Annotated in this window: 44 protein-coding genes (2 of these 44 cut by a window edge); 13 read left to right on the forward strand and 31 right to left on the reverse strand. The window is 71.6% G+C overall.

Annotated features, from left to right (window positions below):
* The 10 genes from WMF29_RS00220 to fadI all read right to left on the reverse strand — a co-directional run.
* A protein-coding gene (locus WMF29_RS00220) for a hypothetical protein (protein WP_437326900.1) crosses the window boundary here: on the reverse strand, positions 1–234 show its beginning. 474 nt of this gene lie to the left of the window's left edge; the window shows 234 of its 708 coding nt (coding positions 1–234); the start codon lies at positions 232–234; the stop codon falls past the left edge of the window.
* 133 nt (positions 235–367) lie between these two features.
* A complete protein-coding gene (locus WMF29_RS00225) occupies positions 368–1,375 on the reverse strand; it encodes a tetratricopeptide repeat protein (RefSeq protein WP_437326901.1) in 1,008 nt (335 codons plus the stop codon).
* The gene (locus tag WMF29_RS00230; protein ID WP_437326902.1) at positions 1,362–2,759 is read right to left on the reverse strand and encodes a serine/threonine-protein kinase; all 1,398 of its coding nucleotides are present in this window, start codon (positions 2,757–2,759) and stop codon (positions 1,362–1,364) included. Before WMF29_RS00230 ends, WMF29_RS00225 begins: the two co-directional genes overlap by 14 nt.
* Before the next feature lie 126 nt (positions 2,760–2,885).
* On the reverse strand, positions 2,886–3,878 hold the full coding sequence (locus tag WMF29_RS00235; RefSeq protein ID WP_437326903.1) for a M14 family metallopeptidase: 993 nt from the start codon (positions 3,876–3,878) through the stop codon (positions 2,886–2,888).
* A 102-nt stretch (positions 3,879–3,980) separates the two neighbouring features.
* Positions 3,981–4,976 carry an agmatinase gene (speB, locus tag WMF29_RS00240; protein ID WP_437326904.1) on the reverse strand — a complete coding sequence of 332 codons (996 nt, stop codon included), beginning with the start codon at positions 4,974–4,976 and terminating at the stop codon, positions 3,981–3,983.
* Between the two features lie 8 nt (positions 4,977–4,984).
* Positions 4,985–5,764 (reverse strand): lysophospholipid acyltransferase family protein, encoded by a 780-nt coding sequence (locus WMF29_RS00245; protein WP_272097093.1) that lies wholly within the window; start codon positions 5,762–5,764, stop codon positions 4,985–4,987.
* Positions 5,765–5,776: 12 nt separating this feature from the next.
* Positions 5,777–6,286 (reverse strand): GNAT family N-acetyltransferase, encoded by a 510-nt coding sequence (locus tag WMF29_RS00250; RefSeq protein WP_437326905.1) that lies wholly within the window; start codon positions 6,284–6,286, stop codon positions 5,777–5,779.
* Between the two features lie 214 nt (positions 6,287–6,500).
* On the reverse strand, positions 6,501–7,481 hold the full coding sequence (locus WMF29_RS00255) for an SDR family oxidoreductase (RefSeq protein WP_437326906.1): 981 nt from the start codon (positions 7,479–7,481) through the stop codon (positions 6,501–6,503).
* Positions 7,482–7,720: 239 nt separating this feature from the next.
* A complete protein-coding gene (fadJ, locus tag WMF29_RS00260; RefSeq protein ID WP_437326907.1) occupies positions 7,721–9,943 on the reverse strand; it encodes a fatty acid oxidation complex subunit alpha FadJ in 2,223 nt (740 codons plus the stop codon).
* Positions 9,940–11,250: an acetyl-CoA C-acyltransferase FadI gene (fadI, locus tag WMF29_RS00265; protein WP_437326908.1), complete on the reverse strand. Its 1,311-nt coding sequence runs from the start codon at positions 11,248–11,250 to the stop codon at positions 9,940–9,942. Before fadI ends, fadJ begins: the two co-directional genes overlap by 4 nt.
* Before the next feature lie 258 nt (positions 11,251–11,508).
* On the opposite strand from fadI, the gene WMF29_RS00270 reads away from it, so the two are divergent.
* Both WMF29_RS00270 and WMF29_RS00275 read left to right on the forward strand, forming a co-directional pair.
* Positions 11,509–11,721 carry a hypothetical protein gene (locus tag WMF29_RS00270; protein WP_437326909.1) on the forward strand — a complete coding sequence of 71 codons (213 nt, stop codon included), beginning with the start codon at positions 11,509–11,511 and terminating at the stop codon, positions 11,719–11,721.
* A complete protein-coding gene (locus tag WMF29_RS00275) occupies positions 11,718–11,924 on the forward strand; it encodes a hypothetical protein (protein WP_272097100.1) in 207 nt (68 codons plus the stop codon). Before WMF29_RS00270 ends, WMF29_RS00275 begins: the two co-directional genes overlap by 4 nt.
* A 211-nt stretch (positions 11,925–12,135) precedes the next feature.
* On the opposite strand, the gene WMF29_RS00280 is transcribed toward WMF29_RS00275, so the two are convergent.
* From WMF29_RS00280 to WMF29_RS00295, 4 genes are all read right to left on the reverse strand, one after another.
* Positions 12,136–14,082, reverse strand: a complete 1,947-nt coding sequence (locus tag WMF29_RS00280; protein ID WP_437326910.1) for a CBS domain-containing protein — start codon at positions 14,080–14,082, stop codon at positions 12,136–12,138.
* A 206-nt stretch (positions 14,083–14,288) separates the two neighbouring features.
* Positions 14,289–15,182, reverse strand: coding sequence for a hypothetical protein (locus tag WMF29_RS00285; protein ID WP_437326911.1), 894 nt, complete (start codon positions 15,180–15,182; stop codon positions 14,289–14,291).
* A 44-nt stretch (positions 15,183–15,226) separates the two neighbouring features.
* Positions 15,227–16,033 carry a hypothetical protein gene (locus tag WMF29_RS00290; RefSeq protein WP_437326912.1) on the reverse strand — a complete coding sequence of 269 codons (807 nt, stop codon included), beginning with the start codon at positions 16,031–16,033 and terminating at the stop codon, positions 15,227–15,229.
* Between the two features lie 221 nt (positions 16,034–16,254).
* Positions 16,255–17,952 (reverse strand): hypothetical protein, encoded by a 1,698-nt coding sequence (locus WMF29_RS00295; protein ID WP_437326913.1) that lies wholly within the window; start codon positions 17,950–17,952, stop codon positions 16,255–16,257.
* Positions 17,953–18,032: 80 nt separating this feature from the next.
* Here WMF29_RS00295 and WMF29_RS00300 point away from each other — a divergent pair, with 80 nt between their 5' ends.
* Both WMF29_RS00300 and WMF29_RS00305 read left to right on the forward strand, forming a co-directional pair.
* The gene (locus WMF29_RS00300) at positions 18,033–19,358 is read left to right on the forward strand and encodes a hypothetical protein (RefSeq protein WP_437326914.1); all 1,326 of its coding nucleotides are present in this window, start codon (positions 18,033–18,035) and stop codon (positions 19,356–19,358) included.
* A 37-nt stretch (positions 19,359–19,395) separates the two neighbouring features.
* Positions 19,396–22,728 (forward strand): lamin tail domain-containing protein, encoded by a 3,333-nt coding sequence (locus WMF29_RS00305; RefSeq protein WP_437326915.1) that lies wholly within the window; start codon positions 19,396–19,398, stop codon positions 22,726–22,728.
* Between the two features lie 170 nt (positions 22,729–22,898).
* Here WMF29_RS00305 and WMF29_RS00310 read toward each other — a convergent pair whose 3' ends face one another.
* The 6 genes from WMF29_RS00310 to WMF29_RS00335 form a co-directional block, all read right to left on the reverse strand.
* The gene (locus WMF29_RS00310; RefSeq protein ID WP_437326916.1) at positions 22,899–23,564 is read right to left on the reverse strand and encodes a hypothetical protein; all 666 of its coding nucleotides are present in this window, start codon (positions 23,562–23,564) and stop codon (positions 22,899–22,901) included.
* 491 nt (positions 23,565–24,055) lie between these two features.
* The gene (locus tag WMF29_RS00315; protein WP_437326917.1) at positions 24,056–25,765 is read right to left on the reverse strand and encodes an SBBP repeat-containing protein; all 1,710 of its coding nucleotides are present in this window, start codon (positions 25,763–25,765) and stop codon (positions 24,056–24,058) included.
* A complete protein-coding gene (locus WMF29_RS00320; protein WP_437326918.1) occupies positions 25,765–26,757 on the reverse strand; it encodes a tetratricopeptide repeat protein in 993 nt (330 codons plus the stop codon). Before WMF29_RS00320 ends, WMF29_RS00315 begins: the two co-directional genes overlap by 1 nt.
* An 8-nt stretch (positions 26,758–26,765) precedes the next feature.
* On the reverse strand, positions 26,766–28,283 hold the full coding sequence (locus WMF29_RS00325; RefSeq protein WP_437326919.1) for a protein kinase domain-containing protein: 1,518 nt from the start codon (positions 28,281–28,283) through the stop codon (positions 26,766–26,768).
* 274 nt (positions 28,284–28,557) lie between these two features.
* Positions 28,558–29,913: a cyclic nucleotide-binding domain-containing protein gene (locus WMF29_RS00330; RefSeq protein ID WP_437326920.1), complete on the reverse strand. Its 1,356-nt coding sequence runs from the start codon at positions 29,911–29,913 to the stop codon at positions 28,558–28,560.
* Positions 29,914–30,035: 122 nt separating this feature from the next.
* Complete coding sequence (locus WMF29_RS00335; protein ID WP_437326921.1) at positions 30,036–30,710, reverse strand: dienelactone hydrolase family protein; 675 nt, start codon at positions 30,708–30,710, stop codon at positions 30,036–30,038.
* 216 nt (positions 30,711–30,926) lie between these two features.
* On the opposite strand from WMF29_RS00335, the gene WMF29_RS00340 reads away from it, so the two are divergent.
* The gene (locus WMF29_RS00340; RefSeq protein ID WP_437326922.1) at positions 30,927–31,667 is read left to right on the forward strand and encodes a hypothetical protein; all 741 of its coding nucleotides are present in this window, start codon (positions 30,927–30,929) and stop codon (positions 31,665–31,667) included.
* 85 nt (positions 31,668–31,752) lie between these two features.
* On the opposite strand, the gene WMF29_RS00345 is transcribed toward WMF29_RS00340, so the two are convergent.
* Both WMF29_RS00345 and WMF29_RS00350 read right to left on the reverse strand, forming a co-directional pair.
* Positions 31,753–32,814, reverse strand: coding sequence for a PLP-dependent aminotransferase family protein (locus tag WMF29_RS00345; protein WP_437326923.1), 1,062 nt, complete (start codon positions 32,812–32,814; stop codon positions 31,753–31,755).
* 504 nt (positions 32,815–33,318) lie between these two features.
* Complete coding sequence (locus WMF29_RS00350; RefSeq protein ID WP_437326924.1) at positions 33,319–33,765, reverse strand: cellulose binding domain-containing protein; 447 nt, start codon at positions 33,763–33,765, stop codon at positions 33,319–33,321.
* A 13-nt stretch (positions 33,766–33,778) separates the two neighbouring features.
* Between WMF29_RS00350 and WMF29_RS00355 the strand changes: the two genes are divergently transcribed.
* Positions 33,779–34,654 carry a hypothetical protein gene (locus tag WMF29_RS00355; RefSeq protein WP_437326925.1) on the forward strand — a complete coding sequence of 292 codons (876 nt, stop codon included), beginning with the start codon at positions 33,779–33,781 and terminating at the stop codon, positions 34,652–34,654.
* A 134-nt stretch (positions 34,655–34,788) separates the two neighbouring features.
* Here the strand turns inward: WMF29_RS00355 and WMF29_RS00360 are convergent, their stop codons facing one another.
* On the reverse strand, positions 34,789–35,253 hold the full coding sequence (locus WMF29_RS00360; protein WP_437326926.1) for an SRPBCC family protein: 465 nt from the start codon (positions 35,251–35,253) through the stop codon (positions 34,789–34,791).
* 164 nt (positions 35,254–35,417) lie between these two features.
* On the opposite strand from WMF29_RS00360, the gene WMF29_RS00365 reads away from it, so the two are divergent.
* Both WMF29_RS00365 and WMF29_RS00370 read left to right on the forward strand, forming a co-directional pair.
* Positions 35,418–37,064, forward strand: a complete 1,647-nt coding sequence (locus tag WMF29_RS00365) for an FAD-dependent monooxygenase (protein WP_437326927.1) — start codon at positions 35,418–35,420, stop codon at positions 37,062–37,064.
* Positions 37,061–37,696: a TetR/AcrR family transcriptional regulator gene (locus WMF29_RS00370; protein WP_437326928.1), complete on the forward strand. Its 636-nt coding sequence runs from the start codon at positions 37,061–37,063 to the stop codon at positions 37,694–37,696. The genes WMF29_RS00365 and WMF29_RS00370 overlap by 4 nt, the downstream gene beginning before the upstream one ends.
* 33 nt (positions 37,697–37,729) lie before the next feature.
* Here WMF29_RS00370 and WMF29_RS00375 read toward each other — a convergent pair whose 3' ends face one another.
* From WMF29_RS00375 to WMF29_RS00385, 3 genes are all read right to left on the reverse strand, one after another.
* Positions 37,730–38,596, reverse strand: a complete 867-nt coding sequence (locus WMF29_RS00375) for an Hsp33 family molecular chaperone HslO (RefSeq protein WP_437326929.1) — start codon at positions 38,594–38,596, stop codon at positions 37,730–37,732.
* A 187-nt stretch (positions 38,597–38,783) separates the two neighbouring features.
* A complete protein-coding gene (locus WMF29_RS00380) occupies positions 38,784–43,037 on the reverse strand; it encodes a hypothetical protein (RefSeq protein ID WP_437326930.1) in 4,254 nt (1,417 codons plus the stop codon).
* A 13-nt stretch (positions 43,038–43,050) separates the two neighbouring features.
* Complete coding sequence (locus WMF29_RS00385; protein ID WP_437326931.1) at positions 43,051–44,877, reverse strand: OmpA family protein; 1,827 nt, start codon at positions 44,875–44,877, stop codon at positions 43,051–43,053.
* 344 nt (positions 44,878–45,221) lie between these two features.
* Between WMF29_RS00385 and WMF29_RS00390 the strand changes: the two genes are divergently transcribed.
* A complete protein-coding gene (locus tag WMF29_RS00390) occupies positions 45,222–45,833 on the forward strand; it encodes a superoxide dismutase (protein ID WP_272097123.1) in 612 nt (203 codons plus the stop codon).
* 176 nt (positions 45,834–46,009) lie between these two features.
* A complete protein-coding gene (locus WMF29_RS00395) occupies positions 46,010–46,783 on the forward strand; it encodes a GNAT family N-acetyltransferase (RefSeq protein ID WP_437326932.1) in 774 nt (257 codons plus the stop codon).
* Between the two features lie 56 nt (positions 46,784–46,839).
* Here WMF29_RS00395 and WMF29_RS00400 read toward each other — a convergent pair whose 3' ends face one another.
* Complete coding sequence (locus WMF29_RS00400) at positions 46,840–48,177, reverse strand: acetylglutamate kinase (protein ID WP_437326933.1); 1,338 nt, start codon at positions 48,175–48,177, stop codon at positions 46,840–46,842.
* A 5-nt stretch (positions 48,178–48,182) separates the two neighbouring features.
* Entirely contained in the window at positions 48,183–49,184 is a 1,002-nt protein-coding gene (locus tag WMF29_RS00405) for an N-acetylornithine carbamoyltransferase (RefSeq protein ID WP_437326934.1), read from the reverse strand.
* 490 nt (positions 49,185–49,674) lie between these two features.
* Here WMF29_RS00405 and WMF29_RS00410 point away from each other — a divergent pair, with 490 nt between their 5' ends.
* Entirely contained in the window at positions 49,675–49,986 is a 312-nt protein-coding gene (locus WMF29_RS00410) for a hypothetical protein (RefSeq protein WP_437326935.1), read from the forward strand.
* Between the two features lie 24 nt (positions 49,987–50,010).
* Here the strand turns inward: WMF29_RS00410 and WMF29_RS00415 are convergent, their stop codons facing one another.
* The gene (locus tag WMF29_RS00415; RefSeq protein ID WP_437326936.1) at positions 50,011–50,859 is read right to left on the reverse strand and encodes a GNAT family N-acetyltransferase; all 849 of its coding nucleotides are present in this window, start codon (positions 50,857–50,859) and stop codon (positions 50,011–50,013) included.
* Between the two features lie 153 nt (positions 50,860–51,012).
* On the opposite strand from WMF29_RS00415, the gene WMF29_RS00420 reads away from it, so the two are divergent.
* Entirely contained in the window at positions 51,013–51,540 is a 528-nt protein-coding gene (locus WMF29_RS00420; protein WP_437326937.1) for a hypothetical protein, read from the forward strand.
* A 1,020-nt stretch (positions 51,541–52,560) separates the two neighbouring features.
* A complete protein-coding gene (locus WMF29_RS00425) occupies positions 52,561–53,124 on the forward strand; it encodes a hypothetical protein (RefSeq protein WP_437326938.1) in 564 nt (187 codons plus the stop codon).
* Positions 53,125–53,238: 114 nt separating this feature from the next.
* On the opposite strand, the gene WMF29_RS00430 is transcribed toward WMF29_RS00425, so the two are convergent.
* Together WMF29_RS00430 and WMF29_RS00435 are read right to left on the reverse strand one after the other, a co-directional pair.
* Positions 53,239–53,865: a Uma2 family endonuclease gene (locus tag WMF29_RS00430; protein ID WP_437326939.1), complete on the reverse strand. Its 627-nt coding sequence runs from the start codon at positions 53,863–53,865 to the stop codon at positions 53,239–53,241.
* 76 nt (positions 53,866–53,941) lie between these two features.
* Positions 53,942–57,671: the 3' portion of a UvrD-helicase domain-containing protein gene (locus tag WMF29_RS00435; RefSeq protein ID WP_437326940.1), read on the reverse strand. 29 nt of this gene lie beyond the right edge of the window; only the last 3,730 of its 3,759 coding nucleotides appear in the window; the start codon falls outside the window, past its right edge — the gene reads right to left on this strand; its stop codon occupies positions 53,942–53,944.

The raw sequence follows: 57,671 nt of genomic DNA on the forward strand, positions 1-57,671 counted from the left end.
GCCCTGATCGGCGATGATCTTCGCCGTCGTCTGCGCGCCAAGCGAGAGCCCGGGCGCGAGCGCGTCCACGACCGCCGTGGTGTTCTCGACCATCACGCGCCGCAGGCCCTCCCGCGTGCCCTCGTCGAGGAGCCTCTTGCCCGCCGCCGAGAACAGCGCCTCCGCCGCCCCGCGGACGGCGACCGCGCCGCTCCCTGCAATCGAACCAAGGATCTTGTTTCGCTGTGAGCTCATCTCGGCCTCCCCGCCTCGCGCGTCCTCGCCTCGATCATGGGGTAGCGCCCGGGTGCGGAAAGACAAGCTCAGCGACGCGCGCCCCTGCGTTGCCTGCCGCGTCACGGCGCCGGCCGCGCCCGATCGCTGGACCTCAAAACTTCACGAGCAGGCGCGAGCCGAGGCCGCCCGGGGTCGGCGTGAGGACGAGCTCTGCCGCCGGCTTGCCAGGGGCCGGCGACGTGGGCTCGGAAGGGCTCAGCAGGAGCAGCGTGACGCCGGCGCCGAGCCCGACCAGGCCGACGCCGGCGAAGACGCTGGCGAGCGTCGAGGCGGTCTTGCCCGTGTCGTAGTCGCCCTGGAGCGACGGCGGGCACTCGTAGGCGCCTCCGCCGGCGGGGGAGCACCCGTCCTCGACCGCGGACAGCGCGCCGGCGCGCACGGCCAGCGCCACGACGGTCGCGATCGCGCCCGCGCCGCCGACGCCGAGCGCGACGTAGCCGCCCATGCGAATGCCGCTGGGCGGCGTGCCGGAGGCGCTCGGCGCGGAGAGCGCGTCGCGCGCCGGGAGCGGCGCGGGCACGGTCAGCGTCACGACCTGACGGGCGCCGGGCGCGAGCTCGGCGCGCTCCGCGATGGGCGCGGCGCCGCCGTAGAACAGCTCGACCGTGTGGGCGCCGAGATCGCGCTCGAGCTCGACGCCGAGGAGCCTCGGGTCGAGGGGCTTGCCGTCCAGCACCACCTGGACCGGCGGCCTCCCCTCGGCGCCTTTCAGCCGGACGGTCAGCGTCCCGACCTTGCTGCCGAGCGCCCGGTAGCGGGCCTCGGCGTCCTCGCTCCACCCGGCGTACTTCGCCTCGTTGGACTGGAGCGCGGCGCGCCGGAGATCCCACCAGTCTCGCCTCGCCGAGGCATAGCGGCCGAGCTCCTCCTCGCACTCGGCGATGTTCCTGAGCGCGCCGAGCCCCTCGGGGTAGATCTCCAGCGCGCTCCGGAAGGCGATGACCGCCTGATCGCACTGTCCGGCGCTCCGCAGCTCGCGGCCCCGGGCGAACAGCGTCTTCGCGTCCTCCTCGGCCCCGACGGCGAGCGCGCGCGCCGGCGCGGCCGCGAGCAAGGCGACGCTGCAGAGCGTGATGAGCCGTCGCTCAAAAGGTCTCACTCTTGTCGATCTCCTTGCGGCGCCGGGGCACCGTGGGCGCGGCGGTCGCCGTCGCGCGCGGGGCGACCCTGTCACCCCCGGGGCGGCGCTGGGACGAGCGCGGCTGCGCAGGCGCGGCGGAGGCCGGCGGCGCGGGCGCTGCTGTGGAAGCAGGCGGCGCGGGCGTCGCCGCGGAGGCCTGCTGCTCGGCTGCGGTGGGCTGCTGCGGCGGTGGCGGCGAGCGCAGCGCCACGCCCTGGAGCGCGCCCCGCACGCCGGGGGCCACCAGCCGCGCCGGCTGCTCCAGGCGCGGCCGATCGAGCAGGCGCGCCGCCAGCGCGGCGGTCCCTCCGAGCGCGGCCAGGCAGGCCAGCGCCACGGCGGGCGCCACCCGAGGCCGCCGCGGCGGCGCGACCTCCGCGGGCCGCTCGGGCGGCGGCGCCGAGAGCGCGGCGTGGTAGGCCCCGACCATCTCGCGGATCGAGGCGAACCGCTGCGCCGGCCCCTTCGCGAGGGCGCGCGAGAACCAGGCGTCGAGCCCCGGGGGAAGCGACCGCTTGATCTCCGTGGCAGGCTCGAAATCGCGGGTGCTGACCGCCACGATGATCTCCGCGATGCTGTTGCCGTGAAAAGGCGTCCAGTCCGTCAGCACCTCGTAGGCCAGCACGCCGAGCGCCCAGACATCGGCCCGCGCGTCGACCGCGAGCGGCGAGGCGAGCTGCTCCGGGCTCATGTAGTTCGGCGAGCCCAGCATGACGTCGGCCTCTGTCTCCTGCGGTCGATCCAGGCCTAGATCGCCGTGCAGCGCCTTGGCGATGCCGAAATCCGCGACCTTCACCGTCAGCTCCGCGCCGGGCGTGTCGACGAGCATCACGTTCGAGGGCTTCAGGTCGCGGTGCACGATGCCCATGTCGTGCGCCACGGTGAGCGCGTCCCCGATCTGATCAAGGATGTGCCCGAAGCGCACCGGATCGATCGGTCCCTTCTGGCGCACCTCGGCGAACAGCGTTCGCCCCGGGATGTACTCCATCACCAGGTAAGGGATGTCGTCGTGAACCCCCGCGTCGTGGACCGCGACGATGTGCCGCGTGCGCGCGCTCAGGCGGGCCGAGATCTGGGCCTCGAACCGGAACCTCTCCAGGACGGTGCGGCTCCGCTCCGCGTCGCCGGTCAGCGAGGCGCTGAGGAACTTCACGGCGAGCTCGGTCTTGAGCGTGACGTGCACGGCGAGCCAGACCTCGGCCATGCCCCCGCGCCCGAGCGGTTGGACCAGCCGGTATTTGCCCTCGACGACCTCGTCGGGGGTGTGCTGCCAGATGTCCGACTCGTCGGCGCCGGCGTGACGAGCCGCCGCGCTCGGGCTGATCCGCACGGTCGACGGTATGCGGGGCGTGGCGGCGTCCACGCCCGAAGGATAGTGGATGCTGCGCGCGGGACTGGCACTTTTCGACAGCCCTCGCCGCCGTCGCCCTCTGGCGAGCGCGGAATGGCGGCCGCCGACATCGGCGCGTACGCCGCGAGCGCGGCCATTTCACTCGGCGGCGTCGGCGAAGAGCTCCACAGGCGACGCGTCGATCGGCGGGGCCGCCCGCGAGGGCGCGCTGCCCACGCCGCGGTCGAGGGCGTCGCAGAGGAGCGCGCCGACGCCGGGGACGACGTTGGCGATCGCCTCGTCGGCCTCGCGCGGGTTCAACCACCAGAACGGGTTCAGCAGCCGGCGGATGTCGCGGAAGGAGCGTGCAGGACGGCTGACCTCCACCGTGAAGGCGAGCGTTCCCAGGTTGGCGTCGAGCCAGTCGTCCATGTCGCCGACCGTGGGGTACCAGTGCGCCGCCTGGCGTACCTCGTACCGCTCGCGCGGCAGAGCCTGGCAGAAGGCGTCGCCGAGCGCCCGGTACAGCGGCTCGCGCGGGTTGGGCACGTCGGTGTGCGCCCACGGGTAGAGCAGGAAGTTGCCGCAGCTGTGAAAGCCGATCGCGAGCGCAGGCCGCGTCTCCAGCGCGACGTCGCGCAGGGCGCGCGACTCGGGCTCCGAGAAGGCGTGAGGCCCCGTGTAGTGCGGCGACCACCGGAGCCGCGAGCCCGCGAACGGGTGCAGCGGCCGCGACGAGGACAGCGGCGCGAAATTCCGGTTCAGATCCACGCCGCGGGCGTTGCAGCGCTGCGACGCCCGCCGCTCGCCGCGGAGGCGCTCCAGGTTGTCGGCGAACGCATCGGGGTTGACGACCGGCACCACGACGAGCCGCGCCCGCGCCGCCGCGCCCACGCGCCCGCTCGCCAGGATCGACCGGACCGCATCGAGCAGCGCGAGCCCGCCGATCACCTCGACCCCGTGCATGAGCGACGTCAGCAGGAACGTCGGACCGAGCGGATTACCGAAGTCGTAGCGCCGCAATGGCCTTCCGTTTGCGGACGTCCCGATCGTTATTTCCCGTCCGCCGTAGGTGCGCGCCAGGCGTGCCCAGGCGTCATCGAGCTGCGGAAGATCGGCGTAGCGGCCACAAAGATCGGGCGAGCGTGTCATCCCAGTGTCTCTTATGTGACACCGGAATGGCGGCGGACGCCAGCGGATTGAGCGGATTCACGTGGAGCGATTTCGCGATTCGCGTCATCCGCGTCATTCGCGTCATCCGCGCGGCTGGTCGCGCTGGTCGCGCTGGTCGCGCTGGCTGCCGTTTCGCGTCGCGAGGAGGGCCAGGCCCTCGAACAGGAGGTGCGCGCCGAGGTGGAGGGTGATGTCGGCGTGGTCCAGGGCGGGGCATACCTCGACGAGATCCATGCCCACCAGGTTGATCCCCGCGAGGCCGCGGAGCAGCTGGATCGCCTCGCGTGAGGTGAGCCCGCCGGGCACGGGCGTGCCGGTGCCCGGGGCATAGGCCGGGTCGATGCCGTCGATATCGAAGGAGATGTAGACGGGCGACTCGCCCGCGGCTGCCCTGATGGCGGCCGCGACCGCGTGAGCGCCGTCGCGGTCGATCCGATCCATGCCGTAGAGGGTCGCCCCGGCGTGCGCCGAGAACGCGCCCTCCTCCGGGTGGCCCCACGTGGCGCGGATGCCGATCTGGTGGAGCGCGCTCCGCGCGATCAGCCCCTCTTCGATCGCGTTGCGGAACGGCGTGCCGTGGTGGAACGGCTCGCCCCACACCTCCGAGGTGCTCGTGTCGAGGTGCGCGTCGACGTGGACGACCGTGACGGGGCCGTGGCGCCGCGACAGCGCGCGGAGCACCGGGAGCGCGATGGAGTGGTCGCCGCCGACGACGAACGGGACCGCGCCGGCCGCGAGCACCTCGTCGACCGAGGCCTGGATCAGCTCGCGCACGGAGTCGGCGTGAAACGGGGGAAAGGGCACATTGCCCCCGTCGAGCACGTCGATCGCGCGGAACACGTCGACGCCGTGGCCGGGGTGGTACGACTGCACGAGCGCGCTCACGCGGCGCAGCTCGTAGGGGGCGAACCGCGCGCCGGGGCGGTACGTGACGCTCCCGTCCCACGGGACGCCGAGGAGCACGGCGTCGGCGCCGGAATAGGCGGACGCGCCGGCCTCGTGGAAGCCCGCGGTCGGGAGGCGAAAGAAGGGAGTCTGCCCGTGCCGCAGGTACGCGGCTGCTCGTTGTTGAGACATGAGATCTCCTACAGGCTCAAGAGGTCCAGGATCACGGCGCGGGCGCGGTCCGCGAGATCGGCCGCGCCGCCGTGATCGCCGAGCGGCGGGCCGAAGGCGACGCGGGCGCTCGCCTCTCGGCGGCTGGAGAAGCGGAGGAAATGGGGGAGGAAGGTGTCGTCGCCCGCCCAGCAGAGCTCCGGGTCATCGTAGGTGATGGCCGCGGGCACGATGGGGACACCCGCGATCCGGGCGACGCCGAAGATGCCTTTGCGGAAGGGGAGGACCTTCTCTCCGCGGGTGGTCGAGCCCTCCGGGAAATTCAGCACCGGGACGCCATGGCGAAGGGCCCGGAGCGCGCACCGGAGCACGCGCGCGCCGCTCGCCGGGCGCCGCCGATCGACGAGCATCACGCCGAGATCGCGCGCGCGATCGCCGATGATCGGCCAGCTGCCGATCTCCTGCTTCGCGATGGCGGTGCAGGGGGTGAGCGACGCGAGGAGGATCGGATCGAGGTAGCTGACGTGGTTGGCCACGATCACGAACGGCGACGCGGGGAGCGCGCCGGTCACGCGGACGCGCAGGGAGTGCTGCGCGCACAGGTCCCGGGCGATCCCGTGAAGGAGGCGCGCCCTCTCGCGGTGGCGCGAGGCGGGCAGCGTGGGCAGCAGGCTGGTCCGGAACATGGTGTCGAGCGCGAGCCCCATCACGCCGGAGAGCCGGCTGGCGATGGAGAGCGCCTCGGTCCAGGGCCGGTCGGCCGCCGCCGGCGCGCGGCGGCCGTGGTCGAGCGGAGCGGTGGTCGTCATGGTCTGTCGGCCTCAGGCCACCGCGGCGATGCCGCCGCTCTCCGCCGCGCGCGGCTCCTTCGCGTCGGCCTGGCGATCGACGAGCCCCACCTTCTCGAAGCGGGCCCGGAGGGCCATGAAAGCGTCGCGATCGATGCGCGAGATGATGCGCGGGTGTCCGGTTCCATAGAAATCGGGGCGGACCTCGATCTCCTTGGCGCCGAGCATGGCGTGCAGCGCCCGCGCGGCGTGGTTGTCCTCCTCGACGGTGAACCAGCACGACTCGGCCCATCCGAGGATCGACCCGACGAACGCGCGGAGGAGCGTGTGCGTCGCGCGGGAGCCCTGATACTCGGGCAGGACGGCGAGGGTCGTGCAGTAGACCTCCTTGCCGCGCGTGAAGGAGAGCAGGTAGCCCGCCGGCTTCCCCGCGGCCTCGACCATGAAGCAAGAGTCCTTGAAGAAGTCGCAGCAAAGACGGATGTAATACCGCCCGAGCTCCCCTTCGCCCGCGTCGCCGAAGAGGGTCGTCTCCAGTTCCATCAGAGTCGAAAAGTCATCGCTTCGGAGCGTGCGCGCCACATAACGGCTCATCGTTGCGCCTCCTTATTCTAATTGAATCGTCGTTGTGGGCGCAGCATGCCGGGACTCCGTGGAGAACACGTCACAGGACCCCCGAGGTTGAGAGACACGTCGGGGGCGATGGCGCGTCAAGATGGCTGGGGAATCGCGTACGGAGGGTGCCAGGACGGCTATGTCATCGTGGCCTGAGGCGCTCTGCCGCTGTGGACGGGAGTGTGAGCGCGAGGCCCGCGAAGACCCGGGCGGTGTCGAGGAGCGCGGCGAGGCCCGAGGTCGAGCGCCATCCGCCGGTCACGCCGGTCCAGTGCTTCATGGGCACGAAGATGTTGCCGTCGGTGCACGGCGCCGCGCGATCCAGGAAGGTCGCGCGGATCGCGTAGGCCGCGAACAACCGCTCCAGGAGGCCCGGGAAGGCGACGAACGCCGCGGCGGCGATGCGGCCGGCGGCGCCGACATACACGCTGCGCCGCGGCCGCTCGGCGAGCGAGACCATCGCCGCCGCCACCCGCTCGGGGTCGACGATCGGCCGCATCGGCTGGACTGCGCGGCCGGTCGTGTTGCCGGCGTGCTGGTAAATGGGGGTGTCGACCGTCGCGGGCAGGAGCGTGCAAACGTGGATGTCCGGGGTGCTGGAGAGCTCCTGTCTCAAGCAGGACGAGAGGCCCATGATCCCGAACTTGGAGATCACGTAGGCGCTCATCGTCGGCGCGCCGAACTTGCCAAGAGCGGAGACGTTGTTGATGAGCACCCCGGCGCCCTGCGCGCGGAAACAGGGCAGCACGGCCCGCACCCCGTGCACATAGCCGAGCAGGTTCGTCTCGATGACCTGGCGGTAGATCTCGTAGGGCGCCTCGTCCGCGCGCGCGTAGAGGAACACGGCGGCGTTGTTCACCCAGACGTCGATCCTGCCGAACACCTCGACGGCGGCGCGGGCGAGCGCTCGGACGGCGTGCTCTTCCCTCACGTCCGTCGGGACGGCGAGCGCCCGCGCGCCGACGCTGGCGCACTCGGCGGCGACCTCCTCGAGGGCCGCCTCGTTCCGAGCGGCGATGACGACCCGCGCGCCGCGCCGCGCGAACGCGAGCGCCGCCGCCCTGCCGATGCCCGAAGACGCCCCGGTGATAACGACCACCGCGTCGCGAATGCACTTCCGCATGACTGGTCCCCTCCCGCGCCCGGTCCCTCGCCGAGAGGAGAGCAAGGCGCGGGCCATCAGGGCCCGGGGGCTGTGTCGGACAGGGCCAGGGAGCTGGATCGAAACGGCGAGCGTGGTGGGTGGATGAAGAATTTAAAACGCAAAGGCGCAAAGGCGCAAAGACGCAAGGGGGAGAGAAAGAGTTGTTCCTTCTTCTCCTCGCGTCTTTGCGCCTTTGCGTTTTTTTCTTCTCTCTCTCTTCAGCCGTAGAAGGGCTTCCCGGTCCTCGCCGCCTCGACGAGCGCCGGGGCGGGCGTCCAGCGCTTGCCGAAGCGGCGCTCGTAGATCTCGATGCGGCGGAGCACCTCCGCAGCGCCGAGGCTGTCGACGTAGCGGAACGGCCCGCCGCGGAACGGCGGGAAGCCCAGGCCGAAGATCGCGCCGACGTCGCCGTCGCGCGGGCTCCGGAGGATCCCCTCGCCGAGACAGTGCAGCGCCTCGTTCACGAGCTGGAGCGAGCAGCGCAGCTGGATCTCCTCGACCGGCACCGGCGGGCTGTCCTTCGCCTTCGGCACCGGCAACCCGAGCACGCCATAGACGCTCTCGTCGGCGTGCTTGCCCTTGCCCTTCTTCTTCGCCGCCGCGCCGTACAGGTACATCCCGCGCTCGTTCTTGCGGCCCCTGCGGTCGTCGGAGACCAGCCTGGCCATCGTGGGAGGCGGCGCGAGGCGGTCGCCGAACGCCTCGAGCATGATCGGGCCGACGTGCGCCGCCACGTCGATGCCCACCTCGTCGAGCAGCGCGAGCGGGCCGACCGGCCAGCCCCACGCGACGAGCGCCCCGTCGACCTGCTCGATCGCGACCCCCTCGGCGAGCAGCCAGCTCGCCTCGTTCATGTACGGCCCGAGGATCCGGCTCGTGTAGAAGCCGACTCCATCGTTCACGACGATGACCGTCTTGCCCTGCCGCTTGCCGACCGCCACCGCCGTCGCGACCACCTCGGGAGACGTCGCCTCGGTCCGGATGACCTCGAGCAACGGCATCTTGTGCACCGGGCTGAAGTAGTGCATCCCGACCACGTTCTGCGGGCGCTTCGACGCGGCCGCGATCCGGGAGATCGGGATCGACGACGTGTTCGACGCGAAGATCACCCCGTCCTTGCCGTGCTCCTCGACGTCCCGCAGGACCGCGTGCTTCACCGCGAGATCCTCGAAGACCGCCTCGATCACGAGATCGGCGCTCCGGAGGCCCGAGCCGTCCGTCGTCGCGGTGAGCAGCGCGAGCTTCTCGTCGCGCTCGAGCGGCGTGAGCTGCTTCTTCTTCACCCGCTCGCCGAGGATGTCGGCCACGTACTTGAGCCCGCGGCCGATCGACGCGTCGTCGCGGTCCCGGAGCCGCACGGGGATGCCGGCGTTCAGGCTGACATAGGCGATGCCGGCCCCCATCAGGCCGGCGCCGATCATCGCGATCTTCTCGACTTTTTTCGGCTGCACGGCGGGGTCGTCCACGCCGGTGTCCTTCTTCATCGCGTTCGTCGCGAAGAAGAGCTCCATCAGCCGGTGCGCCGTGCTCGACGCGACGAGCTCGCCGAACGCGCGCGCCTCGACCTCCTTCGACGCCTCGAAGCCCTTCTCTGCATAGGTCCTCAGCACGTCGATGATCCGCTCGGGCGCCGGGTAGTGCCCGCCGGTCTTCTTGCGCGCCTGCCGCGCCGCCTGCTGGAAGAGCAGGGCACGGCCGATCGGGTTCCGCTCGAGGGCCGCGCGGGTGAGCGCGGCGGAGTCGAGCTTCGGCGCGCTCCCGCGCTTGGGCCGGAACGGCGGGCCGGCCGCAGCGAGCTTGAGCGCGAGCGCCGCGGCCGTCTCCCTCAGGATGGCCACGGGGACCACGTCGTCGGCGACGCCGAGCTGCCGCGCCTTCGAGGGGCGCATGTTCTTGCCGGTGAGGCCGTGGTCGAGCGCCGCCTGGAGGCCGGCGCGCTCCGCGAGCCGCTGGAGCCCGTTGATGCCGGGGAGCAGGCCGAGCTGCACCTCGGGCAGGCCGAGCACCGTCTTCCGGTCGTCGCTCAGCACCCGGGCGTGGCAGGCGAGCGCCACCTCGAGGCCGCCGCCGAGCGCGGCGCCGTGGACCGCGGCGACGATCGGCTTCGGCGAGCGCACGATCCGCAGGATCGCCTCGTGGCCGGCCCGGCACATCGCCTCGGCCTGGGCCGCCGTGGCGACGCTCTTCAGCATGTCGATGTCGGCGCCCGCGATCCAGGTGTCGGCCTTGCCGGACACGAGGATCGCCGCCTTGATGAGCGGGTTGCTCGCGATCTGGCCCGCGATCCGCTCGAGATCGCCGGTGAACGTGGGCTTCAGCGTGTTCACCGCCTCTCCCGGGACATCGTAGGTGACGACGGCAACGCCGTCGGGGCGCACCTCGAGGGAGAGCGGGCTCGCGGCCGCGGGGGCCGGCGTGGCGGCGGCGGATGTCGTGGTCATGCGGCCTCCAGGACGACGGCGGCGCCGAGGCCGCCCGCCGCGCAGACGGTGAGGAGCGCGTGATGCCCGCCGCGCTTCTTGAGCTCGCGGAGCGTGGAGAGCACCATGCGCCCTCCCGTCGCCGCGAAGGGGTGGCCGAGCGCGATCGAGCCGCCGTTGACGTTGAGCTTCTCCGGATCGATCTCGCCGACGGGGGCGGACCGGCCGAGCTTCTCCGCGGCGAACGACGGCGACGCGAGCGCCTTCAGGTTGGACGCGACCTGGGCGGCGAAGGCCTCGTGCATGTCGACGAGGTCCATGTCGGCGAGCGAGAGGCCGGCGCGCTCGAGCGCCCGCGGCACGGCGAGCACCGGGGCCATCAGGAGCTGCCAGCCCGGGTCGACCGCCGCGTAGGACCACGACTTGACGTACCCGAGCGGCTGGTAGCCGAGCGCCTTGGCCTTGCCCTCGCGCATCAGGAGCAGGGCGCTCGCCCCGTCCGTGAGCGGCGACGCGTTGCCCGCGGTGATCGTGCCGTGCCGCCGATCGAAGGCCGGCGACAGCTTCGCGTAGGCCTCGAGGGTCGAGTCGTCGCGGACCACGTTGTCGCGCTCGACCGGCTTGTCGTAGGGCGGGGGGATCACGTGCATGACCTCGGCGGCGTACGTGCCGTCGCGCCAGGCGCGCGCGGCGTTCGTGTGCGAGCGGTGGGCGATCGCGTCCTGCTCGGCGCGCGAGATGCCGTTCTGCTTCGCCATCTTCTCGGCGGCCTCGCCCATCTGCTCGCCCGTGGTCGGCTCGCGCGAGAAGCCCGGGATCGGGGGCACGAGGTCCTTCAGCGAGAGGCGGGAGAGGATCTCCAGCCGGGCGCCGAGCGACCTGGCCTTCTGGAAGTCGGTCAGCGCGGAGGCGAGCTTCCGGGAGACGCCGAGCGGCACGTCGCTCATGCTGTCGGCGCCGCCGACGAGGGCGACGTGGTGCTGGCCGGCGAGCATCGCCTCGGCGGCGCTCGTCATGGCCTGGAGCGACGTCGCGCACGCGCGCGAGACGCTGTAGGCGTCGGTATCCTTGGGCAGGCCGGTGCGCAGCACGACCTCGCGCGCGATGTTGAGCCAGTCGAGCGTCGGCACCACCTGGCCGTAGACGACCAGCGTGATGTCGCGCGGGGTCACCTCGCTCCTCTGGAGGAGCTCCTTGACCACCGTGGCGGCGAGATCGACGGTGCGCAGCGCCTTGAGCGCCGTCCCTGCCTTGGTGAACGGCGTGCGCAGCCCGGCAACGACCGCCACCCGGTCCTTGCCGCCCTTCCCATTCTTGCCTGAAGCCATGTCGACTCCTCTGCTGCCGGAGAGCCCATCGCGAGCCCGCCCCGCGCGCCCCGCGCAGCCCCCGGATCCCGGCGTGCCAGCGCACACCGGTTGGGGCAATTCCCTTAGGTGCGCTAACGCGGCGTGTCAACCGTGGGCGGCGAGCGTGTCGCAGGCGGCGAGGCGCTCCACGAGAGAGCGACGTGGGAGGAAGAGCGGTTGGGACAGCCTGAGCGCTAATTTGGCCCACGGTTGAGCTTGCCGATAGCGTGGTTGGCCATGCGGAAACTCGTTCTATGCAGTGCGTTGCTCTGCGGTGCTTCGGCGCTCGCGGGCTGTGCGACGTTTGCGAGCGACTCGGCGCCGGCGGCGCCGGGTTATGTGTATGTGGCCGGTCACAAGAACAACCAGCCTGCGATGTGGATGTGCCCTGACGCGCCGGGCAAGGCGGAGTGCACCGAGGTCGAGGTAACGACGGAGGGGAGCGAATGAAGCGTTCTTTGATTTTCGGGCTCTTGCTCGCGAGCCTCGGCGCGATCGGCTGTCAGGGGAGCTACACGAGCATCCGGCAGATCGATGGGACGCGGTACCACGTCACGCGGACGAAGCAGGGTTTCTTCAAGACGTACGGCACCGTGTTCGACTGCCAGGCCAAGGGCGACGCGATGACGTGCGTCGAGATCAGCGATCTGTGAGATCCGCGCGGGAGCGCTGCTCCGCGAAGCGTCTCTAGATCGCCGGCCGGTCGAAGAATAAAAAACGCAAGGGCGCAAAGGCGCAAAGACGCAAAAAGACGTCGAGAGGATTTTTTTTCTCGCTCCTTTTTGCGCCTTTGCGTCTTTGCGTCTTTGCGTTTCATTCTCTCTCTCTTCCGCTCCGGCGCGCCTCGCTGGCGGCCGCGCCTGCTCACGCCTCGCGCAGGAAGGCCTCGAGCAGCGCCGCCGAGACGTCGAGGAGATCGCGCTCCGTCACGATGCCCACCAGCCGCTCGCCCGCGACGACGGGCAGGCAGCCGACGCGGTGCTCGCGCATGATCCGCATCGCCTCCAGCGTCGGCGTGTCCGGCGCGACGGTCACGGGGTCGGGCCGCATGATGGACGCGACCGTGGGCGGCGCGGATCCGCTCGGCGCGGCCGGGGCGCCGCGGGCGACGAGCCGGAGCAGCGCGCGGTGGGAGACGACGCCGACGAGCCGGCCCTGCTCGTCCTCGACCGGGACGTGGCGCACGTGCCGCCAGTCCATGACGCTCGCGGCGAAGTCGACGATGTCGGTGGGCCGCACCGTGAACAGATCGGTCGACATGAACTGGCCCACGGTCCGGTAGCTGTCGCGCACGAGGTCCTGGTCGTCTTCGAGCGCGGCGGGCTCCCACGCGTGCACCGGGCGCCCGGCCCCGCCGCCCCGGGCCTCCTCCTGCTGGCGGGCCAGCATCGCGGCGCAGAGGGCGCGGTTCCGCAGCTCCGGGGTGCCCCGCCCGGCCATGGACGCGAGCGAGCCGAGCGCCCACTGCGCGCCCGTCTGGCCGCGGCGGACCCGCTCCTCGACGACGCCGAGGTAGCGGTCGACGTCGGCGGCGTCGATGCCCGCGGCCGAGAGGCCCGCCCGGGCGGCGGGGAGGAGGTGCGAGAGGATGAGCTCCGGGGCAGGGAGGCTCCGGCCGCCGATCCACGTGAGCTGCGCCTTCAGGCCGTGGCGGGCCGCCGCGAAGAAGTTCGCCTTGGCGTCCTCGAACGGCATCTCGAGGTCGATGCGCGGGTGCTCGGCCGCGAGGCCGGACATGAGGCCGAAGAAGAAGGTGGCGTTCGCGACCTCGTCGAGGACCGTGGGCCCCGAGGGCAGCGCGCGGCTCTCGATGCGCAGGTGCGCGACCCCGGCCAGGGCCCCGTAACAGGGGCGGTTCCAGCGGTAGACGGTGCCGTTGTGGACCCGCAGGGCCTTGAGGTCCGGCACCTCCCCGCGCGCGAGCACGGCCGCGGGGGGCTCGCCGGTCTCGGCGGTCATGATCACGCGGAACCGCGCGATGTCCTCGCGGAAGAGCTCGAGCACGCCGCCCTGCACCCAGCCGTCGCCGAAGTGGACGCGGGGCCTGTGCTGCCGGCCCTCGAGCGTGTTCGGGCGGGTGTCGACCGACGTCTCGAAGAGGGCGATCCGTGTCTCGTGCCAGAGCCGCTGCCCGAGGAGCAGCGGCGAGTTGACCGCGGCGGCGAGGACGGGCGCGGTCACCGCCTGCGCGAGGTTGTAGAGCGACGTGAACTCCCGCGCCCCGACCTGGAGGTGGACCTGGAAGCTCGTGTTGCACGACTCGAGCAGGATGTTGTCGTGGGTCATCTCGAGCTCGTCGAGCCCGTGGATCGAGACCCGGAAGTCGCCCTGGCGCAGCCGCAAGAGCGCGCGGTTGAGCTCGTGGTAGCGAGGCGCCGGCGTGAGGTTCTCGAGGCGGAGGTCGCCGGCGCGCAGGGTGGGGAGGATGCCCGTGAGCAGGACGTCGGCGCCGGCGGAGCGCGCGGCCTCGGCAGCCAGCCCGATGACCTCCGAGAGCTCGGCCTCGAGCCGCCGCAGGCAGTCGCCGCCGAACGGGAGGGGGGTGAGGTTCGCCTCCAGGTTGAAGCGAGCGAGCTCGGTCGTGAGCCGAGCGTCGGCGGCCCGCTCGAGGACCTCCAGCGCGAGCGGGGCGGGTCGGAGCGCGCGATCGACGAGGAACATCTCCTGCTCGGCGCCGATGCGGCGCACGCCGGACTCGATGCGATCCTCCCGGAGGAGGCGCTCGAGCGCCTCCACGTCGTCGAGCAGCGCCCGCATGAACGCGTGGTGCTGCTCCTCGCTCGCCTGCTCGGAGACGTGCTGCTCGCCCATGGTGACCGCCCCGCCTTTCGCTCGCTCCCGCTCCAGGGAAGCCTACGACGGCGAGCGACAGGGGGCGCGGGAGATCCCCCTGACGGACGGCGGGCGTCTGGCTCGGCGCGGGCGGCGCGCGAAGGCGGGCGACGCGGTCAGAAGCTGCGGCCCGGCGCGGTCAGAAGCTGCGGCCCGGCACGGTCAGAAGCTGCGGCCCGGCGCGGTCAGAAGCTGCGGCCGGCCGCGAGCCGCAGCGTGGCGACCTTGTCCTCGGCGAGGCCGAACCCGAGCGGCGCGTCGATCGCCACGAGCAGGCCCGCCCGGGCGTAGAAGCCGGGCTGCTTCAGCGTGTAGGTGAAGAACGGCTCCATCGCGAGCTGCATCCTGTCGTCGCGGGTCGGCGTCAGCGCGGCCTGGAGGCGGAGCCCGCCGCCGTAGGGGCCTCGGCCGCGCAGCTCGAGCTCGTCGCCCTGCTCGACCACGAGCTCGACGCCGGCCCTGCTGGTCGGGAGGGCGAACATCACCGCGGTGTCCGCGCGGTAGACGAGCCGGGCGGCGAGCTCCGCCTCGACGCCGCCGAGGACCCTCAGGGGCAGGTGCCCGGCGGTGAGCCGGTGCAGGTCGAAGGAGGCGCGCGCGGGGGCGGTCGCCTGCAGCGTGGCGCGGGCGTCGGCGTCGGGGGCGCTGAGGACGGGGATCGAGAGCGCGCCGCCGCCGAAGACGGTGAGCTTGCGCGAGAGGGCGCGCGCATAATGGGCGCCGACCGTGGGGTTGCCGAAGAGAAGGCTGCCGGCGCTGCTGCTCTCGTCGACGCCGAGCCGGGTGGACCGGAACGTCGCGGAGACGTCGCCGTAGGCGAGCGGGAGATCCACGTCGAGGTGGAGCCGGCCGAACCGCTCGAGCTGACCTCGGAGATCGAAGGTCAGCCCGAATGTGCTCACCTCGGACGTGACATCGTCCATGGCCCAGGAGGCCGACTTGCTCAGGACGTCGAGCTCGATCTCCGCACGCGATCCCTGGGATTTAGCCCAGCTGTTCTTCTCTGCCGGGGCGGCAGGTGGCGCCGTGAGCCAGAGCGAGAGCAGGAGAGCGGAGGAGAGCAGCGATCTCGCGTTCAATCAGGCCCACCTGCGAGGACTACCATGGCTCGGCTCGGCCGTGCTCAGCGAACGGCGCCCTCGGCGCCCGCGGCCTCCTCGTCCTCTTCGTCCTCTTCGTCCTCGTCGTCTTCGTCGTCCTCCTCGCCGTCGTCGTCGTCAGCGTCGCCGCTGCCGTCGAAGAGCAGGGAGGGAGCGCCTTCGTTGCCGTGCTCGGCGAAGATCGCGTCGGCGGCGATCACGAGCTCCTCCATGCGGTCGGCGTCGACGGGGCCGTACACGGCGAGCGCCATGGCGCGATCCTGCACGAACAGCCACGCATCGGGGAGGTCGATCAGGGCCTCGCGGATGGGCTTCGAGAGCCACCTGCCGATGGCCTTCGCTTCAGGCCCCTCGACAAGGAACTGCTCCATGAACTCCGGGTCCTTCTTGAACTGGACGCCGGTGTTGGGGGCACGCGTGCCATCGACGATGGGCAGCGGACACACGGTGAGCCGGGGAGCAGCCTTGGCCAGCTTTGTGAGGACCACCTGGTACTCGCTGCCGTTCTTCGCGTCCGGGCCCACGACCGCGACGTAGGCGAGCTTCGGGACGAGCTCGTAGCGGGCGAGCACCGCGCCGCCGCCCGTCTCTTGCAGCGTGTGCTCGAGGCTGGATGGCAACGAGCGCACCGGACGAGGGCCGTCGGCGCCGGCGTCGGCCTTCCGGCCGCCGGGCTTCGCGCCGGGACGGGCCGGGGCCGCCTCCGGGGTCATCAGCGCGCGCCACCGCGCGAGCTCGCGGTCGCGCCGCGCCTCGTGCCGACCGCGCAAGCCGGTCAGGAACCAGACGACGAGCAACGCAAGGGGACCTACGTACCAGAGCCAGGGCATGGGGCGGCGATGCTAGCAAACCTCGCGGAGCTGCGGTGGGGTCGCGCGCGCCCGCGGTAGGGCCGCCCTCGTCTCGCCACCCATCCGCCATCCGGCATCCGACGCGTGTTGCCGTGGCGAGCGTCGCCGCTCCGCGGCGAGGCGCGGCTGTCGTGGCGAGCGTCGCCGCTCCGCGGCGAGGCGCGGCTGTCGTGGCGAGCGTCGCCGCTCCGCGGCGAGGCTCAGGGCGCCGGGGCCGGAGCGGCGTCGTTCGACCGCTCGAAGACGCACCAGTAGCCGTTCTTGCTGTGGCGCACCATCCCGGCCACCTCGTAAACGCCCCGGAAACGCCGGTCCTTGCGGAGCTTCTCCTGGGCCGGGAACGGGAGCTTGTCGCACGTGTCGGCGCCGCCGACGAACACGAAGTAACGCGGCATCTTGTCGAAGACGTGCTGCACGTAGCCGGGGCCCGTCTTGCGCGTGTAGCCGCCCGGGAGCTTGGAGATCACGGGATCGACGAGGCCGAGGAGATCGAGCACCGGATAGTCGGTCACATAGCCGATGTACCCGATGTCGCCCACGGCGACCTCGCCGGGCTTGCCGTGCTCCTGGAACCAGTGGGCCACGCCGCCCGCGGCGCTGTCCCAGAACCGCTTCTCGTCGTCGAGGATCCGGTGCTGGGCGCGCTCGATCCGCTGCGCCCGGAAGGCGCCCAGCGCGACGAGGCAGCCGAGCGCGAGCACGCCGGCCCCCGCGGCGAGGGCGATCGCCTTGCCCTCGGGCGCGTCCGCGGCGCGGGCCGAGAGCTCGGCGAGCAGCGGCTCGAGCAGCGCGCGCGCCCCGAGGCCCGCGAGCAGGAAGCAGAACGGCTCGAACGGGCTCATGAAGCGGTAGTACGGCATCCAGTCCCCGCCCACGAGGAGCACGTAGCCCCCCACCGCGAGCGCGAGGGCCCCGACGCAGAGCGCGTCGCGGTGGCGCGCGACGATCGCCACGCAGAGGCCGAAGAGCCCGAGCAGGAGCGCCGGCCACGTGTGCTCCGCGTACTCCGCGAGGTAGCGCTGCCCCCCGGCCAGCTGCTCGGCGAGGCTGCCGGTCTTGGCGCTCAGCGTGTTCGGCAGCCACGTGCCGTAGTAGCTGTGCCGCCAGAGCATGTGGCACGCGATGGGCGCGGCGAAGACGACGCCGCGGAGGAGGTTCTGCCGCCCGAAGAAGCGCAGGCCGAGGAAGAGCATCGGTATGCCGATGAACATCGGCGCTTCCGGGCGCGTCAGGCCGGCGAGCCCGAAGACGAGGCCCGAATACGGGAAGCCGGTCCCCCGATCGCGCTCGCGGAACATCATCTCGGTGCCCGCGAGGACGAGCAGGACGAACAGCGGCGTCTCCAGGCCGAAGACGGCATATCCGCTCTGCACGATCGAGCTCGCGAACAGCCACGTGGCGATGCAAGGGACCGCGCCGTGCGGGCGAAGCCGGGCCGAGAGGAGGTAGAGCGCGCCGAGCGAGCCGCAGGCGGCGAGCCCGCCGAGCACCTTGGCGACGATGTCCGGGTCGAGGCCGAGCTTGATTCCGCCCGCGAGCAGCACGGTCCAGAGGAAGTTCGTGTACCCCTCGATGCGCTCGCCGGCGTTGTAGACGAGCCCGAGGCCTCGGGCGAAGTTGCGCGCGTAGCGGTAGGAGATGTACGCGTCGTCGATCGTGAACGAGCGCACACGCACCATGTTCACGACGAGGAGGAACGCCGGCAACACGAGCCCGAACGCGAGGTGCAGGCGCTCGGAGAGCGGCGCGCCTCGCAGCCAGTCGCGCCAGCTCCGGGCCGGGGGCGCGCCTTCGACGCCCCCGTCGCCCGCCGCTTCCATGTCGCCGTCGGCCTCGCCGCTCGGAGGGGCGACCCCGAGTTGCCCGTGCTCTGCTTCTTCCGGTTCCAGGAAAGCCATGTGAAGCCTCTCCCTACCATGGATGGTTCATGTCGGGGTCGTTTCTTGGTCGAGGCGCTCATCCCAGCTATCCTTGCGACATGCGTGCAGCCATTGTCGCTCTTGCCGCCTCCTCCGCGCTTTTCGTCGCGCCCCCGGCGTTCGGTGCCCGCGGCGTGCCGTGCGGCTTCTATGGCATCGATCCCGGGGCGCCCGTCGACGAAGGGGAGGTGATCCTCGACGGCGATCACGCGAAACGGCTCGCGCGGGCCGGCGCCGGCGCCGTGCGCGTCGAGTTCCTGCTCGACGGCGCCGAGGCGTGGGACGACGACAAGCTCGAGGAGTACGACGCCATCATCGACGCGGCGCGCGCCGCGGGCCTCGAGCCGGTCGGGCTCCTTTCTCACCGCACGCTCGGAGAAGAACAGGATGTCTGGAATGACGATCCGGACCGGGACGGCAACAACCCGTATGTAGAGGCGTTCGCCGAGACGGCAGAGGCGCTCATGACGAGGTACGCCGGGGACGTCGTCCAGTGGGAGATCTGGAGTCAGCCGAACTGCTCCGAGCTCCCCGACCCCACGGTCGACCCGCAGCACGCGGGCTGCACCTTCATCCTGCCCCGGGTGCTCGCGCGGATCCTCGCCGAGATCCGCATCCGCAACGAGGCGCTCTTCAACGTCGACGAGCTGTCGCTGACCACGGGCGGCCTGCTCGCCTCGGACGACCCGGCCGCGCCGTTCTCGGGGGTCGATTACCTGCGCGAGCTCTACGCGCAGCCGGTGTGGGACGATCTCGAGGCGCGCTTCGGCCAGCGGACGCCGTGGTCTCGCCTCGGTCAACAGCTGTTCTTTTATCAGGGCACCGAGGTCGATCCGGTGGCGCTCGGCGATTACCTCGACGAGCTGCGCGACCTCGCCGACGAGGAGGGAGACGAGAGCCCCTTCGCCGTGACCGGGATCGCGTGGTCGAGCGCGCTCGTCGGCGAGGAGCTCCAGGCGGCGAACCTGACCACATCGTTCGATCTCCTCTCCGAGCGCGACGATGTCGCCAGCGTCGTCTGGGCCAGCTACCAGGACGCGCCGCTCGACGAGCAGCCCTTCGGCCTCGTCGACGAGGTCGGGGTGGACAAGCTCGCGCTCGACGCGTTCAGCGAGTCGGCCGACAACTGCGAGCCGACGGAGCAAGGCGGGGGGACGGGGAGCGGCGGCGGGGGGAGCGGATCGAGCGGCGGCGGCGTTGCAGCCGGCTCGCCGCCCGGCAGCAGCGGGCAGATGGGGCGGCCGATCGACGGAAAGCGGCGCGCGAGCTCCTGCAGTTATGCAGCGGGCGCGACCAGCGGAGGCGGAACGCGGCCCGATGTGGGGTGGCTCGCGTTGCTCGCGATCGGCGCGATCGCGATGGTGCGCTGCCGCCGCGTCATTTGAAGGCAACTCGGGCGCCCTCGTCGCCGACAGGTGGGGCATGCCTCACAGCTCGGCGCGCTTCGCGCGGCGGATGGCCGTGCACGTGGTCCTTTTGCTCTTCAATGGCTGCGGGCGCGACGCCGCGGGCGATCGCTTCGGCGTCTGCGGCGACGGCGTGGTCGACGAGGGCGAGGCGTGCGACGACGGCTCTGCCGCGGAGGGCGACGGTTGCTCGCCGACGTGCCAGCGCGAGGAGCCAGCGGCGCCCCGCTGCGGCGACGGCGCGCTCGACCCGGGCGAGGCGTGTGACGACGGCGACACGGCGGCCGGGGACGGCTGCTCGGCGGCGTGCGAGATCGAGGTGCCCCCGCGCTGCGGCGACGGCGCCCTCGATCCGGGGGAGCAGTGCGACGACGGGAACGTCGCGACGGGCGACGGCTGCGAGATCGATTGCACGAAGACGCCGGCCGAGGAGACCGTCTGCGAGGAGCTTTCGCCGCTCCCGCAGGGGACGTGCGAGGTGGTCGCCGGCGCGGGCGCGACGCTGATCCGGGGCGTCGTGCTGGCCCCGGGCAGGGTGTACCGGGGCGGGCGGGTGCTCGTGGACGAGCGGGGCGCGATCGCGTGCGTCGGCTGCGATTGCGAGGCGGCGGGCGCGACGGAGATCACGTGCCCCACCGGCGTCGTCTCCCCGGCGCTCATCAACACGCACGATCACATCACGTACACGCAGAACAGCCCGTATACCCCGACCGAGGAGCGCTATGAGCACCGCCACGACTGGCGCACCGGCAACAACAAGCACACGAGGATCGACGCGCCCGGCATGGCGAGCCAGGCGCAGATCCGCTGGGGCGAGCTCCGCTTCCTGATGGGCGGCGCGACCTCGATCGTCGGATCGGGGAGCGCGCCAGGGCTCCTCAGGAACCTGGACCGGGCCGACCAGGAGGGCCTGGGCCAGAAGGCTGTCCACTTCGACACGTTCCCGCTCGACGACACGGGCGGCCGCGAGATCGTGAGCGGCTGCGGCTACTCGGCCGACATGGTGGCGGGGGAGGACGTCGAGGGGGAGGACGCCTATTGCCCGCATGTCGCCGAGGGGATCGAGGCGTCGGCGCGCAACGAGTTCGTCTGCCTGAAGACAAAGCCGAACGACGTGCTCGAGCCGCAGAGCGCGTTCATCCACGGGATCGGCCTGACCGCGCCCGACTATGCGGCGATGGCGGCGGAGGGCACGGCGCTCATCTGGTCTCCCCGCTCCAACATCACGCTCTACGGCGACACCGCCGTGGTCACCGCCGCCGCCCGCCTCGGGGTGCAGATCGCGCTCGGCACCGACTGGATCGCGACCGGGTCGATGAACCTCCTGCGGGAGCTCCGGTGCGCGGCGGCGCTGAACGAGACGTACTACGACGGCTTCTTCACCGACGAGGAGCTGTGGAGGATGGTCACCGGGAGCGCCGCCGCGGTCACCGCGACGGACGACGTGATCGGCGCGCTGTCCACGGGGAAGGTCGCCGACATCGCGATCTTCGACGGCAGAGAGCGCGAGAGCCACCGCGCTGTCGTCGCCGCCGATCCCGAGGACGTCGTCCTCGTGATGCGCGGCGGAAAGGTCCTGTACGGCGACGCGGCCGTGGTGTCCGCGGTCCGGGGCGCGGACGCGTGCGACGCGGTCGAGGTGTGCGGCGCGTCGAAGCAGGTCTGTCTGCAGGACGAGATCGGGATGAAGCTGGAGGACCTCGAGCGGCAGGCGGGCGAGATCTATCCGGCCTTCTTCTGCGGCGAGCCCGAGCGCGAGCCGCTCTGCACCCCGTCGCGCGCGGAGAGCGCGCCCCGGAACGCCTCGGTGAACGGCTCGACCGTCTACACCGGGCAGCCGACGGACGCGGATCTCGACGGCGACGGCATCGAGAACGGCGCGGACGATTGCCCGAGCGTCTTCAACCCGATCCGGCCGCTCGACAACGGGGTCCAGGCCGACTTCGATGGCGACGGCGACGGCGACGCCTGCGACGCGTGCCCGCTCGACGCGGGCAGCTCGCTCTGCTCGCCGCCGGACCCGAACGACGCCGACAACGACGGCATCGAGAACGGCGCGGACGACTGCCCGAGCCTCCAGAACCCCGATCAGGCCGACGCGGACGGCGACGGCAAGGGCGACCCGTGCGATCTGTGCCCGGACCAGGCGAACGCAGGGGCCCTGGGCTGCACGGTGGCGATCTACGATATCAAGGACGGCACGCGCGCGGAGGGCGAGACGGTGGCCCTGGAGGACGTGCTCGTGACCGGGAAGCACGGGAGCGGCTTCTTCGTCCAGGCGAAGCCGGGCGACCCGGGGTACGCGGGGCCGGCGTACTCCGGCGTCTACGTGTACAGCCCGCAGAACACCGTGCTGGTCGGCGATCGCGTGCGGATCCCGAGCGCGGTGATCGCGAGTTACTTCGGGCAGATCCAGCTCGGGTCCGCCGTGGTCGAGGTGATCGCGTCGCTCGGCGAGGCGGCGCCGGACCCGCAGCTCGTCGCGCCGGCCGACATCGCGACGGGCGGCGCGCGCGCTGCCGCGCTCGAGGGGGTCCTCGTCGAGGTGGAGGACGTCACGGTGATCGGGCTCGATACGATGGTTCATGAATTCATCATCACAGGCGATCTGTGCGTGGACGACCTCCTGTATCGGTCGAGCCCCTTCCCGGCGGAAGGCCAGCATTTCGCGAGCATCCGCGGCGTCCTCACCCACCGGAACGACGACTCGAAGGTCGAGCCGCGCGGCGTCGAGGACCTCGTGACGACCCTTGGGGCGGCGGCCGCGACGGCAGGGCTCGTGATCAACGAGGTGGATTATGATCAGCCGGGCGGCGATGGGGCCGAGTTCATCGAGATCTACAATGGTACCGGCGCGCCCGTGGATCTCACGGGCCATGCGCTCGTGCTGGTCGATGGATCCAGCAGCGCGCCCTCCGCCTACAGGACGCTCGATCTGAGCTCCGCCGGTACGCTCGCGGCTGGCCAGTACCTCGTCGTCGGCAGCACGGCGGTGGTCGGCACCGACACCATGCCTGGCGTCGTGGCGAAAGGTGCGGTGACGATCGCGTTCCCGGGCGCGCAGACCGACCGGATGCAGAACGGGGCTTCCGACGGGATCGCGCTGATGAACACCATGACAGGGGCCGTGATCGACGCGCTCTCCTACGAGGGGAGCATCACCGCCGTCACGATCGGGAGCGTCAGCGTGAGCCTCGTCGAAGGCGACGCGTTGCCGGCCACCGTGGCGGACGGCGGCACGGCGGCTGGATCGCTCTGCCGCCTGCCCGACGGGAGGGACACGAACCAGGCGGCCGCCGACTGGGCGCTCTCCGCGACGATCACCCCTGGTGCGGCGAACGTGCCGTGAGCCCCGGCCGAGGCGCTGCGCCGCGCTCCTCAGCGCAGCGCGCGTCGGCGGCCCGCCGTTCGCCCGGCGCCGCCGCGCGGTCCACGCTGCGCTCGCCGGTGTCTTCGTTCTGTCAGCTGTGTCTGGAGAAGATAGGGAGAATCAAGGAGAGACGAGCCGTGAGCGGGCGCTCACAGGCAGCCGCAGAGCGGGTCGCCCGCCTTGCACACGCACTTTCCGCCCTTCTTGGCCGGCGCCGCCGCGCTGGCGCCCCGCGCCGCCGTGCTGGCGCCCCGCGCCGCCTTGCCGGACGTCGCCGCTCGGCCGCGGAGGGTTGCGGTTGCGGCCCCCTTGACGGTCGGCGTCTTCGCGTCGGCCACGTCACCACCCTCGGCCAGCGCCTTGGTCGCCGCCGTCGCCTTGTAATCGGCGAACGCCTTCTGCGCCTTCTCGGCGTCGCTCTTGGCGGCATCGAGCGCGAGGGTAAGCTCGGTGATCTTCCGGTTGCGCTCGTCGAGCTGGAGGTTGAGCTGCGCGATCCTGTCCTGCTCGGCGACGCGGGCGGCCACCGCCTCGGCCTGACCCGCCTCGGCTTCCTTCACCTTGCCGGCGAAGGTGGTCACCGCGACCGCGGCCACGGCCGCCACGACCAGACCCATCCAGAACGCGAACCGACCCCGCCGCTTCTGCCGCACGCCCTGGGCGATCGCCTCGAGCTCGCGCTCGAGGTCCCCCGAGCCCGACATGGGCGGCACGCTGGCCGCCACCGGCGCGATGCTGGCGGGCCCTCTCGTCCCCTGGGTGTACGTGGCAGGGGCCTGGTAGAGCCCTCCCGGGCTTTGTTGCGTGTTCCTCATCGCGCGAGACCTCCTCCTGCGTGAGCCATTCCTCCTCTAAGCAAGTGGGGGGGCCTCCTGGCAAGTGTGGTGCCAGGTGAGCTCGCCTTGCGCTGGCACCGTGTGCATCGTCCGTGAAGCAAACAGCGGTGCAAAGCGAGGACTCCCACCGCAAAGCGATGGCTCACGCCGCGAAACGTGGACTCTCACCGCAAAACGAGGACTCACGAGGTGCTCCGGAGGCGAGTCGCGCGAGATCCGGGTGGATCACTCGTTCTGGTGCATGGACGGCTCACCGGACCTCGATGCGTCCCCTGGTCCAACGGAGGTCCTGCACCACGCGCCGGCAACACGGAACTGCCGGCGCGGAGGGAGGGCCGCCTCCGGGCAGCGACCGGAAGCGCCCCGATCGAGCCAACGATTCCGGCCACTTGCGGCCGTAGTCCGGCCACTGCCGCGCCTCCGCGGGATCCGGTGACGCGAGCGCCTCGTCGCGAGGTGGCAGCCGGCCGTCAGGGCTGCAGTTTGGCGACGAAGGCGTCGGGGCCCCCGGTGTTCATCAGGGGCTCCCCCCCGAGATCGATCCTGCCGCTGAAGCTGCCCGTCAGCGCGATGGCTCCCAGCTCATCCACGGCGACGGCCCGGGCGCGCTGCTCCGACGCGTCGCCGAACGATTTGGCCCAGACCGTATCGCCGTTCGGAGCGAGCTTCGCCAAGAAGGCGTCGTTGCCGCCGAGGGACTGGAGCCTCGGGCTCGGGGCGCCGAAGTCGATGGCGCTCTCGAACTCTCCGACAACGATGACGTTGCCCGCCTGGTCGACCGCCACCCCCAGCGCCTTCTGATCTCGGGCGTCGCCGTACAGACGGTTCCAGAGGTGCTTGCCCTCCGCGTTGAAGGCGGCGACGACCGCGTCGTTTCCTCCGGCGTATCTCCGCGGCGCTCCGTCGAAATTGATCGTTCCCCCGGTGCTCCCTGCGACGACGATGTCCCCCTTCGCGTCCACCGCGACCGCCGTGAATTCCTGGCTCATGGTGTCGCCGAACATCTTGGCCCAGAGCGGCGTCCCGCTCCCGTCGAGCTTCGCGATGAAGGCGTCGTCGCCCTGCGCAGTGAGGAGCGTCGTCCCGAAGTACACCCTGCCTGCGATGCGGCCGACCAGGACCACGCCTCCGTCGGGCGTGACGGCAGCGTCGTTCGCGACCTCAGCTGTCGTATCGCCGAAGTTCCTGCTCCAGGCGAGCTTCCCGAGGGCGTCCATCTTCACGACGAAGATGTCCTCTCCACCCTTGCTCGTCAGGTAGTCCCCGCCCACCCGCTTCCCGCCCAGCACGTCGGCCGAGTCGGTGAAACTGCCAGCGACGACGATGTTGTCGTTCGAATCCACCGCGAGCCCGTAAACTCTATCGACGCTCGGACCGGCGATCGTCTTGATCCAGTCCAGGCCGCCAATCGCGTCGAGCTTCGCCACGAACACGTCCGAGCTGCCTGCGCTCGTGAGCGACGCCCCGTCGAAGTTAAGTGTGTTTTCGAAGGTCCCGGCCAGGATCACGCCGCCGTTCTTGTCGAGCGCCACGCGAGTGGAAAAATCCGAGCCGTTCCCCCCGAACGCCTTCGACCACCCCCTCGCGCCGCCGCCGGGACCGAGCTGGACGACGAAGCCGTCGTACGCTCCCTGGCTGCTGACGGACGCTCCCTGGCTGCCGACGGAATCCAGGCTGGTGCTGAAGGCACCCGCGACCAGGATGTGCCCTTCCCTGTCGAACGTGACGTCAACCCCGATCTGGTCGCCGTTCCCTCCGAGCTTGGCGCTCCAGTCGTGCGCTCCGATGCACGCCGCCACGCCGTCGCAGCTCTCGTCGTTCTCCTTCGTCGTACAGCCCTCGGCCGTGGGGACCACCTCGCCGTCGCACGAGCCGCCGCGCAGGCAGCCTTCCTTGCACTCGCCGACCCCCTTGGTCGCTTCGGGGCCTGTATAACAAGGCGTGCAGGGCTCGTTGCCTCCCGCGCCTCCCGCGCCTCCCGCGGCGCCCGCGCCTCCCGCGGCGCCTGCGCCGCCCGTGCCGCCCGCGCCTCCCGCGGCGCCCACACCGCCCATCCCCCCTTGCGCGGCGCCGCTGCCGCTGATGGCGCCCGGCACGAGCACGCCCTCGTCGAAGCACCCGCCCAGCGCGCCGGCCAGGCCGACCGCGCCGCCAAGGATCATGAAGCCGTTGCGTTTCATCAAAACACCCCCGCGATCCCGGCACCCCACGGCGATATCCATGGACGGACCGCTGCGCCCTTGGGCTTCGCCGCCGCCGACGGTGCGGTGAGGAGCAGCGCGACGCCGCCCGCGGCGAGCGCCCCGCCCACGATGAACGCCGGCGCAGGGACGAGGCGCATGTCGTTGTACGAGCCCAGCTTCTCGCGCGTCTTCGGCGTGTCCGGGCACACGACGTCGTCGGTGCACCCGAGGTCGATCAGCTCGCCGCGCAGCGCGCTCGTGATGCCGAACGTGACTCCACCAGCCACGAGCGCCGCGGCGCCCGTGCCGACGGCGGTCCAGCCGAGCACGCGCTGCGTGGTCCCCGGCGCGGGGCCGGCAGGCGGGGGGAGGACGATGGGCGGGCGGACACCGACGGGGAACTCGAGCGCGACCGCCGCCTCCTGCCGCTCCTGGAGCGCGACCTCCCGCCGGACGACACGGCCCGTCCACACGGCCTCGACGACGTGCTTGCCAGGATCGACAGGCTGGCTGACCCCCACCAGCGCAGGTGGCATCGGCTTACCGTCGATGGTGATCTGCACCTCGCGCTCCGGGGCGCCGCGCACCCCAACAGCGAGCCTGGGGATTCGTGGCTTGAGATCGTCGTACGCTTTCCCGGCGTCGGCGACAGCGGCCTTGAAGACGTCGCTTGCCGAGGCATCGAGCGAGGTGCGGCTCACTTGCAGGTAGCGCTCGGAGGCCTCGATGAGGCGCCCGAGCTGCTCGAGGCACCGCGCGGCATAGAGGTCGATCGTCGGCGCCTGGATCAGCTGGTCCGCGCGCCCGAACTTGTCGAGCGCCGCCGCATACTGGCCCTTGTCGAAGAGGTCGAGGCCCTCCTCGGCGAGGGCTCGGGCGGCGTTCATGGTGGCGGGGTCGACGTCGGCCGCCCGCGCGGTGGCCGCGAGCGCGAGCGCGAGCGCGAACGCGATGGTGGCGGTGCCCGAGACGCTCGATCGCGCGCGCATTCGTCTCCTCAGAAGCCGAGGCGGTCGGACCTGGGGCGCGTCGCGCTGGAGGCCGCGGGCGGGGCCGCGGACCTGGGCCGCGGCGAGGAGGACGCGGCCTTGCCCGGGCGAGCGGGCGCCGCCCGGGCCGAGGAGGCGGCCGCGGCCGGAGCGCTGGCATCCAGCGCGGAGCCGGCGCGGGGCGCGGGCGTCGAGGTCGCCGCGGCCGTCGTGTCCTGGGAAGGCGCGAGCTCCGGCGCCCCCCTGGGCGAATTCGCTTCCGCCGGCGGATTGTTCGCCGGGACGACGACAGGCGTTGTCTCGAGCGTCCCCGGCGGCGAGGCCGCGCCGGACGGCGGCGCATGCGGGATCGGGTCGTCGCCGAGCGCGCGCCAGCCGATGAAGAGCACCCCGCAGAGGACCGAAGCCGCGAGGCCGAGCGCGACGGCCGGGACCGGGATCCTGCGGCGAGGCCTCGAGTCGGCCCCCGCCTCGTCGTAGAGGCCCGGCCGCGAGGCCACGCTCCCACCCGGCGAGACGGAGAGCGGGGAGGTCGAGATCGGCGGACCGGAGAGCGGCGCGGCGGAGAGCGGCGCGGCGGACATCGGCGGGACGGAGGGCGACGCGGTGCCCGCGCCCCCGGGGATCGAGCTCACCGAGGCGCGCCCGCCCTCCTGCGCGTCGCTGGGCGGCAAGAGCGCGTCGCGCAGCGCGTCGACCATCGCCGTCGCCGAGGCGAACCGCCCGTTCGGGTCACGGCTGCACGCCTGCATGAACCACTCGTCGAACGCCGGCGGCACGGGCACAGAGGCCACCTTCGAGGGGACAGGCAGCGGATCACTGCATATCTCGAGGATCATCGCGCCAGGCGCCTCGGCCGTGATCGCCGCCCGGCCGCACACGCACTCGAACGCGATCACCCCGAGCGCCCAGAGGTCGGACCGGTAATCGACGGTCGCGCCCTGCGCCTGCTCAGGGCTCATGTACGGCAGCGTCCCGATCAGCACGCCCGCCTGCGTCCCGATGCCCTCTTTGCCGGACATGCGCGTCTTGGCGACGCCGAAATCGAGGACCTTGGCCACCTCCCGGTCGTCGTCGAGGGCGAGGAAGATGTTGTCGGGCTTGAGGTCGCGGTGGACGATGCCGGCGTCGTGGGCCTTGCGCACGGCGCGCGCGACGTCGGCGAAGATGCGCGCCGTATCGGCCGGCTCGAGCGCGCCGACACGCTCGAGCCGGTGCGCGAGGTCCTCGCCCTCGAGGAGCTCCATCGCGATGAAGGGGACGTCGTTCTCGACGCCGTGATCGAGGATCTGCACGACGTTCGGGCTGCGGAGCGCCGCCGCCGCCTGCGCCTCCTGGTAGAAGCGCGCGCGGACCGTCTCGTCCTTCGCATAGAGAGGCCCGAGCATCTTGATCGCGACCGGCGAGCCCAGCGTGAGATCGTCCGCGCGCCAGACGGTGCCCATGCTGCCCGAGCTGAGGGGGCGGAGCAGCCGATATCGGCCGACCAGCACCTGTCCCTCCAGCGCGAACGCGTTCGTCGTCATTGTCGCAGGACCTGTGATGCGAGCGTGGCCTTCCCTACGCTGGTGGTTGTTCAGTGTCGGTCAACAACAACGGATAGACTGAAAGTCTACGGGGCGTGGCGCGGAGCGTCAATCGGTGCACCCGCCGCGTGCTCGCGGGACGTCGCTAGAGCACCGAACAGGTTGAAACGCCGCGCGAGAGAGAGTTTGAACCACAGAGACACAGAAGCGACAACAACAAAACCTCCGCACATCCGTGGTTCGTTTCGTCAATTTTTTCGATCGGATCGGTACCCTAGATCAACACGAAGTCCTCGGCCACGGAGACCTCCTCGGCCATGATGCTCGTGGTCTCGTCGTCGCGCTGGACCGCGAGCTTGTAGAGTTGCGCCAGCACGGCCGGGTGATCCTCGACCAGACCCATGAACTCGGTGGCCGGAAGGTACAGCGTCACGGTGGGGTGGACGGCGATCACATCGGCGTTCGCCGCGCGGCGGAGGACCATCGCGATCTCGCCGGCGACGTCGCCGGGGCCGAGCGTCGAGAGCACGAGCGGCTCGACGCGGGCGTCGTCCGCCGCGTCGCGCCGGACGACGGCGACCTCTCCGGAGGCGATGAGGAACAGGCCGGGGGGGCGCTCATCCTGGACGAGCAGCCGCTCGTTCTTCTCGAACGTGCGCGTGCGGAACCGCTTCACGAGCGCGGGCCTGTCGGCCTCGGGCACGACGCGGAGCACGTCGCTCATCCGGACGAGGTTCTCCACCATGCGGTCCCGGCAGTAGGCCGCGAGCTCCAGGCCGACCTCGGGCTCGCGCTGCGCGATGTCGTCGATCGCGTCGCGCTTCACCTCGAGCACGATGGAGGGCCGCGTGGCGACGACGCTCCCGGTCCGCGGGGCCCGAGAGAGCAGCGCCATCTCGCCGAACATGGCGCCGTTCGTGAGCCGGGCGAGGATGATCTCCTCGTCCACGCGCCGGCGCCGCGCCTCGAGCTCCCCGCGCGCGACGAAGTAGGCCTCGCTGCGCGCGGCGCCCTGCTCGATCACGGTCGCCCCCGCCGCCACCCAGATGGGCGTGAAGGCGCCGCACAGGGCGCGGAGCGCGTCGCGCCCGACGGACGAGAAGACCGGCTGGGGCGCGATCCCGGGGTGATCGGTCTGGGCGGCCAGCCTGCGCGTGGCGTCGTGGATGATCTCCGTCGCCTTGTTGAGCAGGAGCGCGCCGGTGAGCACGGAGGCGAGCGGCTGGAACGCCTCGGCGGCCGGCAGGGGCGGCGGCGGCGGCGCGCCCTCGCCGAGCCGCGGCGAGTCCCGGCAGAACGCCCCGGCGATCAGGTCGAGCCCGGGCCCGGGATCGCCGCCGAAGCGCTCGCTCTCGCGCGCGGCCGCCACGGCGAGCGGCAGGTTCTCGAGGTCGATCGCGCGGGCGATCGCGGTGGAGCACGCCTCGCGCGCGGCCTCGTGCCGGTTCAGCTCGCCGAGGAGGCGACCGCAGAGGCAGAGCGCCGACGGCATCGTCGGGTCGTGCCGGACCAGCGCAGCGGCCCAGCGCAGCGCGGCGTCCCGCTCTCCCGCGAGCGCCAGCGAGAGCGCTCGGTCGATCGGCGACTCCGCCTGCTGGATCGAGCCCGGGAGTACCGGGGGGAGGGCCATGTAAGCGTGTATATCAGGGTTCCCTGCGCGACGGCAAAGAACGCGCCCGGTCGACGCCCCGCGCGTCCCGCGCGTCCCGGGGAGCCCGGAGGAAGGTCCGCGGCGTCGTGCTCAGCCGATGTTCAGCCGAGGTGCTGCTTCAGGAACGCGATGCTCCGCTCCCACGCGAGCTTGGCGGCCTCGGGGGCGTAGACCTCGGGGCGCGTGTCGTTCACGAACGCGTGGTCGGCGTCATAGACGTGGAGCTCCATGGACTGGCCGTGGGCAGCGAGCTCCTTCTGGATGGCCTCGGCGGCGGCCGGCGTCGCCCAGCCGTCGCGCGCGGCGAAGTGGGCGAGGATCGGCGCCTTGACGCGCGCATAGTCGGGCGCGGGGCTCGGGATGCCGTAGAAGGGCACCGTGGCCGCGAGCTCGGGGATCGTCGCGGCGGCGGCGAAGCTCAGCGCGCCGCCCATGCAGAACCCGATGACGCCGACCTTGCCGGTCGACCGCTCGTGCGCCGACAGGAAGCGGACGGCGCCGGCGATCTCCGCGAGGGCGCGCGGCTTGTCGAGCTCGACCATCAGCCGGTTGGCCTCGGTGGCATCCTTGGTGGTCTTGCCGTGGTAGAGGTCGGGCGCGAGGGCGATGAACCCGGCATCGGCGAGCCGGTCGAGCAGAGAGCGGATGTGGTCGTTCACACCCCACCACTCCTGGATCAGGACGACGGCAGGCGACTTGTCCCCCTGCTTCGGCCAGACGATCTCGCCGGTCGCCGAGGACCCGTCCTTCGCGGGGAACGAAACCTTTTCGGACATGCGACTCCTCCCTTTCGAGACGGGGATCGGCTGCGCCGTCCGCGTCAGCAACCGGGGATCGGCTTCGCCGTCCCCTCATGGCGCGGCGCAGGATAACCGCCCCGCGCACGTTGCGTAGCGCAAACTGCCTGGCACGCGCTCCACGCCGGGACGCCGGCGATGTAGATTGACGGCGTGGATGCGTTGGCGGGGCGATGGAGGCGAGCCGTCTCGTCCTTGAAGGAGCTCCGGCTGCGGGTCGCGTACCTGCGGAGCGAGGTGCTGCGGGCCGACCCGCCCTCGGTCGCCCGCGCGCTCGACGACCTCTGCCGCGACGCCGAGCAGGCCAACCCCCTCGCGCGCGACGTGCTGGGCGCCGTCGTGCCTGTCCTCGCGGATCCTGCGCTCTCGGAGCGCGTCGAGCAGCTCCGGGAGCTCGCGTCCTCCCATGCCCTGCTGCCGCTCTCGCGCCTCTTGCGCCGCAAGGCGCGGCGGCCCGAGGCGCAGCCGGCCTCGCCGGCGCCCGACGAGCGGCTCCTCGCCACCTCGAGCGCCGGGCGCGCGCTCACGCTCGGCGAGCGGCGCGCGCTGGCCCGGCGGCCGACCCGCGCGGCCTTCGAAGCCTTGCTCCGGGACCCGCACCCGCTCGTCATCCGCAACCTGCTCGACAACCCGCGCTTGACCGAGGATGACGTCGTCCGCCTCGCGGCGCGGCGCCCGGCGAGCGCGGAGGTCCTGACGGAGATCGCGAAGCACCCCGAGTGGCCGCAGCGCGCGCGGGTGCGCATGGCGATCGTGCAGAACCCGGGCGCGCCGCAGGAGATCGCGGTGCCCATGGTGCGCCTCCTCCTGCGGCCCGAGCTCCTGCGGCTCGCGGCGGCGGCGGACGTGCCCGCGGTCGTCCGGGCCGCGGCGCGGGAGCTGCTCGATCGCCGCCCGCCCGTCCCGCACAAGCCGGGCGGCCCGCTGGCGCAGTGAGCGGCCCACGGCGGCGCCTGCCGAGGCGCTCGGTCAGCGCCTCGACGTGATCGGGGCGCTGGCGTGAATCGGCGCGCTGGCGACGCTACGCGACCTCGGCCCAGCACCGCGCGAGGCGGCGTACGCCCTCGTCGAGGTCCTCGTCGCACGCCACCGAGGAGAAGCAGAGCCGGAGGGCGAACGGGCTCACGGCGCCGTGAGCCCGGAACAGCGAGCCCGGGTCGAAGGCGACGCCGTGCTCGATGGCGGCGGCCAGCAGGAAGGCCTCGTTCGGCTCGGCGTCGGGCTCGACCCAGATCGCGAAGCCGCCGGCCGGGGGGTCGAACCGCCAGCCGGGCAGGTGCTTTCTGAGCGCCCGCTCCATCCGGTCGGCGCGGCGGCCGTAGAACTCCCGCAGGCGAACGAGCCGCTGATCGAAGTCCTCTGTGCGGAGGTAGTCTTCCAGGACGGCCTGCGGCAGGCTGGCTGCCTGCAGGTCGTCGGCTTGCTTCAGCTGGAGGATCTCGGCCCGGAGCGAGCGCGGGGGGACGAGCCAGCCGATGCGGAGCCCGGGGCAAAGCGTCTTCGAGAACGTCCCGACGTGGAACACGCGATCGGGCGCCTCGGCGAGGAGCGGTCGCGGGGCGGTGCCGTCAAAGGACAGATCCGCGTAAGCGTCGTCCTCGATGATGGGCCGGAGGGTCGAGAGGACCCTGGCTCGATCGCTGCGCGACAGCTTGCGTCCACGCGGGTTGGAGACGGCGGGCATGAGGTAATGGGCATCGACGTGGCTGCCGTCATCGACGACCGTCGCGCCGAGCTCCCGGAACAGATCGAGCGCGCCGGGGTAGCTCTCGCGATCGACGCCCATCCTGGCGCGCGGTCCGCGGAGCAGCTGCGCGGCGAGGGACACGGCCTGCTGTGCGCCGCTGGTCACGATGACGTCGTCGCGAGCCACCTGGGCGCCGCGCCGGCGCAGCTGCCCGGCGATCCAGGCGCGGAGGTCCTCGTCGCCCTCGGGCCAGCCGTACTGGAGCGCCGGGCAGCTGGGGTTCTGAAGGGCGCGAACGAACGAGGCCGCGAGCTTCGCGCGCGGGAACTCGCCCGGGGCGGGCAGCCCGCCCGCGAAGCTGATGAGCCCAGGCGTGTCCGCGGCCCGCCGCTTCAAGGCGTCGAACGGATCGGGACCGCGTCCGGGCCTCGGCCCGCTCCGCGGCGGATCACGTGAGATCGGGGCCTGCACAGGCCGGGTGCGGGACGACGGGGGAGGACGAGTTGCGCGCGCGTTGGCATCCATAGAGTTCAGGGTCCGAGCGGGGCCATTCAAGGATGGTGCCGCCCGTGCTGCCCGTCTCCAGGCGCAGTGGAAGCGATCGCGTGCCATGGCGGGGCAGAACTCCATGGAAAATTGGTTACATCGCGGCCGCCTGGGACGGGCCTGGGCGTGTAACGGCATGTTGCGGGGTGTGGCGTGCGCGCGCGGCGAGACAGGCTGCCACAGCACACGAGCGGGTGCGCCGAGGTGCCCCTCCGTCGAGGCGCTGGATCGGTGTGAGAGCTGGGCAGGCGAACGAGGGGCGCGGGCGCATCGAGGCGCCGTCGGCCACCGGAGGCGCGTCCGCCGCGGGCAGCCGAGCGCGGCTTTTTGGAGCCGCGGAAGCGTGCGGCCGAGCTAGGGCTCGATACCCCAGGCGAGCTCGCCGGCGCGGTACCCGGTCACCTGCATCGAAGGCGTGAAAGCGGTCGCCGTCGCGCTGAAGGAGTAGTCGTTGGCCTGCGTCAGCTTATCGTAGTTCGCGTTGTAGATGGCAATCTCTGCGTATCCCGAGGTGGCGCCCGGGGCGAGGCTGCCTGTGGCGGATGCGAAGCCGATCTCGAGGTAGTGATCGGCGTCCGTGCCAGACGCTTCGTGAAACGTCCTGATGATGTTGTCGCGCCCACCGGTGACCGACGCGAAGTCGCAGTTGCTCATCAGTGCCGACGTGAAACCGTCGGCCGTGAACCAGTAGCGAATCGTCACATCCTGGAGCGGGACGCTTGCACTTCCGGTGTTCTTGACCTGGACCTTGAAGGAGAGAAAGGCGGGGGTGGCGGCGGCGTCTCTCGTGGCGTACTGCACCTCGAGTTCCCCCGTGGGATCGCCGCCGGTGGTGGAGCTTGCGGTCGTGGAGCTCGTGGCGGTACCGCCTCCGGCGCCCGTCGTGCTGCTCGTCGTGGAGCTGGCCGAGCTGCTGGCCGAGCTGCTGGCGGAGGAGCTGGCCGAGCTGCTGGCGGAGGAGCTGGCCGAGCTGCTGGCGGAGGAGCTGGCCGAGCTGCTGGCGGAGGAGCTGGCCGAGCTGCTGGCGGAGGAGCTGGCCGAGCTGCTGGCGGAGCTGCTCGTCGTTGAGCCCGTGGCGTCCTCACCGCCAGCGCCGCCCAGGCCTCCGGCGCCGCCCGTGCCGTCGGCGCCACCTGAGCCTGCCGAGCCGCTCACCGCTGCGCTCGTGACGGTCCCGCCCGCGCTGGACGAGCCGCCTGTCGCGGAGCCCGTCGTGCCGCTCGCTGTCGTGCTGCTCGTTGCAGACACGGTGGAGCCGGCGCCGGCCGAGCTGGACGACGGCGCTCCACCCGAGCTGGCGCCGCCGGCCCCCGTGCTCTCGCCGTCCAGGCTGGCGCCTTGGGCACATGCCACGAGCGTCAGCAGCGAGATGGCACACAGCGCGGTGGCTCCGTTCGGCCAGCAGCTCGATCTGTTGACTCGGTTGGCCCGATTACCGCGACTGCCCAGCTGCGGCGGCGCTCCTGCCCTCGTCGACAGCTTCCCCCCGGAACCCCCGATACGAGCTGCTCCAGAGGCCATCTGGCCGAGCAGCGACGCACACCTCACCATCGGTCGCATCTTGAACACCCCTGCGACCGCTCGACCAAATCCGAAGGCCGAACGGAAGGAAGTTGAGGCCAACAGCTTATACGGGACCGTCTGGCATCAGCAAGAGGCTGGCCATGGGAACTCTCTGCCGATGTCGTAGATGATAAGGTGTCCGTCTACATGCATTGGCCACAGATCGAGCAGCACCGAACCGCAGAGTCCAAAGATCGCCCCTTCTTCGAGGCGAAGGTGAAGTCCCTCTGAGCGCTGCCTGCCGGCGAGGGCGCGAGGGGATCACGTGGCGCGCGTGGGCTGCGAGGCCTCGAGCCGCGCCTTTTCGGCGAGCAGCAGCTCGGTGAACGCCGCGATGAACATGCGCCTGGCGAGCGACCCGAGCGGCTTGCCGACGAGCGGCAGCGGGATGTCGAAGCGCGATGTCCAGTCGATCTCCGTGCCCTCACCGCGCGGGGTGAAGCGGAGACGCGAGCCCTGGTGCCGGAGCGGCTGCGTGCTCTCGACGATCTGGTAGTCGAACGAGGACGGCCGCTCGAAGGCCGTGATCTCCTCGACGTAGCGGATCCGCTTCCCGACACGCACCTCGCGGAGGGCGCCGAGGCCGTTGTGCTCGGTGAGCCCTGGCCGGACGACCTTCGTGTGGGTGCCGTCCCCGGAGCGCAGGAAGCGTTCGTGGTCAGCCACCGCGTCGAAGACCCGCTCGACCGGCGCGTGGATGTAGACGTTGACGTGGACCTCTTCCATGCGGCGACCATTGCATCCATCTCGCTGGGGGAGCACGCGGGCGGTCCGCCGATCGAGGGTGGGGCGGGGCGGGGCGGATGAGCGGGGAGTTCGGTCGCTCCTTGCCAACCCGCCGCTCCTTCCTATAGTGAGTGAGTACTTACTCACCAAATCGGAGGCGGGGCATGACAGGAGCACTGGACGCGCTGGTGGTCGGCGGAGGGCCGACCGGGTTGACGATGGCCGGGGAGCTCGCCCGGCGGGGGCTCACGGTGCGGATCGTGGACAAGGCAACGGAGCCGCCGCCGGATCACTCGCGGGCGCTCGCCGTGCAGACGCGGACGATGGAGCTCTTCAGCAGGATGGGGCTCCTCGACGCCGCCATGGAACACGCCGTGCGCGTGGGAGGGCTCAACGTCCTCCTCTCGAACGGACGGCGCGCCCGGCTGCCGACCCTCGACTTCCCGGAGCTATCCACGCCGATCCCGGGCATCTTCACCGTCCAGCAGTTCGACACCGAGCGCGTCCTGGGCTCCCGGCTAGCCGGGCTCGGCGTGACGCTCGAGCGCGGCGTCGAGCTCGCCTCAACCACGCAGGACAGCGCCGGCGTCTCCTGCACGCTCCGCCGGGCCGACGGGAGCATCGACGAGGTGCGCGCCAGGTGGCTCCTCGGCTGCGACGGCGCGCGCAGCGCCGTCCGCAAGGGCGCGGACATCGCCTTCGAGGGCGACACCTACGACGATCACTGCATGCTCGGCGATCTCATCGTCGACTGGCCGCTGCCGGACGGCGAGATCTACATCAGCCCCTCGCGTCGCGGCGTCGCAGCGGCCTTTCCGGTGCCCGGCGCGCATCGGTTCCGGGTCGTCCTTATCCAGCCCGAACCGTCGCCGGCGCACGGCGCGCCGGTCTCGCTCGAGGAGTTCGAGGCCGCGATGCGCGAGATGATCCCGGTGTCGTTCAAGGTCGAGAGGGCGATCGTCCTCTCGCGCTACCGGCTGCACCACCGCGTGGCCACGCGGCTGCGCAAGGGCCGGATCTTCCTCGCCGGAGACGCGGCGCATATCCACAGCCCGGCCGGAGGGCAGGGCATGAACACCGGAATCCAGGACGCCTACAACCTGGCGTGGAAGCTCGCAGCCGTCGAACGAGGCCGGATGCCAGCATGGCTGCTGGACACCTACGAGGTGGAGCGGCTGCCCGTCGCCCGTCGGCTCGTCGACTTCACGGACCGCCTCTTCGGGCTCATGGCAGGGCACGGTCCGCTGGGCCGGACGCTGCGCGCGGTCGCGCCGCGCCTCGCGGTCCGCCTCCTCGCCATCCCCGCCGTGCAGCGCCGGATCCTGGGATTCCTCTCGCAGCTCAAGATCCGCTACCGGGACAGCCCGCTCTCCGTGCAGATCGGAAGCCCTCCCGAGCGCGGGCCCCACGCCGGGGATCGCGCGCCGGACGCCGTGCTGCGCAGCGAGGCCGGCGCGCAGGTCCACCTCTTCGACCTGATGCGCGGCGCAGAATGGATGCTGCTGCTCTTCACCGGCCCGCAGGCGGACGGCGGGGCGCGCGAGCAGGCACGGAAGCTCGCCGCGCAGCTCCGGGGACCCGACGTCGAGGCCCTGGTCATCGGCGCGCCCGAGGCCGGAGGCTATGCGGATCCCGACGGGCACGCCCACGCGACGTACGGCGCCGCGTCGGCGGCCGCCGTCCTCGTCCGGCCCGACGGCCATGTCAGCGTGCGCAGCGATCCGCTCGACGAGGGCGAGCTCCGCCGGGCCCTCGACCGGCTCTTCACGCGCAGGGCCGAGGCCGCCGGTGGCCAGGGAGAGCGCCGATGAGCCGACGACCGCGCTCGAGCGACACGCTGACCGAGGCGCAGAAGAAGATCGTCGAGGCCGCGGTGGCGGCCTTCGCCGAGCAGGGCTTCCACGGGACCGCGACGCGGGACATCGCTCGGCGCGCAGGGGTCGCCGAGGCGACGATCTTCAAGTACTTCCCGAGCAAGAGGGACCTCCTCCTGGGGGTGCTCGGTCCCGCCATCGAGCACCTCGTGGGGCCCGCGATGGCGCGCTCCATGGATCCGCTCTTCGACGCGAGCTACCCGACCTTCGAGGCGTTCCTGCGGGCGCTCCTCGCCGAGCGCACCGCGTTCGTCCGCGCGCACCCGCAGCTCGCGCGCATCCTCGCGCAGGAGCTGCCGTTCGACGCCGAGCTGCGGATCGGCATCGCCAGCCGGGTGTACGCGCCGATCCTCGCGAAGGGGATCGCCCTGATCGAGCGCTTCCAGCGCGAAGGGCAGATCGTCCCGTGGCCGCCGCCCCTCGTCCTGCGCTGCATCGTCTCGACGTTCGCGGGGTACATCCTCCACCGCGTGTTCATCGCTCCCGACGCGTCGTGGGACGACGAGGCGGAGATCGAGCGGGTCATCGCGTTCGTGAGCCGCGGCCTCTCGCCCGGCCAGCCAGCGTGAGGTCCCGCCTGCCGCGCGCGGGCGCGCGGCCGCTCAGCTCGTCGTCAGCAGCGAGCGGAGCTGCGACGGCGACACCTGGTAGTCCTTCCCGCAATAATCGCAGCGGATGTCGAGGACCTTCCCCTCCGTGACCATCTCCTCGACGTCGCTCCGCGGCAGGCTCGCCAGCGTGGCCATGACCCGGAGCTCGCTGCAGCGGCAGCTGAAGCTGAGCGGCGAGTCGTCGAGCCGCGAGAACGGCATGCCGTAGAGCAGCTCGCCGAGCAGCACGTCCGCCGAGGCTCCCTCGTGGGCGAGCACGTCGTCGAGGCGCTCGAAATCCTTGAGCCGCTCGGTCATCACCATGAGCGGACCGCGCTCGACCTCCGGGAGCAGCTGCACGAGGTAGCCGCCGGAGGCGCCGACGCCGTCCTCGCCGATCAGCGTCGCCACCGCGATCATGGAGACGACCTGCTCCGATTCCTGCATGTACGCCATCAGGCCCGCGGAGATGCCGCCCTCGGTCGGGATCTCGACGACCCCCTGGTGGAGCATGCCGCTCGGCAGCGTGCGCATGACCTGAAGCAGCGACCCGCCGCCGATCTCCACGGCGCTCTCCGCCGTGGCCCCCTTGCCCAGGTTGACCAGGCCGCGGCTCGTGCCGTCCGGGTGCGAGTCGGCCACCAGGCTCCCGTGACCGGCCGCGCCCTTGACGATCGCCTGGACCCGCAGGTTCGGGGCCATCGCCTCGCGCACGAGGATGGCGCCGGTGATCAGCTCTCCCAGCCGCTGCGCGGTCGCGCCGGTCGCAGCTTGCACCGCGATGGCCCCCCGCACGGTCTCGGTGGTCAGCGCCGTGATGACGCGAAAGGCGCCATCCATCGTGATGGCGCGGACGACGGAATCAGAAGGTCGGGGCAAGAGGCACTCTCCCGTGAGAAAACATCGTTAAGCCACGGACGGCCGATGGCAACCCGCGGCGCATCGGTCGTCGCAGGCAGAGGCGCCCCGCGGGCGGGCGCGCCTCGCATAAAAGCATAGTTATTCCGTTGGCTTGTAGCACAGACGCCCCCTGCTGCGCGGCGCGGGGGCGCCCGGGGGGGAGAGCTCAGCTGCGCCGGCGGCGCCGGTGCAGCGCGGCGGCGCAGGCGCCGGCCGCGAGCAAGGCCCACGGCGCCGAGCGACCGCCGTCGCCGTCCGCGCCCACCGTGCAGGCGCAGCCGCCGCCTTGCACAACGACGCCCTCACCGGGGAGCGGCGTGGTGCACGGGCCGATCGTGTCGTCGGGGTTGCGGCAGCCCGGGACGCACTCCTTCGTGGCCTCGTCGCACACCATCCCTGTGCCGCAGGCGCTGTCCTGCTCGCACTCCGCAGGCTGATCGTCCGCCGGGTTGTTCGGATCGCGCTCGCCCTCGTCGACCACGCCGTCGTGGTCCGCGTCCTCCTCGCCGTCGATCACGCCGCCGCCATCGGTGTCGGCCTGCGTCGGCGAGGTCGTCGTTTCCCCCTCGTCGCCGTCCGGCACGCAGGTCTCCGCGTCGACGTCGGTGTCCTCGTGCGAGCAGCCCTTGCCCAGCTCGGTCCCATCGAAGAGCCCGTCGTCGTCGCTGTCGGGATCGAGCGCGTTGATCTTCCCGTCCCCGTCCGTATCGACGCCAGGCTCGATCTCCTCGCCGTCGAGCGCGCCGTCGTCGTCGCTGTCGGCGTCGTCCGGATCGGTGCCGAGCGCCGTCTCCTCGCTGTTCGAGAGGCCGTCGCCGTCGCGATCGCCGCGATCGTCCCCGGGGTCGTTCGGATCGGTCTCGCCCTCGTCGACCTTGCCGTCGTGGTTCAGGTCCTCCTCGCCGTCGCTCTGGCCGCCGCGGTCCGTGTCGGGGTTCACCACGCTCGTCGTGGTGGTCCCGCCGTCGGCGTCGGGCGTGCAGCTCTCGGCGGCGGCGTCGGTGTCCGCGTCCGCGCAGTCCTTCCCCGCCTCGGTGCCGTCGAAGAGCCCATCGCCGTCGCTGTCCGCGTCCAGGACGTCGGCCTGGCCGTCGCCGTCGCCATCGTCGCTGGGGTTCGGCTCTTCGCCGTCGAGCAGGCCGTCGTTGTCGGTGTCGCGATCTTCGGGGTTCGAGCCGAGGAACACCTCGAGATCGTCGCTCAGCCCGTCGGCGTCTCCGTCGGCGTTCTGGCTGTCGTCGGCGCCGTGGCCGGCGGTCGGGTCGGTCTCGCTGGCCTCGCGCACGCCGTTCAGGTTGGCGTCCTCCGAGCCGTCGGTCGCGCCGCCCCGGTCGCTGTCACGGCTCAGCGCCGACGTCGTCGTGGCCCCGCTGTCGCCGTCCGCCGTGCAGTGCCCGGCGTCCGCGTCGGTGCCGGGGCCGTCGCAGGCGAGGCCCATCTCCGTGCCGTCGAAGAGGCCGTCGTCGTCGCTGTCCACGTCGAGGGGGTGGATGAGCCCGTCGCCGTCCCCGTCGTCCGACGGGTTCGGCTCCTGCCCGTCCTGCACGCCGTCGTCGTCCGAGTCCGCGTCGCCGGGGTCCGTGCCCAGCGTCCTCTCGAGGTCGTCGCTCAGCCCGTCGTCGTCCCGGTCGTTGTTCTCGTCATCGTCGTCGGCGTGCCCGCGGGTCGGGTCGGTCTCGCCGTCGTCCGCGACGCCGTTCAGGTTGGCGTCCTCGGATCCATCGGTCGTGCCGCCCTTGTCCGTGTCCGCGTCGAGCGGCGACGTCTTCGTGGCGCCGGCGTCCTCGTCCGGTACGCAGTGCCGCGACGGCGCGGTGCCAGGGCCGTTGCAGCCCAGGCCGAGCTCGGTGCCGTCGAAGAGGCCGTCGTTGTCGCTGTCGACGTCGAGCGCGTTGACGAGCCCGTCGCCGTCCGTGTCGTGAGCCGGGTTCGGCTCGAGCCCGTCGCGGACGCCGTCACCGTCGGTGTCGGCGTCGTTCGGGTCCGTGCCGAGCGAGACCTCGAGATTATCGCTCAGCCCGTCGTGGTCGGTGTCCGCGTTCTGCGGATCGTCGTCGCCGTGGCCGGAGCGCGGGTCGGTCTCGCCCAGATCGAGCACGCCGTTCAGGTTGGTGTCCTCGGAGCCGTCGCTCGCGCCGCCGCGGTCGGTGTCGGCCTCGAGCGGCGACGTCCTGGTGGCGCCCGCGTCGCCGTCGGGAGCGCAGTTGCCCGCCGCCGCGTCGGTGCCCGGACCGTCGCAGCCCAGGCCGAGCTCGGTGCCGTCGAAGAGGCCGTCGTTGTCGCTGTCGATGTCGAGCGGGTTGATCAGCCCGTCGCCGTCGTTGTCGTCCGTCGGGTTCGGCTCGTCGCCGTCGCGCACGCCGTCGTCGTCGCTGTCGGCGTCGTTCGGATCGGTGCCGAGCGTCCTCTCGAGAGCGTCGCTGAGCCCGTCGCCGTCCGTGTCGGCGCGCCGGTCGTCGGCGCCGCGCCCGGTCGTCGGGTCGGTCTCGCCCGCGTCGAGCACGCCGTTCAGGTTGGCGTCCTCCGAGCCGTCGGGCACGCCGCCGTTGTCGGTGTCCGCGTCGAGCGGATCGGTCGTCGTCGCCCCGGCGTCGCCGTCGGGCACGCAGTGCCCCTTCCGCGGGTCCGTCCCCGGGCCGTTGCAGTCCGCCAGCCCGACCTCGGTCCCGTCGAGCAGCCCGTCGTTGTCGCTGTCGACGTCCCGCGCGTTGATGAGGCCGTCGCCGTCGGTGTCGCGATCCCAGAGCTGCTCGTCGCCGTCGGGCACGCCGTCGTCGTCCGTGTCGACGTCGTTCGGATCCGTGCCAGCGGCCTTCTCGTCTCCGTCGCTCAGCCCGTCGCCGTCGCTGTCGACGAGGATCTCCGTGGGCGGCGCGCCCAGCTCCGCGCCGTTGCCGTCCGTCGGGTAGTCCTGGGCAGCGCCCCCCTCGGGGCTCTGCGCGGTGATGATGGCCTGGTTCGCGATCTCGCCGCCCGTGTCCGGATCGATGGTCACGCGGAACCGCACCGTCGTGGTCTCGCTGACGCCGAGCGATCCGCCCTGGGCCGCGTCGGCGCCGTCGCCGAGCCGGACGCGGACCGCCCTCGATGCCGCGACGTATTCGCCCTCGTCATCGCCGGGCGCGTCGGTCACGCCGCCCAGGTTCGGGCCCGAGGCGATCTCGAGCGAGCCCGGCACGTAGGTGACCCCGGCGGGCAGCGGGTCGTTCAGCACGACGGCCGCGGCGTTGTCATCCCCGGTGTTGGCGACGATGATCGTGTATTCGAGCGTGTCGCCAGGCGTGACCCCGCCGCCGTTGAGATCGAGGACCGACTTGGTCGACGTGGAGAGATCCGGGAGGCGCGTCGGCACCGACGTGATGAGGCCGCCGAGCAGGTAGCTGTCGGCGCCGTTGACGGCCGCTCCGACCTGGGCCTCCGTGTCGCCCGCTGCGAGCAGGGCGGCCGGCACCTGGACCACGTCGATGTCGATGCCGCTCATGCTCAGCGGCCCGCCGGTGAGCCTCGGCAGATCGCCCGCCGAGGACATCGGCGCGCCGAGGAACGAGCGGGAGCTGTTGAAGAAGTTGTTCACCGGGTTCTGCGCGTCGAACAGCGCGGTCCCGTTCCACTCGAGCGCGTCGCCGGTCGAGCTGTCGCCGTCGTACCCGACGACGCCGAGCTTCGCCTGGCCCGCGCCCGAGGGGACGACGAACCCCGAGATCCTCCAGCCCACCGTCGCGCCGTCGATCACCTGATCCAGCCCGTCGAAGACGGCGAGGTTCCGCGCGGGCGCGCTCGTCAGCTCGTAGAGCACGACCATCCACCAGCCGGCGAACGCGATCTGCTGGCTCACGCTGTTCAGAACGGTCCCGTTGGAGATCCCGCTCAGGCGATACGCCCCCGCGCCGCGCGTCTGCACGATCGAGGTGACGTTGGCGACCGTCTGGGCGTGGGCGAGGCCCGAGATCTCCGTCTGGCCCGAGACCGTACCGGTCACGCTGGAGGAGAAGATGCCAGGCCGATCCAGGGTCACGGTGAGATCGGCCGAGGTGCCGCTGTCGCGGCTCACCGTCCAGTAGAGGTACGCGTGGGTCACCCGAGCGCCCGCGGGGAGGCTGAGGACCGCGGTGCTGCGAGCCGCCGCGGGATCGATGGTGGTGCTCGCCTCGGCCTGTCCGGCGAGGGGGCTGTCGCCCCGCCAGTAGATGTCGGGCGCCGAGTCCGCCAGCGTCGCGGCCGTGCCGCACGTCCCGACCGTGCCCACCAGCGGCGCGGGCGTGGACGACGCGCAGTCGTGCGCCAGCGTGTTGCCGATGAGGACGAAATCACCCCGCTGCGCGACCTGGACCCGCCGCACTGGAGCCGCGCTCGCGGTCCCATAGAGCGCCCCGAGCAGCGCGGCGCTCGTGAGCCCCGTGAATGCCAATCGCTTTGCCATCGACGCCTCCAGCCTAGGGCTGCTTCTTTTCCTTCTCGATGATGTTGAACTGGACGCGCCGGTTCTTCTGGCGACCCGCCTCGGTCTTGTTCTCCGCGATCGGGACGTCGGGCCCGTAGCCCTTCGCCTGCATGCGCTGGGCGGCGATGCCGCGATCGACGAGCGCCTTCAGCACCGACTCCGCGCGGGCCTGGCTCAGCTTCGTGTTGAACTGGCGCGTGCCGCGGTCGTCCGTGTGGCCCTGGACCTCGATCTTGAGGATCTCCGGGTGGTCCTTGAGCACGCCGGCGACCTCGTCGAGCAGCTCGTTGCTCACCGGCCGGATGGTCGCCTTGCCGATGTCGAACTGCACCTGCTGCAGGATGACGATCTCGGTCTCGGTCACCCGGACCGCGACCGGGCACCCGTTCTGCGTCGGATCTTCGTTCGGCTTGCCCTTCTCGTTCGGGCAGGCGTCCTTGTCGTCGCGGATGCCGTCGCCGTCGGTGTCGCCCGGGCAGCCGTTCGTGGCCGGGTCGGTCGTGACGAGGCCGGCCAGATCCGGGCAGGCGTCCGACGCATCGGGGACCTTGTCACCGTCGCGATCGGGCGGCGGCGGGCACCCATGCTGCTTCGGGTCGTCGTTCGCCGGGCCGGCCTGCTCCGGGCACGCGTCGACGTCGTCCGTGATGCCGTCCTTGTCGCGGTCCCCTGGCGGCGGGCAGCCGTTCTTCTTCGGGTCCGGCGAGGCGACGCCGGCCACGGCGGGGCAGGCGTCGACCGCGTCGAGGATGCCGTCGTGGTCCGCGTCCTTGGGCGGCGGACAGCCGTTCTTCGTGCGATCCGGGCTTCGGACGCCCGCGGTGTGCGGGCAGGCGTCGTCCGCGTCGGCGATGCCGTCGGCGTCCTGGTCCTGCACGGGCGGCTTCACCTCGGGCGAGTAGGCGACCATGGCCACCGCGCGGAACGAGGGCGTACCGACGCCGGGGGTGAGGCCAGGGCCCACGCCGAGCCCGGCCTCGAAGTCGTCCGCGAAGCGGTAGCGCCCGCCGAGCAGGGCTTCCAGGTTGGTCGTGCGCTGCTGGACATCGGTGACCGTGATCGCGCCGGTGATCTCGGGGCCGATCTGCAGGCGTCGCTCGTCGTCGAGCAGCAGCCCGAGGCCGGCGCCCCAGTGCACCGTCATGCCCTGCTCGACGTTGGCGAACTGCTTCGTGGACCGGAACTCCGGCCCCGCGGCGAGCGACCACACCGCGCGATCCAGGTGGCCGCCGAGGACGAGCTGCGGACCGCCGCGCACGCTGCCGTCGCCCGAATACGCCTCGGGGTCGCCGGTCGGCAGCCACACGTAGCCGCCGAGGGCGATCTGGAACGGATCGAAGTAGCCGCCGAAGAGCGTCGCGCGCGCGCCGAGCCGGAGATCCCCGAGGGCGCTGCTGGTCGGCTGCGGCAGCAAGGCGCCGGAGGCGGCCCCGCCGTCGCCCGACTGGAGCGCGAGGGGCAGATCGACGTTCACCGTGAGGCGCTCCCACAGAGAGAGCGAGGCGCTCAGGTGGAGCAGGAGCTGGCTGCCGACGACCTTGCCGTCACCGAACTCCTCGTTCCCCGACAACCGCCGCAACACGAGCGGATCCTGGGCATAATCGCCGAGGAGCATGATGTGGGGTGTGGCGCTCCCTGCCGTGTAGGCGGACTGGACTCCGAACATCCTGTCGCCGGCGGGTGCAGGCTGGAACCTGTCGAGCGCGAAGCCTTCGGGTCTCGCGGGTTCCTGCGCCTCGGCGTGAGCCGCTGCGCCGAGCAGGCACAGCGCCGCCGCGAGCGCGGCCGTCGGATGGGTCCCCTGTGTACGAGCCGGCATGAACGAGGTCGCCTCCTTGCGCGAAGGAACAGCAAGTTCCAGGAGTATCGACCGAAACGGCGGCGGCGTTCAACGTTTCACGAGGTTTTTGGACGCGCGCCGGCCGATCGGGCCAGCTCGGGCGCTGCGCTCTGGGGTGTGGGGGCGTGGCGTTCCTTCGCCCGCTCACGGCGCGGATCGAGCCGGCGTCCGGAGTTTCCTGCGCGGAAGGTCAGGCCCGCTGGCGTCGTGAGTCGGCGGTGCGTCGCCTGGTACGGCAGGGTTGCTACTGGGGGGCGGCAGCGGTAGAGCGGCGACCTGACCCCGCGGCACGCACTGCTCGCGGTACTCGTTCAGGAGGGACCATGGCGCGCGAACCCAAGAACTTCGACAACCTCCTCGGCGGCAACGCCAAGGGCTTGAGCGACCTGCAGCTCAAGGCGCACTTCACGCTGTACCAGGGCTACGTGAAGAAGCTCAACGAGATCTGGGAGCAGCTTGGCAAGGCGGACCGCAGCGCGCCGAACTACTCGTACAACGCGTACAGCGAGCTGAAGCGTCGCGAGCCGGTCGCCTTCAACGGTACGGTGCTCCACGAGCTGTACTTCGAGAACATCGGCAACGGCTCGACGCAGCCGAGCGCCCAGTCGAAGAAGCTCATCGAGGCGTCGTTCGGCAGCTTCGACGCCTGGCTGGCCGACGCGAAGGCGGCGCTCCTGAGCGCGCACGGCTGGACGGTGCTCGTGTACGACTACCAGGAGCAGAAGCTCTTCAATAACCTCATCCGCACCGAGCACGATGTCGGTCTGTTCGCGAACACGCATATCATGGTCGCCGTCGACGCCTGGGAGCACGCGTACTTTGCGGACTACCAGACCAAGAAGGCGGACTATGTGGCCAACGTCCTCTCGGGCCTGAACTGGGACGTGATCAACGCGCGCCTCGCGCAGATCGGGCCGCACGCTCAGCAGGGTTGATTCGTTGCACGGCGGGGGCCTGCACCCCCGCCGTCCCACCGGCGAGTTCGGCGCTCCCTGCGCCACGCGACGACCACCTTCCCCTCGGGCTGGACTGCCCAACGAGACGCGGCTTTCCAGATCATGGCTCGCCCCCAGTGCCCCGGCCGCGTTCGTCCTGTAGACTGGGCGCGGCGATGAGCAAGGCCGAGCCGAGCACCCGCGCCGTCGGGGAAGAGAGCCTCATCTACGTGCGCCGGATCCACCGGCGCGACCTGAACCGGGTCTGGGAATTCCTCAAGAAGGTGTTCCGTGACGTCAACCGGGAGACGGTCGAATACCAGCGGCCTCGCTCGAAGAAGCGGTTCCTCGAGGTCTACGAAGAAGAAGGGGTCGAGCAGCTCCTCTTCGAGGTCCGAGCGGCGCATGGTCAGGAGATCGTCGGCTACGCGGAGTGCGCCTTCGAGATCACCGGGACCGATAACTGGATGAACGAGCGCTACTTCACGAAGCACGACATGCGCCCGCTCTTCGTCGAGGAGCTCGCGGTCCACCCCGAGTACCAGGGCCGCGGCGTCGGCGCCTTCATGCTCGAGCAGCTCGAGCACCTCGCGCGTATCCACGGTTGCACCCACCTCGTGCTGGAGGTGGCCGAGAACAACATCGGCGCCCTCAAATTCTACCGGAAGCGCAGCTTCTACCGGCTGGACGCCGCGATCTTCATGGCGAAGAAGGTCGCTGTCGACGCGGAGCTCCTGCCGCCTCGGGCGCTGAAGAAGCCCCGCAACCCGGAGGCGCTCGGCGCGCCCGCGAAGCCGAAGCGAGCGCCGCGGAAGCCGCTGAAGGCGCGCGGCGGCGAGAAGAGGTCGAGCGCCCCGCCGCCGGCGTCGCGCCCGCAGGTCCCCGCGACGGACGAGGAGAGCGATCCGCTCGACGAGGTGGAGACCGACGGCGGAGGCGACCCGCCGTGAGCCCGAGCGCGACGAGGCGCCCTCGCCACGGCGGATAAAGGCGGCGTCGGTCGGGGTTAAGCCGTGCCGTGCTGGCGCAGCGTCGCCGGCAAGGACAGCGCGTGATCGATGCAGGCCCGGATGTCGTCGAAGCTCGACAGGCCGTACCAGAACACCGTCCAGTTCTCGTTGCGGTAGCTGCCCTCGGCCTGCTGGAAATACCAGGGGTTGATCTCGTTGCCGTTCCGGGCGCGCCAGAACAGCTTCGGGTTCTCGTTCTTCATCCGCGTCCAGAGCGAGCCGCCGATTCCCACGCCCTGCGCCTCCGAGGTCACCGCGAACTTGTCGAGGTACGGAGTGAGCGGGGCCCTCCCGCCCGGGTCGAGCGTGAGGATCGCTGTCGCCCGGTAGGAGTCGGACAGGTAGATGCGATAGAAAGGCTTCTTTTCGAAGTAGTGCTCGTCGAGCTTCCGCTGGAAGCACGTCTCGAGCAGATCGCGGAGCCGGATGCGGTCGATGGCGTCGTCCAGCGCGTCGTGCCGCAGGATCCGCTCGCCGCGGCGGACGAGCGTGCCAGAGCCCGTGTGCGTGAAGAGCTCCTTCGCCAGGTGATCCGGCGATGTGATCGAGACCGAGGAGGTCGCCGGCAGCCCGTCGAGCAGGAGCTTGATCTCCTGCAGCTTGAGGCGCATGCCCCCGTTCAGCGAGGGCTGGGCCATGAGGCCCGCGAAATCCTCCTCGAGGTTGATCGCCGAGATGATGCGCCCGTGCTCGTCGAGGAGGCCGCCCGTGCTCGTGAGGAAGATCATCTTGAACGGCTGTGTCGCGAGCGCGAGCTCGCGCGCGGCGACGTCGGCGTTGATGTTGAGGATCTGCCCGCCCGGCGTCTCCCCGAGGCAGGCCAGGATCGGCAGGTGCCCGGCGCGGAGGCTCGACCTCACCGCGTCGACATGGACGCGCTCGACCTTGCCCACCAGCCCGAGGCGCTCCTCGTCGAGCAGCGACGCCTCGAAGACGCCCGCCGTGATCGGCCGCGTGCGCGTGCCCATCTCCTCGAGCGCCTCGACGAGCCGCAGGTTCTCGCGGAGGAAGACGCGGCGGGCGATCTCGAGGATGCGGGGCGTCGTGACGCGCAGGCCGTTGACCCGCTCCGTCGGGATGCCCGCCTGGGCGAGCGCCCGATCGAGCTGCGGCCCGGCGCCATGGATGACGACGGGATACAGCCCGACCTGGTTCAGGAACACGAGCGAGGTCGCGAGCGCCTCGAGGTCCTCGTCGAGGATGGCGCCGCCGACCTTGATGATGGCGAACTTCTGTTGATCGACGGCCGCGTACTGCTTCAGGTACTGCTCGACCTCCTTGCGGCTGCCGAGGTTCCTGAGCAGGCGGACGATGACGTCTTGCGTCGAACCCATCGTTGTCACCACCCGTTGGCCAGCACGTCCATCACGGCCTTCTGAACATGCAGCCGGTTCTCGGCCTCGTCGATGACCATCGATGCGGGCGAGTCGATCACCGCGTCGGTGACCTTGACGTTGCGCCGGACCGGCAGGCAGTGGGAGAAGAGCCCCCCCGCGGTGAGCGCCATCTTCTGCTCATCGACGATGAAGTGCTTGTGCCTGTCGCGGATGGGCTTCTCCTGCTCCCAGCGCCCGAAGTAGGGAATCGCGCCCCAGCTCTTCGCGTACACGACGTGGGCGCCCTCGTAGGCGGACTTGATGTCGTAGGTGATCGAGAGCTTCTGCCCGTTGCCTTCGGCGCTCTTCCTGGCGGCGTCGAGGTAGCGCTCGTCGAGGTGGTACTCCTCGCTGGGGCAGAGGAGGGTGACGTCCATGCCGAGCTTGGACGCGATGAGAACGGCCGAGTTGGCGACCGCGGTGTTGAGCGGGCGCGGGTGATACGTCCAGGTGAGGACGAATTTCTTGCCGTCGAGGCGGCCGAGGCGCTCCTTCATGGTGAGCGCGAGCGCGAGCTCCTGGCAGGGGTGCGTGATGGTCTCCAGGTTGACGACCGGCACGGTGGCGTGGCGGGCGAAGCCCTGGAGCACCTTGTCCTGGCGATCGTCCTCCCAGCGCTGGAACTTGGGGAACGCGCGCACGCCGATGAGGTCGGCGTAGCGGGAGAGCACGCGAGCGACCTCCTGGATGTGCTCCTCCGGCTCGCCATCCATCGCGATGCCTTCCTCGAACTCGATGGGCCAGGCGCCCCGGCCAGGCTCGAGCACGACGGCGTGGCCGCCGAGCTCCCGGATGCCGACGTCGAAGGAGGTGCGCGTCCGCAGCGATGGGTTGAAGAAGACGAGCGCGATGGTGCGATCTTTGAGGCGCGGGTCGATCGGCCGCCGCTTGAAGCGCTGCGCGCGCTCGAGGAGGCCCTCGATCTCTGCGCGGGTGTAGTCCATCGTGGTCAGGAAGTGCCGCATCGGATGCCTCCTCGTTTGAACGGCGCGGAGCGGGCACTCGCATTGGAGCAAGCTTGGCGGTGATGTCAACGCTGCTCGCGGCGCGCGGCGCGGGCGGGCGATTCAAGGGGGCGGCGCCTCGCCTCCGGCGAGCGGGGACCGCTGCGCGATGCGACGAGAAACCGGGGTGAGCGTGGTTCGCTCGAGGAGATCCCGGGAGCGGGAACCGACGCCGGTGGCGGGCACGGTCTCGTGCCCGCCCCACCACCCGCTGGACGGGCTCCTCGGCAGTGTCGGGGATACCAGGATTGCAGGTGCTGATTTCAGGAACGAAAGGAGTACGCAGGTCCCCTAGGGAAAGACTCGCGGAAATCGAGGGTGCAACCCTTGGCCTGCATCCTGCAAAACAAGTAGGGCAGAGCGCCCGTGACGGTTTCCCCCCCCACCGTCGAATGGGCGCTCTTTTTTTTGTGCTTTGGTGGCGGGGTGGCGTGAAGGAGCGGGTGTTCCTGTGACGCTGGTCGTGATCCTCACGGTGCGCTGCGAGGCGCTCGACGCGTTCCGCGCGTACGAGAGGAAGGCCGCGGCCGTGATGGCGCGGTACGGCGGCGCGATCGAGCGGACCGTGGTGACCGCGCCCGACGGCGCTGGGCTGACCCTGAAGGAGATCCACCTCGTCACGTTTCCGGATGAACAAGCCTTCTCGGCCTATCGCGGCGACGCCGGGCTCGGGGAGGTGGCGCACCTGCGGGACGCGTCGGTCGTTCATACCGAGATCCTGCGCGGGGAAGAGGGACCGGACTACCACCTCGCCCCTGTCTGATCGGCGCCGCGGTGTGGTGCTGCATCACGTCTCGAGGACGTTGCCGCGCTCCGCTTGCACGGGCGGTTCGGCGATGCACGCCGTGGCGACGCGCCGGAACCCGACCCGCTCATAGACGCGCGCGACGCGGTCGTTCTGCGCGGACAGGAACACGGTGCGGATCCCGGCGTCCAGCGCATGGCGGGCCAGAAGCGCGGTGACCGCGGCGGCGAGGCCGCGCCCCCGGGCCGCCGGCAGCGTCCCCACGCCGACGATCTCGGCGACGTCCTGCACGTGCTGGTAGCAGCCGGTGCAGAGCGGACCGGCGAGCGCTCCCTCGCGGCCTCGAGCGACCGCGTGCACCAGCGTTCCCTCGATCAGCGACGCGTGCCACGCGGCCGCCTGCCCGGCCGGGAGCGCGGCCGCGGCGGCCTCCCGCTCGGCCGGTCCCGCAGAGCCGACCGCGGTGTCGAGCGAGCCGAAGGCGACGTGCGCGACGGCCTGCACTTCGGCGAGATCCGGGTCCTGGGCGGTGATGATCGAGAGCGAGACGTCCTCCGGCAAAGGCGTCTGGCGGGGCTCGCCGCAGAGCGCGAGCAGCGGACAGCGCCGGACGTGCAGGCCGGCCGCCTCGGCCGTGGCGTCGAGCCCAGGGGTGGTCTCCAGCACCCACTCGAACGCCTCCGGAATCGAGAGTTGCCGCTGACGCGCGCGTACGGCGGCCACGTCCTCGATCGATACGGCGCCGGCATGGCCGAGGGCGGGGCGGGCATAGTAGGGCCAGCCGTCGCCGCGGCGAACGAAGAGAGTCAGCGGTCCGTGGTCCTCTGCGTCAGCGCGCCAGCGAGGGACGGCATCGTAAAACCGCTCGATGGCGGTGAGGAGAGCGCTCACGGGCCGCGATTGTGTCACCTCATGCGCCCCGGCGCGAGGAGCGCCGGGCTCCTCGGAGAGGCCTTTCGGTGCTGGCGCCGAGCGGCGCCGGCGCCCGCCGTACACCGCGCGTCCACGGGGCCGGCGCCCGCCGCCCGGGTGTAGACTCGTCCCATGTACCGACGTGGCTGCTGCGCGACCCGCGCCGCCCTTGCGCTCGCGACGCTCTACATCATCGGCTGCGGTCCCTCGCCAGCTCAGCTGTCGTCCGGGGCCGCCGCCCCGGTCGAGCTCGTGCTTCCGCCCTCACGCCCTGGCGCGCCCGTGCCCAAGCTGGCGGCGGACGATCGGGAGTCCCGGATCGACGAGAAAGAGCGCCTGCCCTTCGTGGGCACGTGGACCAGCGAGGAGGACGGCTCGCTCCTCGAGCTGAGCGCGACGAGCTTCCACCTCCGCTTTCCGTACATGGGCGCTCCGCGTGACCTCTACGCGCGCATCGTCTCGTACAACACCGAGCGTGGCCACATCGCGCTCGAGTACACGCGCATCCTGCAGGATGGAGTCGAGGAGCCCATCGAGGAGCCGTCCGTGTACATGCGCTACGAGATCCGCGAGGGCGGCCTGTACAAGCACGTCGACGACGGGGATTTCCCCACCACCGTGGACGACGAGCGGTTCGTGCGCACCTCCGACCGGCGGTGAGCGCCCGCCGGGCCTCGACGCCCTCGCCCACAGGGGGTCGTCGATGGGCCGATGGCCAGCGCTTCACCGGGGCGCTCGCTCCGCCAGAAGTCGAGCGGGTGTTCGGGCGACGCCGCGCGGCGACTACGTCAATGGCGTGGGCTGCAACGTTGGCATCAGTCACGGACTCAAGTTCTATACGCCCCTGGTGGCCACCCACAGCTACCGCGTCGTCGTCACCGCCCGAACCGACAATGGCAGCAGCTTCCCGACGCGAAAGTTCAGGATCCGTACGGTGTGGGAGCCGAGCTGAGCCGCCGATCGCCGGCGCGTGACGCCGGCGACCCTCATACCCCGAGCACCACCCCTCTCGCCCTCTCGCGCGTCGCCTCCGCGATCGCCTGCACGTAGAGCCGCGCCTGCGTCTCCTGCGCTGCGTGCGCCGTGCCCGCGTCGGAGCCGGTCCTTCAATCGACCACGGTCAGCCAGTGACCCCCCCCCAAGCCCGCAGCCAGCGCGCCGGATCTCGATCCGACCGATGACCGGTAAAAGTCGTCTGACGTCGAAAACCGTCCGATGCCGATGATAGCCCCGTGGCATTGTCACGGCGTTTGGTGTGACATGTCACGGCGTTTGGTGTGACATGTCACGGCTCTCTGCGTGACAGACACGTGCTCACAGCGGCTCGCACGGGCAGCGCACCGGGCCCCTGGCGCGCCCTACAGGAGCTCTCTTCGTCTGGATTTACCGCCTTGCGGGGCCGTGCCGGACCGAGCTGGGGGCCTGGCGATGGCGTTGAGGCGGGACGGGCGCTGCGTTGGCATGTGCGTTGCTGAACGCGACGGCGGCGGCGATGAGCCGGACCAAGGAAGGCCGTGGTGAAGAGGCGACTCGCCTCCACGCCCTGGCGTGGGCGAACCAGCGCACCATGGCCTCCCGATGCCCGGCTGAACATCGCGATGCCGTTTTCATACGCTTCACAGATGGAGATCTGAAAAGATGAGTCGAATCCATTCCGTAGTGGGATGCCTCTTTGCTTCGATGGCCGCGATGGCCACCACGGGCTGCGCCGTGGAGATGCAGGACGAACAGCGCGATGAAGACGTCGCGGAGGCGGAGCAGGCGTACGGCGAGTCTACTTGCGCCACCGTCGGCGCGGCTGCGACGTACAGCGGCGGCTTCAACTACACCTCGCCGACGACGTACACCACGACAGGCTGCTACAAGGCCCAGGCGGTCGACGTCACCAACTACAGGAGCGGTTTCACTTCGCAGCCCGGTCCCGGCTACACGCTGCATACGTACGTGACCTGGGAGGACACCCTGCCGTCGAATGAAGAGGCATGCGATGCGCTGATTTTGAAGGCCACCCTGTACCGTAAGGAGAACGGGGTCATGGTCAAGAAGGCGGAAGAGACGCTGCACGGCAACTACGAGGACTTCGGTGGCTGCATGGTCGGCCCCCCGTGGGGAATCGACTTCAGTACACTGACTCCGAATGAGCTTCTGTCCGGAGTCGACCACCGCATCGTCGTCACCGCTCGAACCGGCGACGGCGACTTCCCGACGCGGAAGTTCAAGGTTCGAACGGTGTGGGAGCCGTGATCTGCGGGGCGCCTCCGGGCGCCTAGGGGAGGCGCCGCAGCTCGCCGGAGAAGCGGCGCTCCAAGGCGAAGCCGGCCGAGGCTCTCGCGGCAGCGCCGGCCTGAGGCCCCCGGCTCACCTGTCGCCGCTCTCGTCCCGCTCCGGCTCGTCGTCGTCCAGGAGCGGCGCCACCTCGGCCCACAGCGCATCCAGATCGAGCTCCAGCCCGTCCAGCCCCGGTACGCGCACCTTCCCTTCCGAGGCGGGCAACCGCTGCACGTAGTACCCGTCGGGGCCGAGCTCATACAGCTCGAAGAGCTGCGCGTCCGGATCCACGAGCCAGTACCAGCGCACCCCGAAGCGCGCGTACTCGAGGGTCTTCTCCATCCGATCGCGCCGCACGTCGCGCGGCCGCTGCGAGAGCACCTCGACCACCACGGTCGGGGGGATCCGGGAGAGCGCATCGCGGCCGCGGAGCGGCGCGCCCGGGGCGTACATGCACACGTCGGCCTTGCGCCCGCGTCGCGCCGACACGCCGAGCTTGTACTCCGAGCCGAACACCCAGCCGCCCCGCGGTCGGGCCCATCCGCGCAGCACCTCGATCAGCCAGCTGACCACGGCTTCGTGCAGCGTCGTCGGCTCCTCTTCCTCCACGAGACGACCGTCCAGGAGCTCACCCGGCTGGTCCTCCTCCAGGTCGGCCCACTGCTCCAGCGTCATCGGCTCAGGTCGGAGGATCTCCGCTGTCGCTGTCGAACCCATGGCACCCATCGTACCACCGCACGGGCTTCCCGCGACGCGCTACCCACGGGCCTCCCTCTGCGTCCGGCAGCGCCCCTCACACCCTGAGCACCACCCCTCTCGCCCTCTCGCCCGTCGCCTCCGCGATCGCCTGCACGTAGAGCCGCACCTGCGCCTCCTGCGCCGCGTGCGCCGTGCCCGCGTCGGAGCCGGTCTTGAAATCGACCACGGTCCAGATCCCCACGTCGCCCACGCTCTCGCGGAACGAGAGGTCGACGATGCCCTCGGCGATCGTCCCGTCCTCGAGCCGCAGGAGCAGCGGCGTCTCCCGCTCGCACGCCCCGCGCGCGGCGCTCTCCGCTGCGCGCCGGAGCAGCGGGTGCTCGAGCGCCGCGACCGCCGCCGCGACCGCCGCGTCGAGCTCCTCGGCCGGCGCCCCGAGCAGCCTCGCCTGCGCCGCCGCCACCGTCCTCACCTCGTCCTCGCCCGCCCGGAGATCCACCTCGGCCAGCACCGCGTGCACAAGCGTCCCGAACCGCTTGCCGTAGGGCCGGCCCTCGCGCGCGATCTCCGTTTGCTCGAACGAGATCACCGGCAACGCGTCCGCCCTCTCCCCGCGCGCCGCCCCGCCGCCGCTCCGCTGCGCGGCCGCCGTCCCGGCTCCGGCCGCCGCCGCCTCCGCCGCCTCGTGGCTGATCTCCGTCGCCGTCTTCACGCGGACAGCCGCCATCGAGCCGTCCACGATCGCCCGCTGCCGCGCCTCCTGCCATGCCTCGTGCCCGCGCTGCCCGAGCTCTCCTGCCAGCACGGCGCTCGCCGGCGCCCCGCTGCTCCCGAGGACCCCGGCGCCGCTCGCTGGCCCGGCGCTCACCGCCGCCACGCCCGCCCCGGCGCCGCCCGCGTCCGCCTGCAGGATCCGCTGCTGCCGCAGCCCCGCCTCCGGCTCGCGATCCAGGTCGAGCGCGCCAGGATCCCACCACACCACGCGGTGCGATCCGGCCATCGGCGCGTGCTCCCCCGGCGCGACCGCGTCCCGCTCGTCGGCCTCGCACCGCGCCGGGCGCTCCAGCACCGTGTCGGTCCCGAACGGAGGGCAGCCGAGATCCTCGCAGCGCCGAGGGCTCCGCCGCTCGCGCGGCGCCGGGTAGAGCACGGGGTGCAGCACGTCGAGCCAGCCGTCGCTCGTGCCGTCGCCCGGGCGCGCGTCGCCCACCGCAGGCACGACCAAGAGCTCGCGCGCGCGCGTCGCCGCGACGTACGCGAGCCGCACCGCCTCCTCGCGATCGCGGCGCAGCACCTCGTCGCGGCGCTCGACGAGCTCCGCGGGCACGCAGCCGGCGATCGGCTCCGCCCACAGGCCGAGCTCCGGATCGACGTGCCGCGACGGGAGCTGGTGCGCCGCCGGCGACGCCGGATCCGCCAGGATCACCACCGGGAACTCGAGCCCCTTGGCCCGGTGCACCGTCATGATCCGCACGCCTTCCGTCCCCTCCTCGACGACCGGCGCCTCGGCGACCTCGCCCCGCTCGGCGTCCAGCTCGAGCCGCTCCACGAACGCGCGGAACGACGTCGCGCCGGCCGCCTCGAAGCGCCGCCCGAGATCCATCACCCGCAGCACGTTCGCGAGCGCTTGCTCCCCCGTCGGCCAGATCGCGATGCCCGCGTGCGCGCGCGTCTCGTCGAGGAGCCCGCCGATGGTGTCCGCGATCGGCCGCCGGTTGCGCTCGCGGTGCAGCTTGCCGAGCACCGCGAGCGCCTCCGCGACCTCCCGGAGCGGCCGCGCCCCGCCCTCCACCGCGAGATCGAGCGCGCCGTCGTCCGGCGGTCGAAACAGCGGGTGCAAGCGCCGGAACCGGTCGCGGTAGAGCAGCAGCACGTCGTCCGTCAGCGCGAAGAGGGGCCCGCGCAGCGTCGCGTAGACGCTCAGCTCGTCGTCCGGCCACTCGATCGCGAGCAGCGCGCTCCGCACCGCCATCACCTCCTCGCGATCGTGGAACGACCGTCCGCCCACCAGCACGTGCGGGATCCGCCGCGCCTCGAGCGCCCGCACGTAGGCGCGGGTCGCGTCCTCGCCGAACGTCTGGAAACGCTTGAACAGAAGACAGATGTGCCGCGCCTCGAGCGGCACCCGCTGGCCAGGGCGCTCGCGCTCCGTCACCGTCCAGCGCCGCGCTCCGTCACCGTCCAGCGCCCCGCCGGCGCCCGCGCCGCCGTGGATGAGGTGGTGGACGAAGGCGCCCACCGCGTCCGGGATCGACTGCCGCACCCGGAAATCGGAGATCTTGCCGAAGTCGCCGTAAGGCCGCGGCACCGGGAGCGCGATGACCGTCGGCTGCTCCGGCGGATCGTCCCGGAACCGCTCGAGCGCGACGTACCGCGCCTGGGTCGCCGCGCGCTCGCCCTCGGCGGTGCCTCCCTGCATCAGCGGCGCGAACGCCGCGTTGACGGCCTCCTGGATCGACGGGGCGCTGCGGAAGCTCGTCGACAGGTACAGCACGCTCGCGCCGCACGCGACGAGCCGGGCCTTGGTCGCCTCGTAGAGCGCGACCTCGGCGCGGCGGAAGCGGTAGATCGACTGCTTCGGATCGCCGACGACGAAGAGCTTGCCGGGCACCGGGCGCGCCCGCGTCCAGTCGGTCTCGGAGAGGTCGTCGGCCGCGAGCAGGAGCAGGATCTCCGCCTGGAGCGGGTCGGTGTCCTGGAACTCGTCGACGAAGAGGTGCGAGAAGCGGAGGTTCAGCTCCTCGCGCACGCCGCGGCTCGATCGGAGGAGGTCCCGGGCGCAGAGGAGCAGGTCGAGGAAGTCGAGCTTGCCGGCGCGGGCCTTGAGCGCGTCGTACGCCTCGATCGGCGGCCGGAGCTCGCGCGAGAGGCACGCCGCGAGATCGGCGCTCGCGGCCGTCAGCACGGCGTCGAGCTCGACCTTCACGCGGTCGCGCTGCGCGAGCACCTCGGCGCGCGTGAGATCCCCGCCGAACGCCTTGCCGGTGCCCCTCCAGCGCCATTCCTTCCAGCGCGCGACGTCGCCGAGCTCGGCCTCCAGGCCGTCGTGATCGCGCCCGCCCGTGACCTCCTCGCGGCGGCGGAGCTCCGCCAGGTAGCGATCGAGGTTCCGGAGGCTCTGCGCGAGGTAGTCGCCCTCCCGGTCGGCCTCGGCGCCCAGGTCGGCGAGCGCCGCGAGGCGGTCCAGGATCTCGTCGATCGCTCGCTCGCGGTCGAACGGGTCGCGCCGCCAGGGGCGCGTGAAGTCGCGGTGCTCGGCGAGCTTGAACGCCGCGCTCCGGAGCAGGTCGCGCGGGCCCTGCGCGCCGTCGCGCGGGCGCCGGCGCAGGATCCGGCGCACGCCCTCGGGCGGGTCGTTCAGGGTGCGCTGGAACCAGGCGTCGAAGGCCTGATCGAAGAGCGCCTCGGCCTGATCCGCGGCCGCGACCTGGAACAGCGGGTCGACGCGCGCCTCGACCGGCCACTCGCGCAGGAGGTCGGCGCAGAAGGAATGGATGGTCCCGATGCGCGCCGCCTCCAGGTGCGCGAGCGCCTCGTCGAGCCGCGCGCGCTCCGCAGGGCCGGCGCTCGGGTCGCTGCGCGCCCGCTCGATCTCGGCCCGGAGGCGCAGCTTCATCTCGCCGGCCGCCTTCTCCGTGAAGGTCACCGCGACGATCCGATCGAGCGTCCCGCCGCCCTCCTCGGGCGCCCTCCGCAGCACGGCGACGATCCGCGACACGAGCGCGGTGGTCTTGCCGGTGCCCGCGGCGGCCTCGACGACGAGCGTCGTCCGCAGATCGTCGCGGATGCGGCGGCGAGCGGGCTCGTCCGCGAGCACCCGCGCG

The sequence above is a fragment of the Sorangium sp. So ce381 genome (genome assembly GCF_051473845.1).
Classification (GTDB): Bacteria; Myxococcota_A; Polyangia; order Polyangiales; family Polyangiaceae; genus Sorangium; species Sorangium atrum.

Bases quoted from the DNA above. Each gene is read 5' to 3' on its own strand.
- WMF29_RS00235 (WP_437326903.1), bottom strand. From the start codon at position 3,878: ATGACACGCTCGCCCGATCTTTGTGGCCGCTACGCCGATCTTCCGCAG.
- speB (WP_437326904.1), bottom strand. From the start codon at position 4,976: ATGTCTCAACAACGAGCAGCCGCGTACCTGCGGCACGGGCAGACTCCC.
- WMF29_RS00245 (WP_272097093.1), bottom strand. From the start codon at position 5,764: ATGACGACCACCGCTCCGCTCGACCACGGCCGCCGCGCGCCGGCGGCG.
- WMF29_RS00250 (WP_437326905.1), bottom strand. From the start codon at position 6,286: ATGGAACTGGAGACGACCCTCTTCGGCGACGCGGGCGAAGGGGAGCTC.
- WMF29_RS00255 (WP_437326906.1), bottom strand. From the start codon at position 7,481: ATGCGGAAGTGCATTCGCGACGCGGTGGTCGTTATCACCGGGGCGTCT.
- fadJ (WP_437326907.1), bottom strand. From the start codon at position 9,943: ATGACCACGACATCCGCCGCCGCCACGCCGGCCCCCGCGGCCGCGAGC.
- fadI (WP_437326908.1), bottom strand. From the start codon at position 11,250: ATGGCTTCAGGCAAGAATGGGAAGGGCGGCAAGGACCGGGTGGCGGTC.
- WMF29_RS00270 (WP_437326909.1), top strand. From the start codon at position 11,509: ATGCGGAAACTCGTTCTATGCAGTGCGTTGCTCTGCGGTGCTTCGGCG.
- WMF29_RS00275 (WP_272097100.1), top strand. From the start codon at position 11,718: ATGAAGCGTTCTTTGATTTTCGGGCTCTTGCTCGCGAGCCTCGGCGCG.
- WMF29_RS00280 (WP_437326910.1), bottom strand. From the start codon at position 14,082: ATGGGCGAGCAGCACGTCTCCGAGCAGGCGAGCGAGGAGCAGCACCAC.
- WMF29_RS00290 (WP_437326912.1), bottom strand. From the start codon at position 16,033: ATGCCCTGGCTCTGGTACGTAGGTCCCCTTGCGTTGCTCGTCGTCTGG.
- WMF29_RS00295 (WP_437326913.1), bottom strand. From the start codon at position 17,952: ATGGCTTTCCTGGAACCGGAAGAAGCAGAGCACGGGCAACTCGGGGTC.
- WMF29_RS00300 (WP_437326914.1), top strand. From the start codon at position 18,033: ATGCGTGCAGCCATTGTCGCTCTTGCCGCCTCCTCCGCGCTTTTCGTC.
- WMF29_RS00305 (WP_437326915.1), top strand. From the start codon at position 19,396: ATGCCTCACAGCTCGGCGCGCTTCGCGCGGCGGATGGCCGTGCACGTG.
- WMF29_RS00310 (WP_437326916.1), bottom strand. From the start codon at position 23,564: ATGAGGAACACGCAACAAAGCCCGGGAGGGCTCTACCAGGCCCCTGCC.
- WMF29_RS00315 (WP_437326917.1), bottom strand. From the start codon at position 25,765: ATGAAACGCAACGGCTTCATGATCCTTGGCGGCGCGGTCGGCCTGGCC.
- WMF29_RS00320 (WP_437326918.1), bottom strand. From the start codon at position 26,757: ATGCGCGCGCGATCGAGCGTCTCGGGCACCGCCACCATCGCGTTCGCG.
- WMF29_RS00325 (WP_437326919.1), bottom strand. From the start codon at position 28,283: ATGACGACGAACGCGTTCGCGCTGGAGGGACAGGTGCTGGTCGGCCGA.
- WMF29_RS00330 (WP_437326920.1), bottom strand. From the start codon at position 29,913: ATGGCCCTCCCCCCGGTACTCCCGGGCTCGATCCAGCAGGCGGAGTCG.
- WMF29_RS00335 (WP_437326921.1), bottom strand. From the start codon at position 30,710: ATGTCCGAAAAGGTTTCGTTCCCCGCGAAGGACGGGTCCTCGGCGACC.
- WMF29_RS00360 (WP_437326926.1), bottom strand. From the start codon at position 35,253: ATGGAAGAGGTCCACGTCAACGTCTACATCCACGCGCCGGTCGAGCGG.
- WMF29_RS00365 (WP_437326927.1), top strand. From the start codon at position 35,418: ATGACAGGAGCACTGGACGCGCTGGTGGTCGGCGGAGGGCCGACCGGG.
- WMF29_RS00370 (WP_437326928.1), top strand. From the start codon at position 37,061: ATGAGCCGACGACCGCGCTCGAGCGACACGCTGACCGAGGCGCAGAAG.
- WMF29_RS00380 (WP_437326930.1), bottom strand. From the start codon at position 43,037: ATGGCAAAGCGATTGGCATTCACGGGGCTCACGAGCGCCGCGCTGCTC.
- WMF29_RS00385 (WP_437326931.1), bottom strand. From the start codon at position 44,877: ATGCCGGCTCGTACACAGGGGACCCATCCGACGGCCGCGCTCGCGGCG.
- WMF29_RS00390 (WP_272097123.1), top strand. From the start codon at position 45,222: ATGGCGCGCGAACCCAAGAACTTCGACAACCTCCTCGGCGGCAACGCC.
- WMF29_RS00395 (WP_437326932.1), top strand. From the start codon at position 46,010: ATGAGCAAGGCCGAGCCGAGCACCCGCGCCGTCGGGGAAGAGAGCCTC.
- WMF29_RS00400 (WP_437326933.1), bottom strand. From the start codon at position 48,177: ATGGGTTCGACGCAAGACGTCATCGTCCGCCTGCTCAGGAACCTCGGC.
- WMF29_RS00405 (WP_437326934.1), bottom strand. From the start codon at position 49,184: ATGCGGCACTTCCTGACCACGATGGACTACACCCGCGCAGAGATCGAG.
- WMF29_RS00420 (WP_437326937.1), top strand. From the start codon at position 51,013: ATGTACCGACGTGGCTGCTGCGCGACCCGCGCCGCCCTTGCGCTCGCG.
- WMF29_RS00425 (WP_437326938.1), top strand. From the start codon at position 52,561: ATGGCCGCGATGGCCACCACGGGCTGCGCCGTGGAGATGCAGGACGAA.
- WMF29_RS00430 (WP_437326939.1), bottom strand. From the start codon at position 53,865: ATGGGTTCGACAGCGACAGCGGAGATCCTCCGACCTGAGCCGATGACG.